Annotated in this window: 63 protein-coding genes (1 of these 63 only partly in view); 44 read left to right on the top strand and 19 right to left on the bottom strand. The window is 38.4% G+C overall.

Going from position 1 to position 57,468, the window contains the following annotated elements; translation table 11 throughout:
- Positions 1–183 precede the first annotated feature (183 nt).
- A complete protein-coding gene (locus tag GH754_RS11160; protein WP_153728791.1) occupies positions 184–540 on the bottom strand; it encodes a helix-turn-helix domain-containing protein in 357 nt (118 codons plus the stop codon).
- Between the two features lie 207 nt (positions 541–747).
- Here GH754_RS11160 and sda (GH754_RS11165) point away from each other — a divergent pair, with 207 nt between their 5' ends.
- Positions 748–909: a sporulation histidine kinase inhibitor Sda gene (gene sda / locus GH754_RS11165; protein ID WP_153728792.1), complete on the top strand. Its 162-nt coding sequence runs from the start codon at positions 748–750 to the stop codon at positions 907–909.
- Positions 910–985: 76 nt separating this feature from the next.
- Here sda (GH754_RS11165) and sda (GH754_RS11170) read toward each other — a convergent pair whose 3' ends face one another.
- Complete coding sequence (gene sda, locus GH754_RS11170; RefSeq protein WP_323741981.1) at positions 986–1,132, bottom strand: sporulation histidine kinase inhibitor Sda; 147 nt, start codon at positions 1,130–1,132, stop codon at positions 986–988.
- A 176-nt stretch (positions 1,133–1,308) separates the two neighbouring features.
- Between sda (GH754_RS11170) and GH754_RS11175 the strand changes: the two genes are divergently transcribed.
- Both GH754_RS11175 and GH754_RS11180 read left to right on the top strand, forming a co-directional pair.
- Positions 1,309–2,016, top strand: coding sequence for a DUF2294 domain-containing protein (locus tag GH754_RS11175; RefSeq protein ID WP_323741982.1), 708 nt, complete (start codon positions 1,309–1,311; stop codon positions 2,014–2,016).
- A 124-nt stretch (positions 2,017–2,140) separates the two neighbouring features.
- Positions 2,141–2,629, top strand: a complete 489-nt coding sequence (locus tag GH754_RS11180) for a DUF2512 family protein (RefSeq protein ID WP_194841335.1) — start codon at positions 2,141–2,143, stop codon at positions 2,627–2,629.
- A 118-nt stretch (positions 2,630–2,747) separates the two neighbouring features.
- On the opposite strand, the gene GH754_RS11185 is transcribed toward GH754_RS11180, so the two are convergent.
- A complete protein-coding gene (locus tag GH754_RS11185) occupies positions 2,748–4,007 on the bottom strand; it encodes an MDR family MFS transporter (protein WP_194841336.1) in 1,260 nt (419 codons plus the stop codon).
- Positions 4,008–4,873: 866 nt separating this feature from the next.
- On the opposite strand from GH754_RS11185, the gene GH754_RS11190 reads away from it, so the two are divergent.
- From GH754_RS11190 to GH754_RS11215, 6 genes are all read left to right on the top strand, one after another.
- Entirely contained in the window at positions 4,874–5,692 is an 819-nt protein-coding gene (locus GH754_RS11190) for a cobalamin-binding protein (RefSeq protein WP_153728795.1), read from the top strand.
- 84 nt (positions 5,693–5,776) lie between these two features.
- Positions 5,777–6,514, top strand: a complete 738-nt coding sequence (locus GH754_RS11195) for an AzlC family ABC transporter permease (protein WP_153728796.1) — start codon at positions 5,777–5,779, stop codon at positions 6,512–6,514.
- The gene (locus GH754_RS11200; protein ID WP_323741983.1) at positions 6,511–6,804 is read left to right on the top strand and encodes an AzlD domain-containing protein; all 294 of its coding nucleotides are present in this window, start codon (positions 6,511–6,513) and stop codon (positions 6,802–6,804) included. The genes GH754_RS11195 and GH754_RS11200 overlap by 4 nt, the downstream gene beginning before the upstream one ends.
- A 114-nt stretch (positions 6,805–6,918) precedes the next feature.
- Entirely contained in the window at positions 6,919–7,395 is a 477-nt protein-coding gene (locus tag GH754_RS11205; RefSeq protein ID WP_153728797.1) for a hypothetical protein, read from the top strand.
- A gap of 59 nt (positions 7,396–7,454) precedes the next feature.
- Positions 7,455–7,982, top strand: a complete 528-nt coding sequence (locus tag GH754_RS11210) for a GNAT family N-acetyltransferase (protein ID WP_153728798.1) — start codon at positions 7,455–7,457, stop codon at positions 7,980–7,982.
- Between the two features lie 116 nt (positions 7,983–8,098).
- Positions 8,099–8,236 carry a hypothetical protein gene (locus GH754_RS11215; RefSeq protein WP_153728799.1) on the top strand — a complete coding sequence of 46 codons (138 nt, stop codon included), beginning with the start codon at positions 8,099–8,101 and terminating at the stop codon, positions 8,234–8,236.
- Positions 8,237–8,316: 80 nt separating this feature from the next.
- On the opposite strand, the gene GH754_RS11220 is transcribed toward GH754_RS11215, so the two are convergent.
- A complete protein-coding gene (locus GH754_RS11220; RefSeq protein ID WP_153728800.1) occupies positions 8,317–9,183 on the bottom strand; it encodes a cation diffusion facilitator family transporter in 867 nt (288 codons plus the stop codon).
- 266 nt (positions 9,184–9,449) lie between these two features.
- On the opposite strand from GH754_RS11220, the gene GH754_RS11225 reads away from it, so the two are divergent.
- The 5 genes from GH754_RS11225 to GH754_RS11245 all read left to right on the top strand — a co-directional run bounded on the left by GH754_RS11225 (position 9,450) and on the right by GH754_RS11245 (position 14,918).
- Positions 9,450–10,319, top strand: a complete 870-nt coding sequence (locus GH754_RS11225) for a DUF5667 domain-containing protein (protein WP_153728801.1) — start codon at positions 9,450–9,452, stop codon at positions 10,317–10,319.
- Between the two features lie 314 nt (positions 10,320–10,633).
- Positions 10,634–10,876, top strand: a complete 243-nt coding sequence (locus tag GH754_RS11230) for an IDEAL domain-containing protein (RefSeq protein ID WP_153728802.1) — start codon at positions 10,634–10,636, stop codon at positions 10,874–10,876.
- Positions 10,877–11,050: 174 nt separating this feature from the next.
- Positions 11,051–12,547: a methyl-accepting chemotaxis protein gene (locus tag GH754_RS19965; RefSeq protein WP_153728803.1), complete on the top strand. Its 1,497-nt coding sequence runs from the start codon at positions 11,051–11,053 to the stop codon at positions 12,545–12,547.
- 83 nt (positions 12,548–12,630) lie between these two features.
- The gene (locus GH754_RS11240; protein ID WP_153728804.1) at positions 12,631–13,503 is read left to right on the top strand and encodes a M15 family metallopeptidase; all 873 of its coding nucleotides are present in this window, start codon (positions 12,631–12,633) and stop codon (positions 13,501–13,503) included.
- A gap of 143 nt (positions 13,504–13,646) precedes the next feature.
- Positions 13,647–14,918: an MFS transporter gene (locus GH754_RS11245; protein WP_153728805.1), complete on the top strand. Its 1,272-nt coding sequence runs from the start codon at positions 13,647–13,649 to the stop codon at positions 14,916–14,918.
- 49 nt (positions 14,919–14,967) lie between these two features.
- Here the strand turns inward: GH754_RS11245 and GH754_RS11250 are convergent, their stop codons facing one another.
- Entirely contained in the window at positions 14,968–15,885 is a 918-nt protein-coding gene (locus GH754_RS11250) for a zinc dependent phospholipase C family protein (RefSeq protein WP_153728806.1), read from the bottom strand.
- 171 nt (positions 15,886–16,056) lie between these two features.
- Between GH754_RS11250 and fumC the strand changes: the two genes are divergently transcribed.
- The 3 genes from fumC to GH754_RS11265 all read left to right on the top strand — a co-directional run bounded on the left by fumC (position 16,057) and on the right by GH754_RS11265 (position 18,323).
- A complete protein-coding gene (fumC, locus tag GH754_RS11255) occupies positions 16,057–17,445 on the top strand; it encodes a class II fumarate hydratase (protein ID WP_153728807.1) in 1,389 nt (462 codons plus the stop codon).
- A 210-nt stretch (positions 17,446–17,655) separates the two neighbouring features.
- Complete coding sequence (locus tag GH754_RS11260) at positions 17,656–17,871, top strand: alpha/beta-type small acid-soluble spore protein (protein WP_153728808.1); 216 nt, start codon at positions 17,656–17,658, stop codon at positions 17,869–17,871.
- Between the two features lie 200 nt (positions 17,872–18,071).
- Positions 18,072–18,323, top strand: coding sequence for a hypothetical protein (locus tag GH754_RS11265; RefSeq protein WP_153728809.1), 252 nt, complete (start codon positions 18,072–18,074; stop codon positions 18,321–18,323).
- A gap of 472 nt (positions 18,324–18,795) precedes the next feature.
- Here GH754_RS11265 and GH754_RS11270 read toward each other — a convergent pair whose 3' ends face one another.
- Positions 18,796–19,002 (bottom strand): hypothetical protein, encoded by a 207-nt coding sequence (locus GH754_RS11270; RefSeq protein ID WP_153728810.1) that lies wholly within the window; start codon positions 19,000–19,002, stop codon positions 18,796–18,798.
- 195 nt (positions 19,003–19,197) lie between these two features.
- On the opposite strand from GH754_RS11270, the gene GH754_RS11275 reads away from it, so the two are divergent.
- Together GH754_RS11275 and GH754_RS11280 are read left to right on the top strand one after the other, a co-directional pair.
- Positions 19,198–20,334 carry a DUF445 domain-containing protein gene (locus tag GH754_RS11275; protein WP_153728811.1) on the top strand — a complete coding sequence of 379 codons (1,137 nt, stop codon included), beginning with the start codon at positions 19,198–19,200 and terminating at the stop codon, positions 20,332–20,334.
- A 113-nt stretch (positions 20,335–20,447) separates the two neighbouring features.
- Positions 20,448–20,789 carry a YlbF family regulator gene (locus GH754_RS11280; protein WP_153728812.1) on the top strand — a complete coding sequence of 114 codons (342 nt, stop codon included), beginning with the start codon at positions 20,448–20,450 and terminating at the stop codon, positions 20,787–20,789.
- An 84-nt stretch (positions 20,790–20,873) separates the two neighbouring features.
- On the opposite strand, the gene GH754_RS11285 is transcribed toward GH754_RS11280, so the two are convergent.
- The gene (locus GH754_RS11285) at positions 20,874–21,059 is read right to left on the bottom strand and encodes a YhzD family protein (RefSeq protein WP_153728813.1); all 186 of its coding nucleotides are present in this window, start codon (positions 21,057–21,059) and stop codon (positions 20,874–20,876) included.
- Between the two features lie 142 nt (positions 21,060–21,201).
- Between GH754_RS11285 and GH754_RS11290 the strand changes: the two genes are divergently transcribed.
- The 8 genes from GH754_RS11290 (at position 21,202) to GH754_RS11325 (ending at position 30,315) form a co-directional block, all read left to right on the top strand.
- The gene (locus GH754_RS11290; RefSeq protein ID WP_153728814.1) at positions 21,202–22,101 is read left to right on the top strand and encodes an ABC transporter ATP-binding protein; all 900 of its coding nucleotides are present in this window, start codon (positions 21,202–21,204) and stop codon (positions 22,099–22,101) included.
- Positions 22,094–23,353, top strand: coding sequence for an ABC transporter permease (locus GH754_RS11295; RefSeq protein WP_153728815.1), 1,260 nt, complete (start codon positions 22,094–22,096; stop codon positions 23,351–23,353). Before GH754_RS11290 ends, GH754_RS11295 begins: the two co-directional genes overlap by 8 nt.
- Before the next feature lie 142 nt (positions 23,354–23,495).
- Positions 23,496–23,768: a hypothetical protein gene (locus tag GH754_RS11300; RefSeq protein ID WP_153728816.1), complete on the top strand. Its 273-nt coding sequence runs from the start codon at positions 23,496–23,498 to the stop codon at positions 23,766–23,768.
- 360 nt (positions 23,769–24,128) lie between these two features.
- Positions 24,129–25,355, top strand: coding sequence for a metallophosphoesterase family protein (locus GH754_RS11305; RefSeq protein ID WP_194841337.1), 1,227 nt, complete (start codon positions 24,129–24,131; stop codon positions 25,353–25,355).
- Positions 25,356–25,361: 6 nt separating this feature from the next.
- Positions 25,362–28,334, top strand: coding sequence for an ATP-binding protein (locus GH754_RS11310; protein ID WP_194841338.1), 2,973 nt, complete (start codon positions 25,362–25,364; stop codon positions 28,332–28,334).
- A 58-nt stretch (positions 28,335–28,392) separates the two neighbouring features.
- Positions 28,393–28,974, top strand: a complete 582-nt coding sequence (locus GH754_RS11315; RefSeq protein WP_153729077.1) for a GbsR/MarR family transcriptional regulator — start codon at positions 28,393–28,395, stop codon at positions 28,972–28,974.
- A gap of 73 nt (positions 28,975–29,047) precedes the next feature.
- Positions 29,048–29,992: a 3'-5' exoribonuclease YhaM gene (gene yhaM / locus GH754_RS11320; RefSeq protein WP_153728819.1), complete on the top strand. Its 945-nt coding sequence runs from the start codon at positions 29,048–29,050 to the stop codon at positions 29,990–29,992.
- A 107-nt stretch (positions 29,993–30,099) separates the two neighbouring features.
- Positions 30,100–30,315, top strand: a complete 216-nt coding sequence (locus GH754_RS11325; RefSeq protein ID WP_153728820.1) for a sporulation YhaL family protein — start codon at positions 30,100–30,102, stop codon at positions 30,313–30,315.
- Between the two features lie 55 nt (positions 30,316–30,370).
- On the opposite strand, the gene GH754_RS11330 is transcribed toward GH754_RS11325, so the two are convergent.
- Positions 30,371–31,240, bottom strand: coding sequence for a peptidylprolyl isomerase (locus tag GH754_RS11330; protein WP_153728821.1), 870 nt, complete (start codon positions 31,238–31,240; stop codon positions 30,371–30,373).
- Between the two features lie 196 nt (positions 31,241–31,436).
- On the opposite strand from GH754_RS11330, the gene GH754_RS11335 reads away from it, so the two are divergent.
- Positions 31,437–31,523, top strand: coding sequence for a YjcZ family sporulation protein (locus GH754_RS11335; protein WP_153729078.1), 87 nt, complete (start codon positions 31,437–31,439; stop codon positions 31,521–31,523).
- A 110-nt stretch (positions 31,524–31,633) separates the two neighbouring features.
- Here GH754_RS11335 and GH754_RS11340 read toward each other — a convergent pair whose 3' ends face one another.
- From GH754_RS11340 to GH754_RS11360, 5 genes are all read right to left on the bottom strand, one after another.
- Positions 31,634–31,816 carry a hypothetical protein gene (locus tag GH754_RS11340; RefSeq protein WP_323741985.1) on the bottom strand — a complete coding sequence of 61 codons (183 nt, stop codon included), beginning with the start codon at positions 31,814–31,816 and terminating at the stop codon, positions 31,634–31,636.
- A 94-nt stretch (positions 31,817–31,910) separates the two neighbouring features.
- Positions 31,911–32,462 carry a DUF3267 domain-containing protein gene (locus tag GH754_RS11345; RefSeq protein ID WP_153728822.1) on the bottom strand — a complete coding sequence of 184 codons (552 nt, stop codon included), beginning with the start codon at positions 32,460–32,462 and terminating at the stop codon, positions 31,911–31,913.
- Between the two features lie 300 nt (positions 32,463–32,762).
- Positions 32,763–33,323 carry an HTH-type transcriptional regulator Hpr gene (locus GH754_RS11350; protein WP_153728823.1) on the bottom strand — a complete coding sequence of 187 codons (561 nt, stop codon included), beginning with the start codon at positions 33,321–33,323 and terminating at the stop codon, positions 32,763–32,765.
- Between the two features lie 147 nt (positions 33,324–33,470).
- Positions 33,471–34,160: an anti-sigma factor family protein gene (locus tag GH754_RS11355; protein WP_194841339.1), complete on the bottom strand. Its 690-nt coding sequence runs from the start codon at positions 34,158–34,160 to the stop codon at positions 33,471–33,473.
- A complete protein-coding gene (locus GH754_RS11360; protein WP_153728825.1) occupies positions 34,150–34,731 on the bottom strand; it encodes an RNA polymerase sigma factor in 582 nt (193 codons plus the stop codon). Before GH754_RS11360 ends, GH754_RS11355 begins: the two co-directional genes overlap by 11 nt.
- Positions 34,732–34,881: 150 nt before the next feature.
- Here GH754_RS11360 and GH754_RS11365 point away from each other — a divergent pair, with 150 nt between their 5' ends.
- From GH754_RS11365 to GH754_RS11375, 3 genes are read left to right on the top strand one after another with little or no spacing between them, the layout of a single operon-like run.
- Positions 34,882–36,042 carry a COG1470 family protein gene (locus GH754_RS11365; protein ID WP_153728826.1) on the top strand — a complete coding sequence of 387 codons (1,161 nt, stop codon included), beginning with the start codon at positions 34,882–34,884 and terminating at the stop codon, positions 36,040–36,042.
- Positions 36,043–36,044: 2 nt separating this feature from the next.
- Positions 36,045–36,992, top strand: a complete 948-nt coding sequence (locus tag GH754_RS11370; protein ID WP_153728827.1) for an ABC transporter ATP-binding protein — start codon at positions 36,045–36,047, stop codon at positions 36,990–36,992.
- Positions 36,976–37,983 carry an ABC transporter permease gene (locus GH754_RS11375; protein ID WP_323742006.1) on the top strand — a complete coding sequence of 336 codons (1,008 nt, stop codon included), beginning with the start codon at positions 36,976–36,978 and terminating at the stop codon, positions 37,981–37,983. Before GH754_RS11370 ends, GH754_RS11375 begins: the two co-directional genes overlap by 17 nt.
- Before the next feature lie 65 nt (positions 37,984–38,048).
- Here GH754_RS11375 and GH754_RS11380 read toward each other — a convergent pair whose 3' ends face one another.
- Positions 38,049–38,561, bottom strand: a complete 513-nt coding sequence (locus GH754_RS11380) for a GbsR/MarR family transcriptional regulator (RefSeq protein WP_153728829.1) — start codon at positions 38,559–38,561, stop codon at positions 38,049–38,051.
- 482 nt (positions 38,562–39,043) lie between these two features.
- Between GH754_RS11380 and GH754_RS11385 the strand changes: the two genes are divergently transcribed.
- From GH754_RS11385 to GH754_RS11395, 3 genes are all read left to right on the top strand, one after another.
- Positions 39,044–40,258, top strand: a complete 1,215-nt coding sequence (locus GH754_RS11385) for a quaternary amine ABC transporter ATP-binding protein (protein WP_153728830.1) — start codon at positions 39,044–39,046, stop codon at positions 40,256–40,258.
- Positions 40,251–41,087, top strand: a complete 837-nt coding sequence (locus tag GH754_RS11390) for an ABC transporter permease (protein WP_153728831.1) — start codon at positions 40,251–40,253, stop codon at positions 41,085–41,087. The genes GH754_RS11385 and GH754_RS11390 overlap by 8 nt, the downstream gene beginning before the upstream one ends.
- 83 nt (positions 41,088–41,170) lie before the next feature.
- A complete protein-coding gene (locus GH754_RS11395) occupies positions 41,171–42,127 on the top strand; it encodes a glycine betaine ABC transporter substrate-binding protein (protein ID WP_153728832.1) in 957 nt (318 codons plus the stop codon).
- Between the two features lie 100 nt (positions 42,128–42,227).
- Here GH754_RS11395 and GH754_RS11400 read toward each other — a convergent pair whose 3' ends face one another.
- From GH754_RS11400 to GH754_RS11410, 3 genes are all read right to left on the bottom strand, one after another.
- On the bottom strand, positions 42,228–42,599 hold the full coding sequence (locus GH754_RS11400) for a YtxH domain-containing protein (protein WP_153728833.1): 372 nt from the start codon (positions 42,597–42,599) through the stop codon (positions 42,228–42,230).
- Positions 42,600–42,841: 242 nt separating this feature from the next.
- Positions 42,842–43,369, bottom strand: coding sequence for a tryptophan transporter (locus tag GH754_RS11405; protein ID WP_153728834.1), 528 nt, complete (start codon positions 43,367–43,369; stop codon positions 42,842–42,844).
- Between the two features lie 402 nt (positions 43,370–43,771).
- Positions 43,772–44,185: an HIT family protein gene (locus GH754_RS11410; protein ID WP_153728835.1), complete on the bottom strand. Its 414-nt coding sequence runs from the start codon at positions 44,183–44,185 to the stop codon at positions 43,772–43,774.
- Positions 44,186–45,098: 913 nt separating this feature from the next.
- Between GH754_RS11410 and GH754_RS11415 the strand changes: the two genes are divergently transcribed.
- Genes GH754_RS11415 through GH754_RS11425 form a run of 3 tightly spaced genes read left to right on the top strand, consistent with a single transcriptional unit; the run spans position 45,099 to position 47,796 of the window.
- A complete protein-coding gene (locus GH754_RS11415; RefSeq protein ID WP_153728836.1) occupies positions 45,099–45,842 on the top strand; it encodes an ABC transporter ATP-binding protein in 744 nt (247 codons plus the stop codon).
- Positions 45,835–47,064 (top strand): ABC transporter permease, encoded by a 1,230-nt coding sequence (locus GH754_RS11420; protein WP_153728837.1) that lies wholly within the window; start codon positions 45,835–45,837, stop codon positions 47,062–47,064. The genes GH754_RS11415 and GH754_RS11420 overlap by 8 nt, the downstream gene beginning before the upstream one ends.
- Positions 47,065–47,076: 12 nt before the next feature.
- Positions 47,077–47,796: an EcsC family protein gene (locus tag GH754_RS11425; protein WP_153728838.1), complete on the top strand. Its 720-nt coding sequence runs from the start codon at positions 47,077–47,079 to the stop codon at positions 47,794–47,796.
- Positions 47,797–48,051: 255 nt separating this feature from the next.
- Here the strand turns inward: GH754_RS11425 and GH754_RS11430 are convergent, their stop codons facing one another.
- Both GH754_RS11430 and GH754_RS11435 read right to left on the bottom strand, forming a co-directional pair.
- Positions 48,052–49,224, bottom strand: coding sequence for a M20 metallopeptidase family protein (locus tag GH754_RS11430; protein WP_153728839.1), 1,173 nt, complete (start codon positions 49,222–49,224; stop codon positions 48,052–48,054).
- A gap of 91 nt (positions 49,225–49,315) precedes the next feature.
- Positions 49,316–49,741, bottom strand: a complete 426-nt coding sequence (locus tag GH754_RS11435) for a ferritin-like domain-containing protein (RefSeq protein ID WP_153728840.1) — start codon at positions 49,739–49,741, stop codon at positions 49,316–49,318.
- A 186-nt stretch (positions 49,742–49,927) separates the two neighbouring features.
- On the opposite strand from GH754_RS11435, the gene GH754_RS11440 reads away from it, so the two are divergent.
- The 7 genes from GH754_RS11440 to GH754_RS11470 form a co-directional block, all read left to right on the top strand.
- The gene (locus GH754_RS11440) at positions 49,928–51,157 is read left to right on the top strand and encodes an MFS transporter (protein WP_153728841.1); all 1,230 of its coding nucleotides are present in this window, start codon (positions 49,928–49,930) and stop codon (positions 51,155–51,157) included.
- A gap of 89 nt (positions 51,158–51,246) precedes the next feature.
- Complete coding sequence (gene liaF / locus GH754_RS11445) at positions 51,247–52,014, top strand: cell wall-active antibiotics response protein LiaF (RefSeq protein WP_153728842.1); 768 nt, start codon at positions 51,247–51,249, stop codon at positions 52,012–52,014.
- A 12-nt stretch (positions 52,015–52,026) separates the two neighbouring features.
- Entirely contained in the window at positions 52,027–53,067 is a 1,041-nt protein-coding gene (locus tag GH754_RS11450; RefSeq protein WP_153728843.1) for a sensor histidine kinase, read from the top strand.
- A 10-nt stretch (positions 53,068–53,077) separates the two neighbouring features.
- The gene (locus tag GH754_RS11455) at positions 53,078–53,722 is read left to right on the top strand and encodes a response regulator (protein WP_153728844.1); all 645 of its coding nucleotides are present in this window, start codon (positions 53,078–53,080) and stop codon (positions 53,720–53,722) included.
- Positions 53,723–54,143: 421 nt separating this feature from the next.
- Positions 54,144–55,877, top strand: coding sequence for a sensor histidine kinase (locus GH754_RS11460; RefSeq protein ID WP_153728845.1), 1,734 nt, complete (start codon positions 54,144–54,146; stop codon positions 55,875–55,877).
- A 2-nt stretch (positions 55,878–55,879) separates the two neighbouring features.
- Positions 55,880–56,620 (top strand): LytR/AlgR family response regulator transcription factor, encoded by a 741-nt coding sequence (locus GH754_RS11465; protein WP_153728846.1) that lies wholly within the window; start codon positions 55,880–55,882, stop codon positions 56,618–56,620.
- A 157-nt stretch (positions 56,621–56,777) separates the two neighbouring features.
- On the top strand, positions 56,778–57,468 hold the beginning of the coding sequence (locus GH754_RS11470) for a carbon starvation CstA family protein (protein ID WP_153728847.1). Its footprint extends 761 nt past the window's final position; only the first 691 of its 1,452 coding nucleotides appear in the window; it begins with the start codon at positions 56,778–56,780; its stop codon lies beyond the right edge, outside the window.

Genomic DNA, 57,468 nt, shown 5'->3' on the forward strand with positions numbered 1-57,468 from the left:
TTTTCGATAATGATAGATATCCAAGATGCCCATACAAATACTCGGTAACAAGCTTTATTTTAAATTCCTCACTATATTTGACCATAAAAACACCCCCGAAAGTTAGATTTTCTACTCTAACTTTCGGGGGTCGGTACCATTTTGTAAGCACCTTTTTCAATCGAAATAGTTATGTAATAAGGGCTATGATGACGATTTTTCACGCCATTCTATTAACAATTTCACAATTTTTAAAATGACTTTTTGTTCCTCAAAATTTGCTTTATTAAGATATTGTATAATTTCAATTAACGTTTCATTTTGAGCTGTTATTTTAGTATCAGTAAATCCGACGATTGCGTCAAGGCTAACTCGTAATGCATTCGCTACTTTATCGATTGATTCAAGAGTAGCATTTTTTTCTCCTCGTTCCAATTGGCCTATATAGGTCGGATGTAATCCAGCTCGATGCCCTAGCTCCTCCTGGCTAAGACCAGCCTTTTTTCTAAGTAAACGAATTCGATCACCTATGACTTTTGATAATGTTTCACGCGATTTCAAAGAACTTCACCTCTAGTTTATACTATACCCCGAAAAGAGGGCTGCACGAAGATTCTATAAATATTGTTTTTATCTATTGAAAGCCTATAAATATTAAAGTAATATATTTAGTTGGGAAGATTATACAAAAGTTGCTTTATGCTATCAGTATTTTAAAATTAATTCCTTATAAGTGTGATTATAAATGTATGTAAGAAGGTGAAAATAATGTTTGAAAAGCTATCAGATCAAGCTTTAAAAGAAGCTTACGAAAATGCTGTCTTATTAGAGTTAGATATAGATTTTATTCTTTTATTAGAAAAAGAAATAAATCATCGTGGAATAAAAACAAATCAACTAACAACACATCGCAATCCAACAAACGCCTAATCTTTATGGGGATAAAGGGGAAAGCCATTCGTAAAATTATGGTTAAGCTCATTTGTATCAAGAAAGGTCTTCATCTCTAATCCCTATCTTTCAGCCAATCTTCCAAGCGAATTCCCCTTTTTGAAATCTCATCTTCTAGCAACTTGATAAAGTCTTCTTCACATTCTAGTAGTATAGCCTTCTGGTATACCTCTATAAGTAAATCATTTGTTAAGTAATACACAAGTATTATCCCCTTTTTCCAGCGAATGGCATTCTATCCCTTCACCTAACTTAAGTATAAAAGAAAGATAAGATATTGTGCTATAGTAACTTTTTCCAAAAGTTCCTCATAATTCCCACTCATTTAGACACACTAAAATGTAAGTGATCCTATAATTCAAAAAGGAGATTTCGTGTGTGGAACAAAAGGAGCAAACCATGGAGCTAAGTAACTACGTCAGTAAACTACTTAGAGACAATTTTGGTAAAGGTCCAGAGGCTGTTTATGTCTCAATGGGATATACCTTTATCACGCTTTATATACGGAATTTTATTACCCCAACAGAAAGAGTATTGATGCAACAAAATAATGAAGAATTCCTTCAAGAGATGAGGGGTGCGGTTATTTCTACGTTAATCCCTGAGATTAAGGCATACATTCGTCTAATTACTGGAATGGACTTACAGGAGTTTTATTACGATTGGAATTTACATAATAAATCCGGCATGCTGGTGGGAATCAGCAATGATCAAACGCGTTGTTCCTTTCCATTAACGGAAGATTATAAAGGAAAGAATGAACTTCACCAGGAATTGACTCAAATAACAGCTGATGTCCAAAAGGCACCGGAGGAACTATTTTCTTATCAACTTAATCCACGGACCATTTTAGCCATACGAAATGGTATTTTTGTGAGAATTGAAAAGGAGTTAATACGTCAAGGCATGCAGGAAAGCCTAAGAATAGCCAAACGTAAACTGGAGAAAAGAGTTCTTCATAATAATATCTACTTTCAGCGTATCCTCCAAACTAAGGTCATGGACATATTTGTGGATTGGGATTTTGATTTGGACAAGGGTGTGATTTTGTTTATCCTATCAGAAAATATCAAATCTATTCGGTAAAAAGTATAAGTGCAACTACACATCTGTTTTCGATTTGCAGGAGTTTTCTTTATTGTGAATCCTTCCACTTGAAGTCTGAATATTTCTGAACGTAATAGGAAAAATAACGATGGAGGTGATGAAAATGAGACATATAATGGCGTTTGGAATTAAATATTTAGTCATTACCATAGCCGTTCTCTCGGTTTTTTCTGCTTTTACAAACCCTACCATAATCGGGATGCTAGGTATTAGCGCTTTAATTGTTGCATTAGGCTATTTCATGGGTGACTTACTCATTTTAAGAAAGTTTGGTAACCTCATGGCGACATTAGCAGACTTTGGATTAGCTTTTTTGGTCTTATTTTTTTATGGGATTGCTTTAAACATACCTACAGGACAAGTGGGTACTGCCGCGCTTTTTGCCGCATTTTTTATCGCAATTGCAGAAGGGTTATTCCACTTCTTTATGGAAAACCGTGTATTTAGGGATCCAACCTATACCGATGAGGATCGCTACCACGTTCATCAAGTGTCCTCTAGCAAGCTACAAACAGAGACGTCTGATGAAGTGTTTCCGTATGATGTAAAGCGAAAAAATAAGCAACAGCAGAAGGATAAGGAAGAGCGTTAAACTACAATACTGTCAACTTCACATACAACAATAAAGAGAGAGGGGTTTCCAACCAAATAAAATAGCAGACTGAAACGTTTCAGTCTGCTATAGATTCTCATCAAGAATGAACTCTTCCTTATGACAGGCTTTGTTCCTGATTAGCTTGCAATTGTCTTCGCTCTTTTAAGTCCGGTAATATCTTTTTGGTGATGGCCATTCCCAATAAACCACTGGCAAAAATGAGTAATGACATAACTTCAGTACTAAATATGGCGCCTAAGGAGACAAAAATGGAACTAATCATCATCGATCCATTAAAGACCATGCCATAGACCGCCATGTAAGAGCTGCGCTTATCATCACTCGGTATACTAGCCATAAAGTCCGATTGAATGGGGACACGCATTAATTCACCAATCGTAGCAACGGCCATAAAGATAAACAGTAGCCAAACATTATTGAAATAGCTGATAGCAACGTATCCTACAGTAAATACGAAAATGGACATTAAAAAGGCACGATCTTCCTTTAGTTTTGATACCCACTTTGTAATAAAAACGGTAAGTAAGACAACGATAATTGTGTTCTCCGATTTAAGAAAACCCACCATTTCTACTCCTGTTACATCAAAAAAGAATAGGGATTGAGCAGGCATTTCTTCATTTAGACGTACTCCAATATAATTCTCCATTTGATTTTCAATGGATTGGATTAATAGTCCGGCTATAACGAAGTAGATGAAAACCTTATCTCCGGCCACTTCCTTGTAGCTTTTCACAATACTTCGTAGTACTCTTTTCTCCTTCGTTGCTTCCACTTTTTCCATTGTTTCTTCAATAAAAAAGATAACAAGGATATTTGATAGGACATTTGTGATTGCTAACGTAAGTAAAAGTTCAAATAGATAGTTTTTGAAAGTAAGCGCGCCGACAATTCCTCCGACCGCAAAAGCCAGGTTAAAGCACCAATACATAAGAGAATAAACTCCCTTGCGTTGAGAGGGTTTTGTAATATCAATAATCATGGCATCTGCAGCAGGTCCATCAAGGCCAAATGAAGCCATAACTAACAGCGTCATGATAAAAGTCAGCTCTGGTGAAATTAGTACAGACGAATTAGCAAAAGCCATGATGAAAAAGGCAAACATTCGAATGACTCCGGCGATTACCATTAATTTCTTGCGCCCCATTCGATCTGAGTAATACCCGCCGTATATACCGACAATGAAGCCAATCACGACATTTAGAACTAACAAAATCCCAGTTAATTTTGCGCCAAAGTACTCAGAGAAATAAATAGCCATAAATGGAAAAATAGCTCCGGCTACCATATCTGATAAAAAGATTTGTAAAATACGAATTTTAATATTGCGATGATAGTCTCTAAATTTAGTCATCGTAACCCCCTCTATTCCTGTGGCCCTTAAGCAATTTAGCATAATCCATCTTATCGGAATGAAAAGCAATTGAACACGGTCTAGAGGATGAGATTTCCTCCTACCATAGGGTGCTTAAACTTCAGATTTAGATGATTGAATGTTCCAACAGCCTCATGTACTATTTAGTTGTAAAGTGTATTCTGACAAAGGATTTTTTTTAAACGTTGTTGCTTTTTATACTTCGCAGTAGATGTAAAATGTGACGTAGTTAAAACTTTTAAGAATCGTTCTGATGAATATTGAGTGCATGCAAACAGTTCCGGCAGAATACTCCGCTTTCCATGGGCACGGCCTCAGCCTCCTCGAAAGCCCAGACCGCTTCCTGAGGGGTCTTCACCACGCTTCTTCCCATAGGAGTCTCCGTATTCTGCCTCCACTATTGGAGTGTTCTGAGTAATGCATGTTTAAAAGCTTTTATTCTCCAATATTTCATCTCTAAATCAACGAATGAGGCACGGTTTTTAGCGGAGGAAATATACGGAGACTCCTGTGGGAGCAAAGAGACAGGTGAGACCCCGGAGCGCAGCGAGGAGGCTCACCGCTCGCCCGCGGCAAAGAAGACACTATGAAAACGACCAAAGGGAGTTTGTATAGATGTCGCGCTTGTGCCCTTGGGTGAAAGCGAAGTGTATTTCCCGAAGCGATGGTTTTGCACTCATCATATTGAAAAAGAAGTCATCCTTGAGTTACGTCGCAGTTTATATCTTTTTAGTAAAAAACACATTCTTTTGAAAGGAGCGTTGACAAAAAATAGTTTAGCATTCATTTACAGATTATAACGTAAAAATAGTGAGGGAATAGATATTTTTTTTGGGGGAGTAAACATGCGCATCATTTCAATTTGTCCAAGTAATACCGAAATTGTAGAGTATTTGGGTTTAACCTCAAGCCTTGTTGGGGTTGATGATTTTTCCGATTGGCCTAAGGAAGTAACACGTTTACCTAGACTCGGACCTGACTTGAATATCGATATGGATAAAGTGGAAGAACTACAGCCTGATATTGTTCTAGCTTCCTTAAGTGTCCCGGGTATGGAAAAAAATGTAGAGGAACTTGAAAAAAGGAAAATCCCACATATTGTTTTAAATCCCAATTCTTTAGAAGAAATAGGCGAGAATTTGTTATTTGCAGGACACCACTTAGGAGTCTCTTATAAAGCAGAGGCTGTACATAAGCAATATCGAGATTTTCTTGAACTGTATCATACATTGTCATCCAAGGTTGACCATAAACTGAATTTGTATTGGGAGTGGTGGCCAAAACCAATTTTTACGCCTGGGAGGGTGAATTGGCTCACCGAGGTAAGTGAATTAGCAGGGGGAAGGAATGTTTTTGCCTCGGAAAACCAAGCAAGTGTGGAAACCGATTGGGAGGATGTAAGACGACGAGACCCTGATATAATTTGTATGGTCTGGGTGGGGGTGAAAACTGAAAAAATGAATCCCGACTTAGTAAGAAAACGTCCCAATTGGTCGAATATGAAAGCCATTCAACAAGATCAGATTGTACTATTAGATGAAAATTTATTTTGTCGTCCATCCCCAAGATTACTTGAGGGAATCCAAAAGTTAGGCTCTTTGCTGCATCCATCTATTTTTCCGGAGTATATGCAAAAGGATCCGTTACGATCAGGTGAAAAATAAACTAAGCTTTTATCTTCTCAAAAGTTTCCAAATGTTTTATAATGGTATCAATTTTCAAAAATCTATCTTCAGGAAGTGTTATACATGCAAGCAAATTCTGCAGAAAAGGTATCAAATGTACCAACTGGTGCTGGAGCGGCCTTTAGGTCTGGTCTGATTACAGGGTTTCCAATCTTTTTGGGGTATCTACCGATTGCCTTAGCCTATGGCGTTCTTGCTGCACAATCTATGACTCTATTACAATTAACTGCTATGAGTGTACTTGTATTTGCAGGCGCTTCCCAATTCATGGGGGCCAAAATGATTGGTGCAGGTACCGGGTTATTAGAGGTTGTCGTGGCTACATTTGTTTTGAACTTTAGGCATTTTGTCATGAGCTTATCCTTTATGAATAAAGCTCGTCCTATTCCCATGCGTTGGAAGATTCCATTGTCGTTAGGGTTAACCGATGAGACGTTTGCTGTATCCTCCTTGCATGGAGAGGAGGCAAAAAAGCCATACGGAAAGGTTTTCTTTGCCACTGTCATTGTCCTTGCTTACTCTGCTTGGGTTGGCGGTTCGCTCGTCGGCGGTTTACTAGGTGAGTTAATTCCTGCCCAATTAAGTCAAAGCATGAATATTGCCTTATATGCTATGTTTATTGGTTTGCTCGTTCCTTCTGTTAAAAAGGAATGGCGCGTAGGTCTGATTGCGATTATAAGTATGCTCTTAAATTATGCACTTGTGAATATACATGTAAATGAGGGCTGGGCGATTGTGATTGCAACTATTATTGGCGGCTTTTTTGGTATCTTTTTATTAAAGGGGGATGATGAGAAGTGATTTGGGCGATTATTATTGGGATGTCCATTGTAACGATGCTTCCCCGTTTAATTCCAGTATTTATAGTAGATAAGGCCTCCTATCCTGATTGGGTAAATCGTTGGCTAGATGCAATTCCTTATGCGGCCTTAGGTGCGTTGATTTTTCCAGGGATCATGACTGTAATTCCAGAGAAACCGTTTATTGGAATTGTCGGAGGAATAGTCGCTATCGTGATTGCCTTTTTTGAAATCAATGTTATTTTTTCCGTTTTAGGGGCGATTGTAACGGTCTTTTTATTCACTATGTAAGGTAGATTAATCCTTACCCTAGTTTAGGCTTGGGTCATTACTTTTCTGTTCACCATTTTCCATTCCTTTACATAGTTTATAGGGACACTAAACTAAGAGAGGAATGGGTTATTCATGTATAGACAAAATCTTCCGGGTCAAATTAGCGACTTTTTTGACCAGTTTCAGCAACAGCAAACACCACAAGGACCACCGTTCGGCCAGGGGTCAGGTCAATTTCCGTCATTCGGCCAGGGACCAGGTCAAGGACCAGGACAGTTTCCGCCATTTGGTCAAGGCCCGGGCCAAGGCGGAGATCAGTTGCCACCAAGGCCACCTAGCTTACCCGAGCAAGCTCAGGGCGGTTTTGGATCTGAAGCACAGGGACAATTTGGGGGCGGCCCTTCCATCTACGCTGTCGATCCAGGCTCTTTTCAAGGGTGTTTAAGAAGATTGACGATTGTACGATTAACAAATGGTAGAAGATTTTGGTTCTATCCAACCTTTATCGGGAGAAGGTCTGTAGCTGGTTACAGATGGTATCCACGACGTTGGCGCTGGGTTTACACTGGGTTTGACACAGATCGAGTCACTTCCTTTCAGTGCTATTAACCGTATCCAGCTGTAGTTTTTCATCTACAGCTGGTTTTCATATATCAAGGGGGGAGAACATGTTTAATGTTAGAGAAGCAACAGTTAAGGATGCTGAAGAGGTTGCTAAGGTTCATGTAGATAGCTGGAGAAGTACATATAAGGACTTAGTAAAGGAAGAGGATTTAGCACAGGAAACATCCTACGAAAACCGAAAAGTGTTTTGGGAAACCATTTTAAAAAGTCAGCTCACTAAACAGATTTTATATGTAGCCGAAAATCGTGAGCATCAAGTGGTTGGTTTTGTATCAGGGGGACCTGAGCGTTCGAAAAAGTTCCCATATGAAGGTGAAATATATGCAATTTATATTTTAGAGGAATATCAGGGGCAAGGTATAGGGAAAAAGCTATTAACATCATTTATGCATAAGGCAATGGAGATGGACTATGAGTCTATTTTGGTTTGGGTACTAACAGCGAATCCATCGAGTCAATTTTATGAGTACTTCGGGGCAAAACCAATCGACGCAGAGGAAATTACGATTGGAGAAGGAACATATGAGGAAACAGCTTATGGTTGGGATGATGTGAGACCGTTAATTCAGTAAAAATAAAACACATGAGAAATCGAGTTTGATTCTCTTGTGTTTTATTGTTTGCTTAAACTTGGGTGGGGGGAGGAATGCTGAACCATTGGGAGTTGTTGCTATAGGTTGGCGGGTTGATGCTAAAGTTTCTATGGAGAATGCTAAAGATTAGTTTATTTGCTAAAGATTGGGGTGCTGACGCTAAAGACGGGTGTGTGTTAGCTAAAGAAAGCAATGTAAATGCTAAACTTAGCCTTGAAAAAGCTAAACCATAACCCCCTAGCTAAACCGCCAACTACCACCATCCTCTTTCCAAAACCCAGGGCATCAATACTCCCCTGAAGCAATCCTGTCATCACTTATAAGGCTCAATATGAATATGTGTATGGCTAATGCCAAATGTATCTCCCAAATAATCCTCCACTTGGTCTGTAATACGATGACCCTCTTCAACCGTTAATTTTGGATCGACGAGAATGGTGGCTTCGACAAGAATTTGGGTTCCGTGGAGTCTTGCTTTAATGTCTTTAACCTCTTCCACTCCGTCCACCTTGCCCATGCCTTTTTTAATTTGTTTAATTTCTTTACTATCAAATCCATCTGTGAGGGTGTGTGTAGCGTCTCGAAAGATTCCATAAGCAGTTTTACAAATAATCAAGCCAACAGCAATCCCGGCAATTAAATCTAGCCAAGTGAATCCGAGCTGACTCCCAATAATCCCTACGAAGGCTCCAATACTAACAAGAGTATCAGATAAATTATCCTGAGCCTGAGCATACAGCGCACTACTTTTAATTTTTTTGGCTAAAAATAAGTTGTACCGATAAACCCCAAACATAATTACTGCGCTAAATATGGCAGTATATCCTGCCAGCATATTTGGTGTCTCGGTTTCATTTTCGATGAGCTTATGAAGAGCGTTTAAGACCACTTCAATGCCGACTGTAATCATAATAAAAGCGGCGACGAGTGACGCAATGGATTCGGCCCGAAAATGTCCATAATGATGATTTTGGTCAGGTGGTTTACGAGAGATTTTTAGGCCGATTAGAACGGCAATCGAGGCTACGACATCTGTTGCATTGTTTAATCCATCAGCTCTAAGTGCTTCAGAGCCGGCGATAAAAGCAATAACGAGCTTAAGAGTGGATAGACCTAGATAAGCGATAATACTTAAGTAAGCCCCTCTCTCTCCCCGCTTTAAATTTGCATATTCCTCCATGAAATTTTCCTCCGATATTGACGCATTCCGTATTACCTAGCGTATCAAAGCTGCTATGTATGGGTCTAGAAATTCGATGAAAAGAAACAATCCTTCATTATTTTGTTCTACTACCCAAAATTATATGTTGCCCCAACTTGGAAAAAGGGGCAATCAATTATGATATAAGATGAATTTAAAATTCAAAAGAAAAACTTACCAACCCTAACAATTTTATATTCATGGGCGAATGTTCTAATGAAAAAACAAAAGGAGTTGCTCGTTAAATGAAAGGGAATACGTATTTGAAAGTAATTGTTGTTTCAGCGCTTATATTTTCACTCCTCAATCCACTGACAATCTTTGCAGAGGAAGATAAAGATCAAGTGGAGCTAAATACAAATGAGTTATCCTCTCTTACCTTATTTGACTTCTTTAAATCATTCACAAACCATTTACAACTTGCCTTAGCAGATAATGAAACTGGGAAAGCAGAAGTATTAGTTGAAATGAGTGAAGAAATCATTTCAAAAGCTGAACGATTGTTAGCTGATGGTAAGCAAGAAAAAGCTGGAGAGCTATTGCAAAAGGCAGCTGACATGATGGCTCAGGCAGAAAAGCTTGGGGCAAACGTAGAAACGGATGTTGTAGAAGCTGATGCCAAAGAATCTGAAAAAGAGGAAGAGGTCGAAGTAGTTGAGTTAGATGACACGTTTTACCCAGAAGAAGAGGATGAAAAAGAAACGCAATCATCTAATTTACACGCTAAAATCGGTCAAAATGTGATTGCTCTTACATTAGCCATGGAAAAGGTGAAAAATCCAGTTGCAAAGAAGGCCTTACAACGAAACATTGAGAAATCTTTAGCTCGTTTAAAAGTTAAATACGGAAATATTGTTGGACTAGAAGAGAAGCTCGATCAATTATCAACGGACTCAACCGAAGACGAAACAGAAACTGACATGGAAGATCGTGATAAGGATATGGTGAAGAAAGAAGAACAAAGCAGGAATGAAGGAGAGTCTACAGTAAAATTAATCGACCAATTTGATGATTTCAAGAAAAAAGGTAAGCAGAAAGACAATGGCAAAAAGAAAGGACATGACAAGAGGAATAAACATAAGGGAAAGAACAAACATCCATGGAAAAATAAATAACGATGATACCTCATGTGGTTACCCTCCTATAAGAGGTTCATATAGATCATCTCCCTTGCCCAGCTCGGCTTAAAGTCGGCTGGGTATATTAATATTAACTACAATGGAAATAAATTCTTTCCGTTTAATTTGCATAAGTCATGATAAACGTTTAGAAATCATTGACTGTTTTACCATATACATATAGAAAGAAGAAAGATATGTTTGGAAATTCGTCAAAAAGGGAAAATGTTATATAAAAATATTCTGAAAATTGTTGCAAAATATAGTGATTTCTTAGATAATAGTAAAAAGGGAACAAGGGGGTATGTTCCATGAAAAAACAGAAGACTTCTTATATACTAGTGAAATACAAGAATTGTTCGCCTCAACCTTTTCGTGCCAAAAAGGAAATTCCTTATGAAATTAAGCTAGCCGCACGACTGTTTCTAGACGAATCTATGTTTAACTGGCAAAAAGCTAGACTGGAAAGGCAAATTAATTCGGCCATTGACTTAGGGGATCGGAATCAATTTGAAGAGTTAAGTATAAAGTATCAGCCATATATTAAGGAATAAGTGTTGTTCAGTGAAGTGTTTGTTGGATAAATCCTTTGTCATTTCAAAATGGCGAGGGTTTTTTTTGGCTTTTATAAGAGTATAAGAAAAGCTTTTACAAAAGTAAAATATTAACATAAATAAAAAGGATTTTGTCATAAAAAAAAGAATAAAGATAGAAAGGTTGAAATCTGGGTGGAGGACGAATGGGATATGACTTATGATCAAAAGCAATTTGAAAAGAAACAAAATAGGACATTATTGCAAATCATTGTTTTTGCTATTGTTTTGGGCGTTACAGCGGAGCTTGTAGTAGGTGCACCTGTAATTAATACGATAGCAATTGGAGGAATCGGAAGTATAATTGTTGCCATTATGTACTTAATGTTTAGAAAAGATTGGAAAACAAAAGTGATTCCGTATTTAGCCATTGTCGGGATTGCACTTGTTTCTTTGGTAGTCATACATAGCTCTGATTATGTGACGAATATGTTATTTGTCTTCTTTTTACTTGCTGTCGCAGCCGTAGCATTATCTGTTGCAGTGTTAACCACTGGAGCGGTCCTCGGGATTGGTGTTTTAAGCTATTTCGTGATGATGAAGGGGGAGCTTCTAGGGTTAAACAGTAGAGCTATTGTCATTGCATTAGTCTTTTTTGTTTTGGTTTACGTTTTATTATATATCCAGGTTCAAATGGCAAAGGGGTTGCTTACTGGCGTTAATGATTCCCTAGAAAAATCAAATGAGCTATTAGCTGAACGTGAAAAACAGAATGAACAAATCAAAAGTACGGCTGATGTCGTCTATATGTCCATAAAGGATATAAATGAGAGTAGTCATCATCAATCAGAAGCAATGCGAGAAATGACTCAATCCTTTCGAGAAATTAGTGGAGCAGCAGAATCACAGGTTGAATCTGTATCAAATATTACATCGCTATCAAGCGACTCAAACGATAAAATTCAGCAATTGATGGCCTCATTTCAAGAGCTTGCTAACGCTGGAGAAGAGGTGCTTGCCTCCTCATCTCATGGGAAGGAGTCTATGGAGGACTTGAGCGGGACGATGCAAGGCTTTCAGGAGTCCTTTCAGTCTATGCAAGAAAAAATGGCACAATTGGCTAAGACCATAGGTGAATCTACTGGTTTTACCAATCAAATTCAGGACATTGCAGAACAAACCAATTTATTAGCGTTAAATGCAAGTATTGAAGCAGCAAGAGCAGGAGATGCTGGCCGTGGATTTGCGGTAGTTGCTGATGAAATTCGGAAGTTAGCTGAGGTTTCGAATCGTACCGCAAAACAAATTGACGAAAATCTAAAAAATGTAGAGATTAACACGAAAGAAACTGAGTCACAGGTTAAAATAAATAGTAAAAAGTTAGTAGAAAGTCTTTCCATAACAAGTGAAGTAACAGACTCACTAAATGAAATTAGTAAAAATGTACAAGTTTTTGTAAAAAGACTTAATGATTTTGGCGGAGAAGCCAACGTTATCCATCAATCCTCTGAGGGTATTGATCAATCTGTAAATGAATTAGCTTCTTTAATAGAAGAATCAACTGCCACAATGGAACAAATGCAAACGACAGTTCAGGAGCATTTAGAAAGACAGGAACTGTTGCTTGAATCAGTGGAAAAGACGAGTGAAGCGATTTCAAGCTTAGAAGAGAAAACAAACACTGACAGTTAAACCAAAAAAATCCTTTGATAGCTTTTTATAAACGGTGTTATAGTGAAAGTAGAATGTCACAAAGAGACTAGAGAGGGATTTATATGCAGAATAAAAAATTGTGGCTGCTTTCATTGATTTTGATTTTTACTCTTAGTGCGTGTCAAAATGACGATTCCGCAAAGGGGAAAGAAGAACCAGGAGAGAGCAATACGGCTACTGAACAGAATGAAAATCAAACAAACGATAATCAAGAAGATTCTCAAAAACAGAACCAACAAGAAAATCAAGATGATGAAAAGCAAGAAGAGGAAAGCAACGAACAAGAAAACAATGAAAAAAATATCCCGGATCGTTTCGAAAATGAAGTGCCAGATGAAAATGGAATTATTACGGTGTTAGAACCTAAGGCAACTGATATTGTGGTTAATAAAAAACGGAAGCTACCAGATGGTTATGTACCACCTAATTTAGTTTATCCAGATATCCCATTTTCTTTTGATGAAAAGATTGATAAAAGAAAGATGCGGAAGGTTGCTGCAGGGCCAATAGAAGAATTGTTTAAGGGTGCGGAGGAAGCAGGGATTGATTTAGTTGCTGTTTCTGGCTACCGTTCCTATGCAACACAGAAGGCTATTTTTAACCGCAATGTTCAGCAAAACGGTGAGGAACATGCCAAAATGTACTCCGCCATGCCGGGACATAGTGAACACCAGACAGGGTTAACGATGGATGTTTCAACCGTAGCTGTTACTTTTCAGTTAGTTGAGGATTTTCGTGAAACTGAAGAAGGAGCATGGCTAGCAAAACACGCTCATGAATACGGCTTTATTATTCGTTATCCTAAAGGAAAAGAAGATATAACGGGATATGCATATGAACCTTGGCATATTCGTTACGTTGGTAAGGAAATGGCTACAGAGATTTATGAACAGCAGCTAACATTAGAAGAATATTTTAATTTATATCCGAACTAGAAGAAACAGCGCTCCGTGATAGGGGGCGCTGTTTTTTAGACTATAGACTCATCGTAAATTAGCTGTAAATTTTTCATTTTTTTGGACTATTTTCAGGCAATTTCTGCTATTCTTAGGAAAAGAGTAGTAAAAGAGGTGAATACATGAAGAAGAAAAAGATGATTCGAAGCTGGATGCTTTATGACTGGGCGAATTCTGCTTTTGCGACTACGATTATGGCGGCCGTGTTACCTGTTTTTTATACGGATTATTATGCATCAAATATATCGGATAACCTAGCCACCAGCTATTGGGGTTATACACAGTCAATTGCGGTTTTGATTGTCGCGCTTCTGTCGCCAATTCTGGGAGCCATCAGTGATTATTCCCAAGCCAAAAAGAAGTTCCTCCGTTTTTTTGCCTACATGGGTATGATTGCTAGTGTGTTGTTTGCCTTTGTTGGAGAAGGTCAGTACTTATTCGCATCTATTTTAATGATTATCGGTTCCATTGGGTATTCAGGCGGAAATGTATTTTATGATGCTTTTTTACCTGAAATTGCAAACAAAAAAGAGATAGACAAGGTCTCTACCTCTGGATTTGCCTTTGGTTATATTGGCGGCGGGGTATTATTAGCTATCAATCTTTTAATGATTTTAAAATACGAACTTTTCGGCTTTCCCGATGTCGCCGTTGCCACAAAAGTAGCCATTGCGTCTGTTGGGCTATGGTGGTTTGTTTTCTCCATTCCGTTATTTAAAAATATCCAGGAAGAGAAAAGGAATAAAGTGAAGCATGATCGATCCTATGTCATGATCGGCTTTCAGCGTGTGGGTAATACCTTTAAGTCTTTACGTCATTACAAGCAGCTGTTTATTTTTTTAATCGCCTTTTGGCTTTATAATGATGGCATATCGACCATTATTAAGATGGCCACAGTCTACGGACGTGAGATTGGGATTGCTTCGAATGATTTAATTGCAGCATTATTAATTACCCAGTTTGTCGGAATTCCTTTTACGTTTATTTTTGGCTGGCTGGCAGGAAAAATAAATCCTAAACGGGCATTAACCTTTTCACTACTCGTTTACGTCGGTATAGTGATTTTAGGATATTTTATGACTTCAGCACTCCATTTTTATTTATTAGCAGTCTGTGTTGGTTTTGTTCAAGGTGGGGCCCAGGCCCTTAGTCGATCTATATTTGGTCGAATGGTACCTTTGCATAAGCAAGCAGAATTTTATGGTTTTTATGGGGTCTCATCCAAATTTGCGGCCATTGTCGGTCCCTTTGTATTTGCTTTAGTAGGACAATTAACAGGGTCGAGTCGACTCGGTATTTTAGCCCTCGTAATATTTTTTATTGTTGGGATTATCCTTTTACAAAAGGTTAATATTGAAAAAGGTGAGAGCGAAGCGTTGGACGCGAGTAAGTAGGCGCCAAAACAAAACCACGACTGCACATTCGGCATGTCGTGGTTTTGTTTTAAACGATAGGCTCACAATATCTGTTTTCCAGCTTTTGTCGCAATGGTTTTCCGGTATCGTACGAAATATTGCCAATCATAGTTTCTACTAGCTCTTTATTAGAAATACTTGGCACCTGCCAATATTGAATAATAGCATATAAAGTCTCCATGCCTTCTTTTCGTGCTTGATTGTATAAATCCAGAAAGCTTTCATCATGAGGCTCATTTGTGGCAGGGTGATACCAGGTAGTATGATTAAGGTTTAAATAATCTTTTTGCACTTTGATAGGCTGGTGCGAAAAGGAGGATACCAGTGAACCTAATAATCGATTTTTCCAGCTGAAGGGATCGAAAAGTACTCTTAGGGCTCTTTTCATATCCCGATAGGCAGCTTGAATAAAGTGTGGAGGTAAAGTTTGCAATTCATCACCACAATGCTTCTGAATTAAAGACGCTAAAACTTTGGCAATGTCGTAGTCAAGATTAGCTCCAACATCAATCTCCTTGTAAACAGGCACCTTCCAAGTATCCAGATTACGATACTCCTTCATCATGAGCGTATCAATGATGACCTCTAGCTTTTGATGCTTATTTCCTTCATATCCTGCGCGATAATGAATATACGGATGTGTGTTTCGATCTAATATATGATGGCTTACAAAACCTAAAATATATGCCTTTGCTTGTGTAGACATGGACTCACCCGATTGGATTAAATCCATAAGGAAAGGTCCACATTTTTCTTTATGAAGGAACTCGCCCACTTGATTTACACGTTCATCATTTTTCCATGGCCAAAAGTTATGATAAAAAAATGGATCAGGCCCTTGAGCACCTAAGTTGATATATCTCTGAGCTTCCTGAAAATGAATAGAATCATTTAATGTATCCATAATTTCTTCGCTAAACATAATGTGTGTCCAGATGTTAGGCATGTTCATCCCCCCTTTCCATCTTATCTCCACTTTCATTATACTGGACAATTTTAAAAAAATAGAAGGTTAATCTGACAATTTTTCGTCTACAAGTAGGCAATTTTCGAAACATTTGGTATGGTTAAAGGGTGAGAAAAAGTTACATAAGGATTATGGAGGAGGATATTTGTCATGGACTACCGCATTGAAAAAGATACAATAGGCGAAATTAAAGTAAGCGCTGATAAGTATTGGGGCGCCCAAACTCAAAGAAGTAAGCAAAACTTTCCGATTGGAAATGAAAGAATGCCACAGGAAATTGTAAGTGCTTTCGCTATTTTGAAGAAAAGCGCAGCAAAAGCCAATGAAGAGCTTGGATTGTTAGAAACGGAAAAAGCTGATGCGATTACATATGCGGCTGATCAAGTTATTGAAGGGAACTTAACAGAACATTTTCCACTCGTGGTTTGGCAAACAGGTAGTGGAACTCAATCCAATATGAACGTGAATGAAGTGATTGCATACGTAGGGAACCAATGGTTAGAGGAAAAAGGAAGCGACGTTCGTCTTCATCCTAATGATGACGTAAACAAATCCCAAAGCTCAAATGATACATTCCCAACTGCCATGCATATTGCAGCTGTGTTAAAGCTTGAAGATCTTGTTCTTCCTGCCCTACAAAAATTAAAAGCAACCTTAGCAGAAAAAGCTGAAGCCTATAAAGATTTAGTGAAAATTGGTCGTACTCACCTGCAGGATGCTACACCACTTACACTTGGTCAAGAGATTAGTGGTTGGCATCGTATGCTTGAAAAAACAGAAAATATGATTGAAGGTAGTCTTCCAAATATTTATGAATTAGCTATTGGTGGTACTGCTGTTGGGACAGGCCTTAATGCTCATCCGGAGTTTTCGGAAAAGGTTTGCGAAAACATTAATCAATCTACAAACAAAAAATTTGTTTCTGCTCAAAATAAGTTCCATGCCTTAACTAGTCATGATGAGCTTGTTTATGCACATGGAGCCTTAAAGGGACTTGCTGCAGACTTGATGAAAATTGCTAATGATGTACGTTGGCTGGCAAGCGGTCCTCGTTGTGGTATTGGGGAAATTACAATCCCAGCTAATGAACCAGGAAGCTCCATCATGCCAGGTAAGGTAAATCCAACTCAAAGTGAAGCCGTAACCATGGTGGCTACACAAGTAATGGGGAATGATGCAGCTATTGGTTTTGCCGCAAGTCAAGGTAACTTTGAATTGAATGTGTTTAAACCTGTAATTGCTTATAACTTCCTACAATCAAGTCAGCTACTTGCGGATAGCATGGTGTCCTTCAACGATCGATGTGCTGTCGGCTTGGAGCCAGATGAAGAGCAAATCAACAAATATTTGAATGACTCCTTAATGTTAGTAACAGCATTAAACCCACACATTGGGTATGAAAATGCAGCTAAGATTGCGAAAAATGCCTTTGCTAAAAATAGTACACTAAAAGAATCAGCCGTTGAATTAGGATTATTAACTGCTGAACAGTTTGATGATTATGTGGATCCAAAGAAAATGACAAAGCCAAATGCTTAATTTTGTGTATGGCCCTTGAGTTTGAATGAACTCAAGGGCTTTTTCGCGCTTTAAAGCAGTGGGGGACAGACCCTCACTGCTTTAAAGTGTTAAAGGTGCTGTGCTTTTATTAGGTGATGGACTGGAATTGGGGTTAAAAATTACCAATGAAATTTACTCATATGTTTTACCACTCCTGCTCACAATATATAGCACAGGAGGTGATAAACAATGGCAAACAACAACAGCAATAACAGCAACCAATTAGTAGTACCTGGAGCAGACCAAGCAATTAACCAAATGAAGACTGAGATTGCTCAAGAGTTTGGTGTAAACCTTGGCGCTGATACTACTTCTCGTGCAAACGGTTCTGTTGGTGGTGAAATTACTAAGCGCCTCGTATCTTTTGCTCAATCTCAAATGAGCGGCCAAGCTGGTCAACAATAATAAATAATCATGGATATTGAGGAGGAATCCTTAGATTCCTCCTCCCTCTACATAGAAAAATAACCGCGTGGAGAACAGAGGCGTATTAACGTTAAAACAGTCGGGTATCTGTAATTTAATCAGGGACATAGGTTTACACAGTATTTCAACTTAATACGAACGGCGGCATGATTTAACACCTGAGACTGGGGGGAGCCGAGATGTATGTCTGTCCTGTATGTAATGGGCTAACCAATATGGAAAAGACTTGTCAGGTATGTAGTGGTCAAATGGTTGATCGGGGACGGCTTATTGATTATTTTGATGATTATAGCCCATATTTAGAGGATGAAGACGCTAAGTTAGTTGACGGTTTTTTAGAAACGAAGTCCAACCACCTATGCGTACATGTTTACCATTGTTTATCATGTGATTCGGAAGTTGAAGTAACAATAGAGGAGCAAAATCGATGAATTCGGAGGTCGGCATGAGTCTGGCCTTCGGATTTTTGTTTGAGTGGAGAAGTTGTGAGCGGTGTGCGCTCGCTTGCTGCTCTTGACTTGCTAGCGACGGGATTCTGTGCCGTTGTGACTGAATTATTGAATAAAGTGAAGGTATTATTCAATGACTAGACGTGATAATAGGGGGGAGACTGGAAAACGGGGGAGGAGCGACAGAATTATGATAAGGGCCAACATGAATTAAATCACTGCTGACTTAATCATCACTTCAACTGACGGGAATAACCCCCATCCAGACTGCATTCCAAAAATGACCTAATTCATGAGACATGATTTATAAGCTTTGCGACCGATGTATTATGAAAAATGATCGAATTAAGCCTTCTCTGGACATGAAAATTAAAATAATGACAGAATCCCTCACCCTCACCCTGACACACACACAATAAAAGACCAGGCTACATAACCTGGTCGAAACACATTTCTATTCTGTTCGTTCATCTTCACTCCTGGCCTCACGTGCATCTGGCCAATCTTCACCTTCTTTAGGGAGTTTTCTGGCTTCTTCAATTTGTACACGGTTGTAATGTTTACCCACGGTACCACCAGCCATCCCTTCATTAATCATCCGGTCAACGTCATTATCATATTCAACCCGACTGTCCTTTTCTTCTTTAAAAGGATCTGGCATTGCAATTCCTCCTTCCATTCTCCCCTTAGTTTGAAACGCCAAACCAAATAACATTCACACCATTTCACTTTAGCGCTTTAGCGAAATGAGGGACTGTCCCCCGTTGCTTTAAAGGGGTAAAGGGTTGTGTATTGGTTGGTGACATCATATACTGTCATATAGTGAGCATATTTTGTATTGAGAGAGGTAGAAAGCATGGAAGCAATTTTAATATTATTATTTATGGTCATAATCGGAGCAGTGATTGGTGGATTAACGAATTCTCTGGCGATCAAAATGTTATTCAGACCATACGAAGCAAAATACATTGGCAAGTTTAAAATCCCATTTACACCAGGGTTAATTCCAAAGCGTCAATCTGAACTAGCCAGGCAGATGGGAAGAACCGTTGTCGTCCATCTGTTAACACCTGAAGCGATGAAGAGGAAAATCCAAAATAAACAGTTCTGTAATCAGGTCGTTCACTGGATTCTGCAAGAGCTTCAGAGCTTTGCCCATTCAGATGCTACGGTTAAGCAGCTTTTACATAAGGTTCAAATTCCGGTTTCATCAGCAGCTCTTCACAAAACTTCAAGCGACTTTATTGAAAAACAAATGAACAAATGGATTCAGGAAAATAAATTTCAACCCTTGAGTTCCATTATTCCAGATGAAATAAATAGAAGTGGACGTGAACTTACACCAAAGGCTAGCCGATATATTTTACAAACCGTTGATGAGTACATTATGAGCGAGGAAGGTAAACAAAAAATTGGCAGTCTTGCAGAGGGCTATTTAGGGGGAACCGGTTTCTTTGGTAATATGATTTCTTCCTTCTTAGGTGGGGATGGATTAGCTGGTAAGATTCAGCCCGCAATTTCACAATATGTACGTTCTGAAGATGCCCATGAAATGCTAACAGGTTTACTAAATAGAGAATGGGATAAACTGCAGAATAAAGAGCTTTATCAGTTCGAATCCCTGTTATTATCGGAGTCTATTCAGCGACAGCTTGCTAATGAGTTGGCGAACATGGTCCCATTTGAACAATTGTTAAATACAAAAATAAGCACCTTGTACAACCAATTCCAGCCGGTTATCGAAAACCAAGTGATACCTACAGTTGTAACAAAGGTACAAGCATACTTAGTGGATCAAATGGGCTCGCTAATGGAACGACTAAATTTGCAGGAGCTTGTAAAAGAAGAAGTGGAAAAATTTGATGTGGAGCGTCTTGAGTCTATGGTCCTAGGGATCTCCAAGCGAGAATTAAAAATGATTACCTATTTAGGCGCTTTGTTAGGTGGATTTATCGGGCTCATACAGGCGATGATTGTTTTGCTATCAATATAAGCTTCCTCATGTAGTCAACGTCAAAAGGCATGATGTTAACTAGTAGGCTTTTCCTATACAGTGGGGTAAATGTTTGATAAAGTGTAACAGTATAATAAATTAGGAGGCTAACAATGGCAAACTTACATGACGTAGCTCATGAACTTGAAAAAAATCTACGTGAAAGCGAAGAGTATCAAGGACTTAAAGAAGCGTATGAAGCAGTAATGGCTGACGATGCATCTAAGAAAATGTTCGATAACTTCCGCGAAACGCAAATTCAACTTCAACAAAAGCAAATGCAAGGCGAAGACATTTCAGAGGAAGAAGTTGAAAAAGCTCGTAAAACCGTTGAACTCGTTCAACAAAATGAAAAAATCTCCAAGCTAATGGAAAAAGAACAACACTTAAACAATGTGATTAACGATATTAGCCGTATTATTACAAAACCCCTTGAAGAATTATACGCTGAATAAAATTTCAAGAGCAGAGCTGTCTTAAACAAAAATTAAGACAGCTTTTTCATTTAAAAAAGATTGCCCATAAGGACAATCCTTTTGCTACCGATGAAATAACACTAAGTGGCCATTCGGTGATACACATCGATGAGTATATTCTGTGTAGCCTTTTTCTTCTAAAAGCTGGGTGCCTAACTTTTTGGCTTCCTGGTCATCTTTTGCTTCAAAGGTTTCATCAACTAAATTATTTCCGTTTTTCTCAAAAACGGTTAAAAAATAGCTTTTCATGTTGATCCCTCCTCATCCATCCATCTATTTATATTATTTCGCACTATTTCAAAAAATTCCTGCTAGAATTGTCAAAATTTGAAACCTTCATTATAATAGTTTCGTATGTGTTATCGGAGGACAGACAGAGAGGGGTAAAACAATGACGTTAGAGTTAAATGCGGTAACGAAGAAGTTCGGATCCTTTACAGCAGTGGATCATTTAACCCTAGAAATACCCGAGAGCCAAATCTTTGGGTTTTTAGGTGCAAATGGTGCTGGTAAAACGACTACATTTCGAATGATTTTAGGTTTGTTAGAGCAGACCTATGGCACGATAAAATGGAATGGTGATTCAATTGGCTATAATAAGAGTCATCTAATCGGCTATTTGCCAGAGGAAAGAGGTTTATATCCGAAACAAAAAGTCGATGAGCAGCTGGTTTATTTAGGACGCCTCCGCGGGATGGAAAAATCAGATGCGATAAAACAGCTTGACTACTGGCTTAATCGCTTTAATGTGCCAGAATATAAAGGGAAAAAGGTTGAAGAGCTGTCTAAGGGGAACCAACAGAAAATTCAGTTCATCAGCGCAGTTATTCATAATCCGAAATTGTTAATTTTAGATGAACCATTTTCCGGTTTAGACCCGGTTAACGTTGAGATGTTGAAAAAAGCTGTTGTAGATTTAAAAGAGCAAGGAACTTCAATTGTCTTTTCCTCCCATCGAATGGAGCATGTGGAAGAGCTTTGTGAACACTTGTGTATTATGCATCATGGGACACCTGTCGTGCACGGTGGATTACGTCAAATTAAACGTGACTTTGGGAAGAAAAATGTGATCGTACGGGCTGATTTTGACGTGTCCTTCATTAAGGATATTCCAGGTGTTGTACGCTACCGACAAGTTCCTGAAGGCTGTGAGGTTCAAATTGAAAGCGAAGAAATCTCTCAAAAGATTTTATCAGAGCTTCAAGGTAAAGGCTTTGTACGCACCTTCGATTTAGAGGAACCGTCTCTAAACGACATCTTTATTGAGAAAGTAGGTGCATCGTATGAGTAAATTTTGGACGATTTTACGTCATACATATTTGAGTCATTTAAAAAGTAAATCATTTATCATTATGACCATCGCTACTCTTGTCATTATCATCGGGTTAACCAACTTCCAAAATATTGTAGATCTTTTCAGTGGAGATGATGAGGATTCAACTAGTCAAATCGCTGTAATAGATGAAACGGACCAGCTTTATACGGCCTTAGAACAAAACATCGGTGCTGTGAATGAAGAGGTCGAGCTCACACAGTATGATGGAACGGAAGAGGAAGCGAAGAATGCAGTTAAGGATGGGGAGTTCCAAGCATTTGTTCACCTCGTACTAGATGATCAAAATTTACCAGCGGCAACCTATTACGCCATGAATGCCTCAGAATCCAGTACGGTTAACCAAATCCAACAAAGCTTAAGCCAGCTGAAAACGGGAATGGTAACCCAGCAAGCGGGAATCGATGTAGAAACTGTGGAGCAGATGTTGGCTCCGGTTGAAATTGAAAAAGTTGCTTTGGCAGAAGAATCTAAAACGGAAGAGGAACTGAACCAGGCACGTGGACTTGTATATTTCATGATCTTCCTTATCTATTTTGCCGTACTAGTTTATGGCAATATGATTGCAAGTGAAGTAGCCGTAGAAAAATCTTCTCGTGTTATGGAGATTCTTGTGTCTAGCGTATCCCCGATTACACACATGTTTGCAAAAATTATCGGGATCGCCCTTTTAGGTCTTACGCAATTTGGATTAATCATTATCGTTGGTTATACGTCTTTAAAAATGAATCAAAATGAGCTTGTAGGCGGCATGTTTGAATATTTAGGTTTAGGAGATATCCCTATTAGTACCATTGCATATGCGTTACTGTTCTTTATCTTAGGGTACCTCCTCTATGCTATGCTTGCTGCAATGCTAGGATCACTTGTCAGTCGTACTGAAGAAGTCAATCAAATCGTTACGCCAATGATGCTACTTGTCATTGCAGCCTTTATGATTGCAATGTATGGATTAAATGATCCAACCGCAAGCTTTGTGACGATTACATCTTATATTCCGTTCTTCACGCCGATTATCATGTTTGTGCGCGTAGGAATGCTGGATGTTCCAATCTGGGAAATTGCCCTATCCATAGGTATACTCCTAGTCACCATCTTTATTTTTGCTAAAATTGCAGCGAAAGTATTCAAGGGCGGAGTGTTAATGTATGGACCTTCATCTTCTTTAAAGGATATTAAAAGAGCGATTCAATTAACGAAAAAGGATTAGTGAACAGCAAAAGCCCTTTAGGACAATCCTAAAGGGCTTTTGCAATTACAAGACTATTGTGACCGGAATTTTTAAGGAATTGTTCTTGTTTTTTTGCTAAAATAGGGATGATTGCTTTTTAGGAATACTAGGAGGAATACTGATGACTTCTTTCGTAAATATCGGAGTTAAACTATCCATTTTCTTTCATTTTCTGTGGTTAACTCTTTTCTTTGCTTACATCTTTGGTTTTATTGGCTTAGAAAGTGCCTTTTTACAGCCAGTTGTCTGGCTTTCAAGTCCAATTTACGGCCTGATCATTTCGATTTTAGCTATTAGAAAAAAGGTGGCCCAAGTACCAGCCATATTATCGATTATATTCTCTATATCCACGTTTTTCCTTTGGTTTTTAGTATTAGGAATTAGTAGTTTTTAAATGAGGAAGCTTGATTTTAGGATCAAGCTTTTTTTAGTGATCAGGTAATACTGTTATGGGAATGGTGTTTAGCATTTTCAGTGTCCACTTTTAGGTTTTAAAAGCCAAACTTCAGCGAACCCCACACAATCCTTAGCTTTCATACCTAAAACTTTAGCATTATTCACTATCTTTAGCATAAGCTATCGAATCTTTAGCAAAAACAAGATAATCTTCAGCCCGCAGCCCGCCTCACGCGCTTGCACGCAGCCCGCCCCTCACACACATCACCCCAAAAACCCACACGAACGTGCATTCGCTTTAATAATTTGGTAAAATATTGATAACTAGAACTAGATTATGAGGAAGGAGCTTAACAAGATGCGGAAAGCTCTACGATTTCTACATACAGCAGACCTACATTTGGACAGCCCCTTTAAAGGCATGACAGATGTCCCTGAACAACTGTTTCAGCAAATGGTAACAAGTACATTTCAGTCCTTTGATAGAGTGATCGAAGCAGCTATTGAGTATCAGGTTGATTTTGTTTTGATGGTTGGAGATTTATTTGATGAAGAGGCTAGAAGTCTAAAGGCGCAGATCAAACTAAGAAGAGGACTAGAAAAGCTTCACGAGAATCAGATTGAGGTTTTTATTAGTTTTGGAAATCATGATCATCTTGGGGGAGAATTTTTAAAGCTAGATTATCCTGAAAATGTCCATATTTTCGACCGTGAAGAGGTCACATCAATTCCTTTTTTCAAGCAGGGAGAGCACCTAGCAAATCTATACGGCTTTAGCTATGAGCAAAGGGCAGTGACAGCACCCAAAATTACAGAGTATAATCCAACGAAAGAATCCATCTATCATTTAGGTATGCTACATGGTAGTTTATCGACTAATCAGGGGCATGATGTATATGCCCCCTTTTCCATCACAGACCTAAGCGAGTCAGAAATGGATTATTGGGCACTTGGTCATATTCATAAAAGGGAGCAGCTACTACAATCTCCACCCACGATTTATCCTGGTAACATCCAAGGACGCCATATAAAGGAATCGGGAGAAAAAGGCTGCTATATTGTCGATTTAATTGATGAACAATGCCACCTCAACTTTGTTCCCACACAGCAAATCCAGTTTACAGAAGCAGTAGTTGATGCAACCGACTGCTCTACAATAGATGAGGTTGAACAGATTATTCAACAGGAAAAGGATTTGATCCGGACAGAGATAGGAAAAGCTGTTATTCGAATTCAGCTGAAACTTGATTTAGCAAAAATGGAACAGTTCACCGAAGAGCAGGTAGGTGAGCTTGTAGATATGATTAATGAAGAGGAAGAATCAGAGAAAATCTGGGTTTGGACTGAAAAGTTACGTCTTGAAAAAATAGCCCAGTGGGACCGAGAAGAGCTTAGGGAAGGTAGACATTTTATCGGCGAATTTCTAAGGGTCATCGACGATTCAACCGAGTGGGAAGAATCTTTAAATGAAATAACAAAACATCGAGAGATTCGAAAGCTATTAGAACCTTTTACAGAGGAAGAGCTAGCTGAAATGAAGGATGATGCTGAACAAATGGTACTAGAATCGTTAATGAAAGAGTGATGGATGATGTTTATTGAAAAAGTACAGATTTATGGATTCGGGAAATGGAATAATGAGTCTTTCACTTTAAGCCCTAGCTTAACCGTGATGAAGGGCCCGAATGAGTCAGGCAAAACGTCGCTAAAACAATTTATTTTATATGTATTATTTGATTTACCGTCTTCCTCTAGAAAGTATTTTGCTCCGAAAGAAGGAAGTCGTTTTGGCGGGCGTCTTTATTTAAAGCTAGAAAACAATGAATCTGTTATTATTGAACGGGTTATGGATAAACGGAAGAACAAAGTACAATGTTTGCTAGAGGATGGTCGTACAGAGGGAGAGGAATACCTTAAGAAGCTATTAAAAGGTATGGACCGAAACACATATGAACAGATATTTTCCTTTAATGATCAAGATTTACAAAAGCTACAAACCATTGGTGAAGAGGACCTAGGAAAAGTGCTTTTTGGAGTTGGATTATCGGGCTCAGATAATATTGCTAATCTGGAAAATGACCTTACAAAGAAAATGGATGAACTATTTAAAAAAAGAGGAAAAAAGCCCATTATTAATCAGCAAATTAAACAAATAAAAGAATTAAAAAATAAAATAGCAACGATAGAACAGCAAGAGGATCAATACAATGAATTAAGTGATAGGATCGACAGTCTTTCCGAACAAATCGCTGCAGATCAAGCGGAAATTCAACGGAAGGAAGGTAACCTACTCCTAATTGACCAATATTTTCAGGCGAAAGAAGCCATTCAGCAATACCATCTCATTGAGGATCAATTACAGGCTTTTCAAGAAATAGACACGTTTCCTGATATGGGGTTAGAACGTCAGCGTCAGATCAAGGATATGATGCTACCCATTAAAAGTGAAATTCATGCACTAGAAAAGAGAAAAGAGAAGCTTGAGGAAGAGCTAAGGCAGTTAAAGGAAGGACGGTTAAGTGAGGATGCTTATCAATCGCTGCAAAAGGTGGATGAGCTAAAGAGCGAATATCAATTTATCAGAAGAAATATATCGGAAAAAGAGCAGGAGCTAAAACATTTAGACATTGCCTTTCAGCAAGAGCTATCCCAGCTCGGATGGGAGAAGCAAAATGTTAACCTGCTGTCATATCAGTTTCCGGTTTTTCTAGAGGATAGATGGAAAACAATTGCTAGAGATCAGGAGCTTTTACATGAAGAAGAGGAACGTTTAATCGTAGAGGAACGACAATTAACCACCTCACGAACGACAATCCAAACTAGATTAACAGAGTATGAACAACAATTATTACCCACTGAAGCGTATATCTCCTTAAAAAACAAAGTGGACGAGCACCGAGAAGCGAAATGGAAACAGCAATTTTTACAGGAGCAGCAGTCTCTTTACGATGCCAATCAACAAAGGCTAAAAAAGGTAGGAAACCAGTTAAGGAAGCTGGGAAAGCTTTCGCTAGTCTTAGGCTTCATCGGAATCACAGGTCTTTCTTTCTTTGCCTATTTAACGGAAAATATGTATGGCTATTTACTTGGAAGCGGAGTATTTCTGATTGGGCTATTGATTTGGATGATGGTTGGAAAAAATGTAATCGGAATGGAAAAGCAAGCTAAGCAAGAAGAAAACAGAAACATCAGTGCAAACATATCCGAAAATGAACTGCAGCAGCTCGTAAAAAATATAAATCAACATGAACAGGCTCTAAGTGACTTAAAAGAGGAGCAAAAAAATCGTGATGATATTGAAAAAGCTTTACAGAACTGTCAGCAAAATCAACAAGATTTAGCTAGGAAGCAAAATCAGCTCACGGAGCGTATAGAAGCGGAGCTGCAACAGTTTCCGTTTTTAGCTAGCTTTGATGTAACCCATTGGCCCTCCTTATATCATAAAGTTATAAAACTGCAACAGTATGAAAAGGATTTGCTTAATGTTGAAGACACCATTCGTAATTGGGAGCAAACCAAAGGAACAATAGAGTCACAAGCCCAGCACATAGCTGAACAGTGTTTAAAAACGTTGCCAATAAATGACGAGATATGGGAGGAATTGGACAATAAGAAGGAGAATGAAAATAATAAAAGGGAAGAATCTGTACGTATACAACAAGAGCTTGATCAGGTGAAACAAGACCAGAGCGAATTATACCACCGATTAGCCCCATATCAACAAGAGCAACAGGATCTGTTTTCTTTAGCACAAGTACAAACGGAGGAAGAGTTTGTCACCAAAGGGAAGAGGTTTGAGGAAAAACAGCAATTATTGAAGCAGCAGGAAGAGATGCTGAGACAGATTCAGCTAATTTTTAAGTCTAATGCAGTCCACATTTTGAAGGAGCAGATACTCTGGGCTGAGCTTGAACAGAAAAAAGGCCTGCTTTCAACTGAAATGAAGGACTTATCAGAGAGAGTAGAGCAGCAAAGACAAGAGTTATCGGATTTAAGGGCTGAAATCAAGCAATTAGAGGAAAATGAACAACTGTCGAACCTACGTCACCAGTTAGCTTTTCTCAAAAATGAATTGAAAGAACAGATTCGAAAATGGGCTACATATAAGACTGCTCATTCGTTCATCAAAAAAACGAAACAGGTCTATCAAAACGAATACTTACCTGACATTGTCGAGCGAACAACCTACTTCTTTCAAAGACTAACAGCTGGACGTTATACACAAATCATCCCCCCAATGGAGGATGAGGGCTTTGTAGCTGAATCCGCCCATCAGGTTCGTTATCAGGCTTCTGAGTTATCGACAGGGACAGTCGCCCAGCTATATGTGTCATTAAGACTTGCATTAAGTGAAATCATGAATGATACGTTTGGTGTTCCCTTCCTCATCGATGATGCGTTCGTCCATTATGATGCTGTCAGAAAGCAGGAAATGTTGGCCATTTTGGAAGAGGTAAGCGAGAAGCAGCAAGTCATGTACTTTACTTGGAATGAAACAGACCAGTTAACCAAGGCAGGCAAACAGGAAATCATACTTGACCAAAAAGCCACATCTGTTTTTTGAACTCGCGTAGACTCTCGAATCGTGGTAAAATATGAAAAGCAAATCAAGCTTAGGTAGAATGCTTGGAGGGTTTTCAGTGGAAAATGATGAAGTAAATAATCAGTGGACAAAACATGAAGAGACCATCGATAAATTTATACAAGTAATTGCTAAAAATATGAATTTATATGGAATTACACCTTCAGTAGGTCGTTTGTATGGAACGCTATATTTCTCAGATGACTCGATGACACTTGATGATATGCGTGATGCACTAAAAATGAGTAAAACAAGCATGTCAACAGGAGTTCGAGCTTTATCTGACATGAAAATGGTAGAGCCCTCCTTTAAAAAGGGGATGCGAAAGGATTTATATAAATCTGAAGAGGATTGGTATAAGTCATTTACTTCTCTATTTGGGAACCGTTGGCGCCATCATACTGAAACGAACATCGAGGAAGCGGACGAAACCATTCATGAGTTATTAAAATTAAAGGATAACACAGAGGATGACGAATTAAAGGAAAAAATCATCTCAGATATTGAGAAGCTTGAGTACGCAAAGGATTATTATAGATGGTTGATGAAATTTATACGAGTCGTAGAATCCGGTGAAGTTTTTAAATATATACCAAAGGAAACAAAGACAAAGGATGATTAGGGATTCGGAGATACCTGTTATCTCCGTTTTTTACTATCTGAATAAAGATGTTCAATTAAGGGAGGGGCTCTATATGTTAAAAGAAATCGGTTTTGTTGAAGTGGGACAGCCGTTTGAAGGGTTTCTATTAATCAAATCGGCAAGTAAGGGAGTTGCTAGTAATGGCAAGCCATTCTTGACGCTCATTTTACAGGATAGTTCTGGGGACATTGAAGCCAAGTTATGGGAGGCAACTGCTGAGGATGAACAAACCTTCACACAAGAAACCATCATCAAGGTTACGGGAGAAATTACTCAATTCCGCGGCAAGCCACAATTAAAAATTCAAAAACTAAGGCCCACACAGCCAACTGATGGAGTAAAGCTGGAGGACTTTCTAGAGAAAGCACCAGTGGAGATTAACGAGCTTGAAGAAAGATTAACCCAGGTTATATTCGAAATGGAAAATCCAAATATACAGCGAATCGTTCGCTATTTTATTAAGAAATATGAAAAAGAGTTGTTTCTATTTCCTGCTGCGGTAAAAAACCATCATGAGTATGTTTCAGGCCTTGCTCACCATGTATGTACAATGCTAAACATTGCAAAGGATTTAAAGCGTCAGTATGATGACATAAATCTTGACCTTTTGTATGCAGGGATTATTTTACACGATTTAGGGAAACTGAAGGAGCTGTCAGGACCTGTAACGCCAAGCTATACCTTAGAAGGCAAGCTGTTAGGTCACATTTCCATTATGGCAGAGGAATTGGCTCAGGCTGCACAGGAACTGAATATTGATGGAGAAGAGGTACTGTTATTAAAGCATATGATTTTATCCCATCATGGAAAAGGGGAGTGGGGAAGTCCAAAAGCCCCAATCCTGCGTGAGGCTGAGCTTCTTCACCTGATTGACTTTATTGATGCAAGAATGAACATGATGAATCGTTCTCTTGAAAAAACGAAACCTGGTGAATTTACAGATCGCATTTTTGCAATGGATAATCGTAGTTTTTATAAGCCTACATTTGAAAAGTAACTCATCATCTTAGCTGCCATCATTCTTTGTCCCTAGGTCTACTTGAGGTTCTATTTTACCTTTTGTCCGCATAGGTTTGTACAAAAGCCTTTTAAGGGGGACGAACTATGTTTGCCACGATTCCGTGGTGGGTAGCAGTGATGATTGGTTTTATCATTTTTAGTGGATATATGGCCTTTCGTGCAATGCGAGCGGAGATGAAGTTAGAGCGCGAGTATATTGAAAAAGAAGGCCAAGTGTATATGGAGCGGATTGAAGAGGCCAGACGTCGTAAAGAGGATGGACAATCCGAAGAGAAAAATGAAGTACAATCTGTGGGATAATCATATTCATGAAAAAAGCCTTGCTAAACCAGATGGTTTAGCAAGGCTTTTTTTATTACGCTTCTGTTGTTTTAAATAGGTCTTTGAACTGATCAAGCTTAACGTCAATGTTAGCATCTTCCATTAGCTTGTTAACTTTTTCTTGTGCTTTTTGTTGATCCGTTTGTTCAAGAGCTAGATTTCTTTTTACATCATCTTTAATGTCTTCAAGAGGCTCGATTTCTTCCTCTACATCACGCTTGTCTGTTACTTTTATAACGTGCCAGCCGTGAGTTGTTTTAACAGGCTCACTTACTTCTCCAACCTCAAGACTAAATGCTGTATCTTTGAAAGGAGCTACATAATTGTCACCGATGCCAATAAATCCGTAAGAACCGCCTTTTTGTGCAGAACCTGGGTCTTTTGAGTGTTCTTTTGCAAGCTCGGCAAAATCGGCCCCTTCAGCAAGTTGATTTATTAAGTCTTTTGCCTTTTTTTCCTCGTCAACTAAAATGTGGCTAACCTCAACTTCATATTGCATACGGTCGTATCGTTTTTGAATAGCTTCATCTGAAATTTCAATACCATCTAAAATGGCTTGTTCATATAAAAGGTTGAATTTTAATTGATTACGAAAGTCTTCTTCATTCTTAAAGTTGTTTTGCTGTAAGAAAGCTTGAAACTGTTCGCCAGCTTGATCTTTATATTTTTTCACTTGCTTGTCCACTTCATCTTTAGAGACATCGTACTTGTCTTCAAGCACTTTGATCATAACCATTTCGTTTAATACATTTTCACCAAAACGGTTTTTTAATTCCTCATAAAATTCCTCTTGGGTAATGTTTCCTGCTTCTGATTCAACAACAACCTCTTCGTTTCCTTGTGAACAGGCAGCAAGGGATAATAATCCGATAGCAAAAATGACTGAAATGATGGATTTCTTCATGTTAACACTCCTACTCTTTTCTACAAAATATTTATTTATCTTTGAACAATATAACATATTTTCAGTATAATCCATAGCTTAATTATACCCTTTAACCGTAATAAGGTTAGAAAATTTTTTTATAATTGTGGGATTCGCCTACTCAGTCACCTAACCAGTTACATAAGATATTGTAAACAATAAAGGAGGTGCTAGAATGAGCTACGGCGGATACCATGGTGGCTTCGCGTTAATTGTTGTGTTGTTCATTCTGTTAATTATTGTTGGAGCAGCTTGGTGCTAAGGGATTTTTATAAAGAACTTAATGATCAATGAAATACTGCTGATACTAAAAAAAAGGGAGCGTAACTCAACGCTTCCTTTTTGCCTTCAATATTATAATTTACAGTTTCTTTACCCTAAATACAATACCTCTATATAGGATGAAATGAGTAAAATCGTAATCGAGATATTAATGGTGCGAAAAACTCGATGAGATTTCTCATTGTTCATTTCAGATTTTACACAAAAGGAATGTGTTAAGGAATTAAACACATATAAGATAAAAATGGCAAATGGCACATAAAATAATGTCACCTCTAAACCCCCCCTTATGTACCTATAAAATACTTTATCAAAAAATATGCCTATTGAACAGATAAAATGATTAGAAAGTGGAAAAGCACCCAAATTAATGGGTGCTATTTTTAATTAAAATGTCGTATCCGTCCTTAGCTTCTTCGATCAAACATTTTTTCGGTGCATTTACAATTTGCTTTATATATACAAAATCTTTAAAGGACAAACCAATATTAATCGCTGTATAAAGTAGAATATAAGGATAATAGCTTGGTAGAACAATTGCTGCTACAATTCCTGGGATAGTGAGAAATAAGGTTGGACCAAGCCACATAAACATTGTTGTTTTTTTGGATAGGAAAGACCTAAGCTTGCATGTTAGTGTTGGTATAAATCCCATTGTCAGGTGTAAGTGTACCTTAATCCTTCTATAGCACAAAATAAGAGGAATGACATGGGTCAATTTATGAACTAAAGGTAAAGTTAGTAAAGTAATAATCAAGGGCAAAAGGCCATGATCTTTAATGAGTACATTGTGATGATATATAGAATAGGGTAAAAATAATAGAATAAAAGCGAGTAAAGCCATAAAAGATGACATGATATAAATTCGCCCTTGACCAATTTCTCTAGAAATGTTGACAGTCTTCCAACAGTTATTCATCTCTAGGTCCCTCCCTTACAAGAAGTTATGCATTAACGTTTCTGATTTCCCTCAAGGAATCATACTTGGTTTTCGATGGAAAATCAATAGTTTTTTACACTTTTTTATTGCTATTCCGTTCCCAAATTCTTGTAATGGTTTTTCCTTATTATTAGATGAATAAAAAGAGCTTCCTAGACTAGAAATGAAAGAAAAAATAGGGATGTTAAAAAATCGAACATGGTAGGGACTTTTTTTCTATATTTGGTCCCACCTAGGTCGATTTAGATTAATGTTTTATATCCATAATTATGTTAGTTTTTAGACTTGATCTTGTTCTAGGACTTTAGCTGAATTTTCATGGTTTTCTTTTTCGACATTTTGGAGAGATCGATTGAATATTTCCATATAATCATCCCCATAGACCTCACGTATCACAGCAATCATATCCTGAAATTCTGGAAATTGTCCATATAGCTTTTTTAAGCTAAGGGAACCGTTTACTACTCTGTTGTTTTTAACCTCATAGGATTGCATGATTTCATATAAAAGATCAATTCCCTTATCTGTTAATTCAACGTACGTATTTCGCTTGTCATTTTCCTTTTTCGAAAAGGTAAGCAAGCCACGTTCCTCAAGGTTTTTGGAAAAGTTAAAAGCTGTCGAAACGTGCATGACACCGAACTTAGATATTTCAGAAATACTAGAACCCTTAAGGTGATAGGCGATTAACAAAATATGATGCTCGTTAATATTTAATCCATAAGGCTTAACCCAGTCCTGCCAATCCTTTTCTATCGCCTTCCATAACGCTTTACTTAGCTGAGCCATTTTATGACTATATAGGATTGCTTCTGGCATGGAATACTCTACGCTACTCATATAAATCAACTCCTCTATTAAACATCCCTTTTTTTCTATTATGCCAGTAAAAGTAAGATTAATAAAGAATATCTTGCAAAATATTCTAACACATTTGCATAGGAAAAAAGTACCAGCCTTTTTAGCCGGTACTTTTTGCTTTATTTATTAAGGTGAACTGGTGTTTATCGTTTTAAATTCATAGCTTTTAACTGGTTTTTGGTTGAGTTGATTAATTAATATGAGTCGGTAAAATTCCTTTAACTTTTGGTCTTTTATATAAACATGTTTGTTTCCGTTGTTTAAATAAATAGGGGTTTTATTTATTGTTGAATCTCTAGTTTGAATATTGGCTTCATAATAATTTTGTAGATCTTCATCATCAAGATAGAGAATCATTTCTTTTTGTACAGGATTATACCAAGCATAGCCTCTATTATCCCCGTTTGATGTTTGAATGAGGTCATACATTTCCGTTTCTGTATCGATGATAAACTGTTCATCGTTTACCTCTTGTTCACTGGCCTGCTCTTTGGGGCTAAATACATTGCCTCCAGTGAATAGACCTGTAATGAAAAAGATAGCACAGGCGGCTGCAACGAGTAAGCCTTTATACCAAGTACGGAAAGACTTCCTTTTATGCTGTTGAACACTAGTGGATAGCTTGTTCCAAACGGCCTTTTTTTCTTCGCTTGGCACCTCTACTTCATCATTTAAGGTTTGGACCCAAAAGGTATAAAGCTCCTGACACTCAGGACACCATTCAAGGTGTTCTTTTACTTTGTTCACTTCTTGTTCGGAAAGCTCTTGGTTAATATAGTCTAAAATCCATTCTTCAGGTATGTGATTACGCATCATGTTGATCACCTCTTTGTATATCCTGCTGTGCCACAATCTGCTTTCGTAGGTTTTTAAGCCCATAGCGGATTAATGATTTGACGGTCCCTAATGGTCGCCCTAATTGCTTTGCCGTCTCCTTATGAGATAACGATTCGATATAGTTTAAATAAATGGCTTGCCGTTGCGCATCTGGAAGTTTTTCTAGTGCTGCAAGAAGTCGCTTTTTTTCTACGTTTGACAAAGCCAAATCCTCTACACTTCTATCCGTAGTTTTCTGTTGGTAGAGTAATTGATCCTTTAAGATGACTCTCTTTTGTTTTCGAATGTAATCAATCGCTCTACTTTTTGCCCGAACTGCTAGCCAAGACTTTACACTGCCTCTACTGGGATGATAGGTATGGGCCTTCCGAAAAACTTCTAAAAATAAGTCGTGGCACAAGTCAGAGCTATCCTCTTTGTCCTTTAAAATTGAAAATACAATTTTATAAATTAAGGGAAAGTGTCGTTCATATAGCAATTGAAAATCGTCAACAGAGCCTTTTTCTACTGCTTTTAATAAATCGGCATCTGTCTTTTCATTATCTGGCATCTCTGTTCACTCCCTATCCTGACATATAACCCTCTTATACAAATAAATAAAATGTATTGATGATTTTGTCAACTATTAATTTTTTTCTAAAAAGTTAAATCCAATCTTTTAGGTGGTGCGTACTAAAAAGAAAAAAGGGAGGAAGTTAACATGAAACAAAAATTTCTTTTACTTATGACTAGTTTTCTTTTACTATTTGCTAGCCTATTTCCAACCTCGGTACAGGCTGCAGAAGGGATCACATTGTATACGCCATTAACAGGTTTATCGCTAACGCCTGGTGAAAAAGCTACCTATGATGTAGAGGTCATTAATAATTCTAGTGAAGTCAAAAGTTTAGATTTAGGTGTTGAGGATTTACCAAAAGAATGGAATTACACCATTACGGCGGATGGTTATGCTGTGGATCATTTAGCAGTGAAGCCAAATGGTACGAAAACATTTCAATTAGATGTAGAAGTACCTTTAAAGATTGAGAAAGGAGAATATGATTTTAACGTTACAACTACATCAAGGACAGGTGCGACCACAAGACTACCCATGACAATTAATATTGCAGAAGAAGGTGTATTTAAAACAGAATTAAAATCTGAACAAACCAATATGGAAGGGGATTCCAAATCTACCTTCAGTTATGATACAGAGCTTGTGAATCGTACAGCAAAGGAGCAACACTATGCACTTACAGCTGATGCTCCAAATGGTTGGAAAGTCAAATTTAAAGCGGATGGTAAGGATGTAACAAGTGTAACGGTTGATTCAAACCAAACGAAAACCATTAGTGTGGATATCACGCCATCACCGCAAGCTGAAAAAGGAACATATGAAATTCCGATAAAAGCTCAAGCAGGAGAAGCAAGTGCTGATTTAAAGCTTGAGGCAGTCATTACAGGAACATACAGCATGGAGCTCACTACTCCGGATGGACGGTTAAGTTCGGACATTAAAGCAGGGGACTCCAAAGTATTAACCCTACAAGTAAAAAACACAGGAACTAGTAAACTGACAGATGTTAAGTTATCTAGTAAGAACACTCCATCTGAATGGGAGGTAGAATTTGAACCTAGCTCCATAGATGGGATCCCAGCTGGACAATCAAGAACCGTGAAAGCAACGGTACACGCTAGTGACAATGCGATTGCTGGTGATTATGCGGTTGAAATGAGTGCCGATGCTCCTGAAACAACTTCAAATGCTCAATTTCGTATGAGCGTAAAAACTTCAATGGTATGGGGTTTTGTTGGAGTTGCCATTATTATTGCTGTCATTGTAGGGATGTTCTTCCTCGTTAGAAAATATGGGAGGAGATAAACATGACGGAAACCATTATAGAGTTAACGAACGTATCAAAGCAATATAAGGAAACAACTGCAGTAAAGCAATTGGACCTGGCGATTAATCGTGGGGAAATTTTTGGCTTACTTGGTCCTAATGGTGCAGGGAAATCGACGACCATTTATATGATGCTCGGTTTGACGGAGCCAACAAAAGGGGAAGTCCATGTATGTGGTGTACAGGCGACCAATTATCCCATTGAAGTGAAAAGGAAGGTCGGCTTTTTGCCAGATGATGTAGGATTTTATGAGGATCTAACAGGGCTAGAAAATTTAAAATTAACAGCTAAGCTCAATGGTCTATCCTCCGTTGAAGCAGAAGAACGGGCTAATGAACTGCTTTCCCAGGTGAGGTTGGAGGAGGCAAAGGATAAAAAGGTTGGAAAATATTCAAGAGGGATGAGGCAACGATTAGGGCTCGCAGACATCCTAATGAAGGACCCTGAAGTAGTGATAATGGATGAACCAACACTAGGAATTGACCCCAAGGGAATTAATGAGCTTTTACATCTCATTAAAAGCCTGAGTGTGGAAAATGGACTAACTGTTCTCCTATCATCCCATCAGCTTCATCAAGTACAACAAATTTGTGACCGTGTGGGGATTTTTGTTAAAGGAGAATTACTAGCTCAAGGCGATATTGAAAAATTGCAAACAGAGCTATTAAAGGATCATACCTATGTATATCGAGTGAAGGTTAATAATGCTGATTCTCAGCTAATAGAGAAATTGAGCATGGAAGCAAACATCGAACAAATTGAAGAAGAGGATGGATTCTACTTAGTTCGACTAAAAAATGAAGACCAAGGTGAACTCGCACAATTTATGAATGCAAATCAATATCAGCTCCTATCCTTAGAACGAGTTTCCTATGGATTGGATGATATTTATCAACGTTATTTCCAAGGGGGTGAATCAATTGAATAAGGAGAAGTGGATCAAGAAAATTCAGGATTTTGCACACAGCCCTCTGTGGGTATTGACCCAAAAGGAAATTACAGATCATATTAAAAGCTTTCGTTTTAATATTTTAATGGGCATAATATTGCTCACCTGTGTAGGTTCCTTATATACAGCCTTATCCACCATTAGAGATGTGGCTTCTAACATTGAAAGCAATCAACAGCTATTTTTGTATTTAAAGGTCTTTACGATAACAGATGAAGGAGGTACATTGCCTTCCTTTGTCACCTTCGTTAGTTTTCTTGGTCCCCTACTTGGTATTAGTTTGGGGTTTGATGCGGTTAATAGTGAACGAAATAAGAATACCCTATTACGTGTGATGTCACAGCCGATTCCCCGTGATTATATTATATTGGCAAAATTTCTAGGTGCCATTTCAGTTATAGCAAGCTTTATCTTTTCTCTCGGATTTTTAGTCATCGGAATTGGAATCGTATCAATGGGCATTCCGCCAACGTTTGAAGAATTCATACGGATAATGACGTATTTAGTTATGATCATTGTCTATATCGGGTTTTGGCTTGCTTTATCGATTCTCTTTTCGATTCGATTCAAGCAGGCAGCAACCTCTGCTTTAGCTGGGATATCTATATGGTTATTTTTTAGCATTTTCTATGGAATTTTGGTTAATTTAATTGTCAATACATCTGTACCTGACCAGTTATTTCAACAAGCTGCTAGTGTCCAGCAACAGAGTCAGGAATTGCTCACCACACTCATGCGTTTTTCGCCGAACTATTTATTTACTGAAATTACGACTATTCTTTTGACGCCGAGTTTTCGTACGTTAGGGCCGATATCTATGGAACAGGTAGCCGGAACAATTCCAGCACCTTTGGAATTAGCCCAAAGTTTAACCATTATTTGGCCACAAGTAATCGGTATTTTGTCCGCTGCGGTCATTTGCTTTGCTATTTCATACTTCATTTTTTTATTTCAAGAAATTCGTTCCTAATTATTATAGAAAGAACCCGGAATGTACGGAGGCATTTACATTCCGGGTTCTTTCATATATATCAATTATTTCTTAACTTGTTTTTTAGGGTCCATGTCTTGGAAGGTTGCTTCTATTAAATGAAGGAATTCTATCATATCCCCAATTCGACTTCGTAGTGATTGGCGGTTTTTCTGGTCTGAGTAGTGTCCCTGTTCTTGAAGTACATTTTCAATTTCCTTGAGAGATTGTTTTTGTCGATCTGCGGCATCTAACCATTTATCTATATAAGCACTCATAAACTTCCGATATAAATGTTCACTGGCTTGGTATAAGTCTTTTCTGACACCCTTTTTCCAAACACGTTCCACAAGGTTCGATTCCAACAGGCTTCTTATTCCAGTACTCATTGACGTTTTACTTTTGCCCATGGCTTGACTCATTTCATCAAGTGTCATCGGTTCCTTGTTTATATATAAGGTAACGAACAGTTTTGCATCAGATGGAGATAGGTCGAACATTTCAAGCGTCTGGGAAAACTCAGAAATCAATTGATTATGTACGTTTTCTAGTAATTCTTTTTCGTTTGTCTTATGCATATTAAAAAAGGGCCTCCTTAAGAACTTATGCTCAAATAGCACATTACTCTAAATATCACATTACTAAAGATAGGAAAATTATAAAAATAAGAAAGCAGGGAGTTATTGTTAGCAAATTAAAGTAATTTGGAGTAAAAAGTATGATAAGTTCGTACAGTTTTAACTGTACGAAAAATTTATTCTAAAATAAGAGTTTTTAATGTTTGTAATTTAGGTAGTAAAAAAGATATAGTTATATAGGTGCTTGATGAAAAGAAGGAATACATAGTTTTGTGCATGTGCGAATTTTGTAGAATATTGAAATCATACCTACTTATTAAGGTTGATGTTTATTATGAGTTTCTTTGCAAATATTAAAGAATATAAGAGATTTGACTTATCGTGCAGAAAACGCAAGACTATTATCCTATCTGTAATAAAGTGTGAATCAAGTGGTAAATGGAGAAACACGGAGTACTCCAAATCATAAGTGAGGTGACAAAATGAGTTCAATTAAGGTAGACCGATTAACGAAAATTTTCGGTAAACGTCCGAAACAAGCCGTGAAATACCTAGATGAAAATAAAACTAAGGACGAAATCCTGGAACTAACGGGTATGACGGTAGGTGTAAATCAGGCTTCATTCGAGGTTGAAAGCGGTGAGGTATTTGTCATTATGGGTCTGTCTGGAAGTGGTAAATCCACACTAGTCCGCTTGTTAAACCGCCTGATTGAACCAACATCAGGTGACATCTGGCTTGGTGATCAAAACATTTCAGAAATGAATAAGGAAGAATTGCGTAATTTACGCAGAAAAAAGATGAGCATGGTTTTTCAAAACTTTGCCCTTCTCCCACACAAAACCATTCAAAAAAACACTGAGTTTGGTCTAGAAATCCAAGGTGTCGATAAAGAGGCACGTGCCCAAAAGGCAAAGGAGGCCCTGGAGCTAGTAGGACTTGGAAATTATTTGGATAAGTATCCAAATGAACTTTCAGGTGGTATGCAGCAACGTGTTGGTTTGGCCAGAGCGTTAGCTAATGATCCTGAAATCTTATTAATGGATGAGGCCTTCAGTGCATTGGACCCATTAATTCGAAAAGATATGCAGGACGAATTAATGGATTTACAACAAACAATGAATAAAACCATTATTTTCATTACACATGACCTTGATGAGGCATTACGTATTGGAGATAGAATTGCATTGATGAAAGACGGAAGCATTGTTCAGGTGGGTACTGCTGAGGAAATCCTTATGGACCCAGCCAACGATTATGTTGAACGCTTCGTTGAAGATGTTGATCTATCGAAAGTAATTACTGCTGGTCATGTCATGAAGCGGGCAGAAACTGTAAGGGTTGATCGAGGTCCAAATGTAGCCCTAAAGTTAATGAAGGAAAATGGTGTATCCACAATTTATGTTGTGGATAATAAGAAAAAATTACTTGGCTATGTAACAGCGGATCAAGCGGCATCAGCAGCACAGGAAAAGAAAGGGCTTGAAGATGTCCTAACAACAGACATTCCAACCGTTCATCCTGAGACTGTATTGGCTGATGTATTCACACCGATGTTTGATGACAAGGCTCCGCTGTCAGTCGTTGATGATGCAGGTCGATTAGTAGGAATTATTGTACGTGGATCTGTTATTGGAGCACTAGCTGGGGATAATAATGTATTAAATGGAAATGGGGGTGAAGAACACAATGGATGATACACAAATTTTACCAAAACTCCCATTATCGGATTGGATTGAATCATTTGTAGACTTTTTGAAGGCTTACTTATCAGGATTCTTTGATGCTGTTACAGCTGTTTTAGAATTTATTGCAGAGGGATTTGTTTCCCTAATGGCAATGGCACCACCTTATGTACTAATTATCCTGATAGCATTACTGGCATGGTGGGCAGTAAACTGGAAACTCGGTATTTTCGCAGTGATAGGTCTTGGACTTATCAATAACCTGGGCTACTGGCCTGAGTTAGTTGATACCATTTCATTAGTTCTTATATCTGTATTTATTTCCATGCTTGTTGGTATTCCAATTGGTATATGGATGTCACAAAAGAATTCTGTGCAGTCTGTTATTACACCAATTCTTGACTTTATGCAGACAATGCCAGCATTCGTATATTTAATCCCAGCAGTTGTATTCTTCAGCCTTGGTGTTGTGCCAGGTGTCGTAGCAACAATTATTTTCTCTATGCCACCAACTGTTAGGCTTACAAACCTTGGTATTCGTCAGGTTGATAAAGAACTTATTGAAGCTTCCAATGCATATGGTTCTACGACCGGACAAAGACTGATGAAAGTACAAATTCCACTTGCTAGGCCAACCATTATGGCAGGTATCAACCAAACAATTATGCTTTCTTTATCAATGGTTGTTATCGCGTCAATGGTAGGGGCTCCAGGTCTTGGAACAATCGTTTACAGAGCTGTAACACAGGTTCAAGTTGGACTTGGATTTGAAGGTGGTCTTTCTCTTGTTATTCTTGCGATGTTACTTGATCGCATTTCACAAGGTGCAAACAAAAAATAGCATGTTCCCGGGTTTTCTACATCTCTTAGTAGATGTGGAAGCCCGAACATATAAATTATTTAACATAAGGAGGAATTTTAATTATGCTTAAGAAATTTAAATTTCTTGGTTTAGCCGCAGCACTAGTATTTGCACTATTATTGGCTGCTTGTGGTGGCGGTGAAGATACTGAACAAGAATCCGGTGATACTCAAAACGATGGTGGTAATGAAGATGCTGCCAGTGGAGTAGAACTTGGTGAAGACGAACTAAATATTCCATATGTTGCATGGGCAGGTGCTCTTGCTCGTACACCATTAGTTCAACAAGTTCTTGAAGAAGTAGGCTACACTGTAGAAACTACACAGGTTGAAGCAGGTGCTATGTGGTCAAGTGTTGCTAATGATGATGCATCATTTATGACTGCTTCATGGCTACCAGCAACACACCAATCTTATTGGGAACAGTATCAAGATGACGTAGAGGTTGTAGGTGAATTCGTTGCACAAGCACCTCTTGCATTAACAGTTCCATCATACATGGATGTAAACTCCATTGAAGACTTAAAGGGTAATGAGGAACTAGGTGAAGCAGTTGAATGGGAAATCGTTGGTATTGACCCAGGTGCAGGAATTATGCAAAATACACAAACAGCACTTGAAGAATATGGCTTAGAAAACTGGTCACTTACTCCTAGTTCTGAAGCTGCAATGCTTTCTGAGCTAAAAACAAAAATAGAAAATGAAGAACCAATTCTTGTTCCACTATGGAAGCCTCACTGGGCATTTGCTGAAATGGATCTTAAAATGCTAGAAGATCCTAAAGAAGTATACGGTGGTGCAGGTGACCGTATTGAAGCTGTAGCACATAAGAGCTTCAAGGAAGATTCACCAGCAGCATATGAAGTAATTCAACGTATTACAGAAGATTATAACGAAGAAATGGAAAATGAGTTACTTGTAGCTATCAATAATGGTGCAGAACCAGCTGATGCAGCAAGCAAATACCTTGAAGACAATCCAGATCTACTTAAAAAGTGGACAGAAGGTATTGGTGAGTAATTCATAAAAATCATTTAATAGAGCTGTCTCATAGGATGAGGCAGCTCTTTTAGTTATCAACAAAAAAGATGTATGTTCACAATGGAACATACATCTTTTTTTATGCTTTACTTTTCTGTGTATTCATCTTATCCTCTAAGTCTTTCAAGCTTTCTTCGACTTGCTTTAAGTGTTCCTGTATGTTGGCCTGGTGGGGCTCAATTGTCTCCTTCCAGCTATCAATTGATTCCTTTACATCTTGAGATAGCTCTTTAAGTAAAACGGCTCCTTCTTTAGTCGTTTTAGTAAGTTGATTTTTTAAATCTAGGCTTTCATTTTTTAATTCTAGAATGGTTTGTTTAAGCTTCAGGCTTTGCTCTCTTGTTTTGCGGCGAATATCTTCACCTGAGGCCGGAGTGGTTAGTAATGTTGCGGATGCTCCAATTACACTACCAAAAAGAAAGCCAAGGAATAATGATTTTCCGTTTGCCATTATGTAACCCCCTTCAATATTTAAAGCGTCATAAGTATCCGTTTCAATGAAATAAAAAAGGTTAATAACTTCCGTCAGATTGATTCATTATTTATCATTTGACGATTTATTATTATTATAACGTGTTTTGTGGAGAATGTTTAGGGAATTAGCTAGAAAAACTTAACTTGTCACATATTTATTCTAGGGTAAAACAAAAATCTCTAGAGGGTTAGCTCTAGAGATTGAGTGCGACCGCCTATTTACGCTTCTTGTAACGAAATGGACGAACGCTTCATAATGGATTGTAAGATTGGATAAACAACAAAAATAATTACTGTGTTGGCAATTGTTGCTGGTATGACAACTGTTGCAAATAGGGCACCGAATCCAGCACCTAAGTCTACACCGACAATAAATAGGGCAACAGATAAGAAAACGGAGCCACTAATCATCGTACCGAATGCTGTCATAACAGGAGCTAATACAACATCTTTAACAACTTTAGATAATAGTACATATAATCCGAAGAATGCAAAAGCGGTAATTGGTTTGTCAATCAGGTTAGAAATTTGGCCACCTGGCATTGTCGTGGTAATTGCCGTTAATATTCCTGTTGCAAAAGCCAATACGAGAACATATTTGACTCTTGGAAATAATAAAATTCCTAGGAACATCATGGCTAGTTGAAGATCAGGTTTCATTCCAAACAATACACCTGGCATGACTAAGTGTAAAACCGTACCAATTCCCAACAGTAAAGATAGTAATACTAAAATACGAATATTCATTTGTTATTCCTCTCCTCTTCTAAACTAAACTCATCTATATTCTTTCCAGCCATATCCTCACGATTGACTGCGAAAGTATAGGAGTATTATACCAGATATAGGGCGACATATAAAGAGTTATTTTCTACATTTGGTTAAATTTTCTGAATAATATATGGTGAGCCGGTCCTAGCTCGGAATGAAGGCCTAAGGATAGAAGGGGAGTTTAAGAAATGTCCATCAGCAGGGGGATAAAGGCCAGGAGGGAATCAAATGGCTACTGTAAAGTCCTTCAACAAGGGTATGAGGGACAAAGCGAGAATGAAGTAATAAAAAAAGTCCTTCATGAAGAGCATGAAGGACAGAACCGTTAAATTTGACAAAAGACTGGTACATCCTTTTGCCAAATGAATATGTATGGTGTTAAATGTTTTTACGAATTTCGTTTGATAGTTCCTGCAAATCATAAGCATCATTGTGTGTGACCCATTTGAGATCAAATCCATCCTCATTATTGTCATACCTTGGAATAAGATGAATATGTAAATGAAATACAGTTTGTCCAGCGAATTCACCATTGTTTTGAAGGATGTTCATACCCTTTGGTTCATACGTTTTCTGAAGGGCATTAGCAATCTTCGGTATACGAGCAAACACCTTTTGTGCTGTTTCCTCATCAGTTTCGTAAATATTTTCAGTATGATTTTTCGGAATCACAAGTGTATGCCCCTTTGATACCTGGCTAATATCTAAAAAAGCGTACACATCTTCATCCTCATACACCTTGGCAGACGGGAGCTCGCCATCTAGGATTTTACAGAAGATACAATCGGACATTGAAATTCCTCCTTTTACCACTTTTCTTTATTGTAATAAAGGGAGGGGACGAATGCAATTAGCAGAGTTAAGTATTTTATATCGCAATTGATAGAAGATGCGACATAACTCTAGCGTGACTAATTCCATTTATTTATGATGAGTGCACAACCATCTCTCCGGTAATACACATTGCTTTCACCCAAGGGAACAAGTGCGACATCTACTCAAACTCCCTATGGTGGTTTTCCGTTCAAGTGTCGGTGCTCTGCCACAGGGACGTGGCCGTTTTTAACTGACCAGGGGTCTCCGTGTATTTCCTCCGCTAAAAACAGTGCCTCATTCGTTGATTTAGTGGTGAACTATTGGTTAATCAAAAGCTCTTAACTATGCATTCATCAGATCACTCCAATAGCGGAGTATTCTGGCGGAACGTTTGCATGCAGTCCATATTAATCAGAACGAATTAAGCAACACTAAAGAAGCTACTTACGCCGCAATTTCTATCCATTACGAAAGAACACCAACAATAAATTTAATCAAAAACAAAAAAGACAGAGCACACTATGTGTGCTCTGCCCCAAGGAACGGGGTTGCATACTGTTGATGAGATGGGGATTACGTTAAACTAAACATCGTCTAGCTAAACGTAAGAAGTCTACAGATGCTTGCCGAATAATCAAGTGTGTGAAAGGAACTTGTCTTTCACCGACACCCCATTTCTAAAAATGGTAATCTGAACGTGAAAGAATTTGATCTTTCACCAACACCCCACTTTAAATGGTTTGACGTGTCTGACAATGTTTCACAACTGACCATCCCCGTTCCTTATCCTATATTGTGTTCAGACGTACAAAAAATATTCATCTTTTGCAAATTATATGGATGATGGTAAAATTTAGATTAGGTATGAAGAAAGTAGGGAGATAATTCAATGGATACATTATTAGAATTAAAAAATGTCTATGGTGGTTATACTCAAAAAAATGTACTTAAAGATATATCATTCGACGTACGCCCCCATGAAATCGTAGGGTTAATTGGCTTAAACGGGGCGGGGAAAAGTACGTCCATTAAACATATTATTGGTCTGATGGAACCTAAAAAAGGATCTATCACGATTAACGGGAAAAGCTTTCATGAAACTCCTGAGGATTACCGAAAACAGTTTGCTTACATACCTGAAATGCCCGTATTATATGAAGAATTAACCTTGTACGAGCATTTAAAGCTAACGGCGATGGCTTATGAAATTCCTGAAGATGAATTTGAAAAAAGAATTGAACCGTTATTAAAGGAATTTCGTTTAGAGAAAAAATTAAAGTGGTTTCCGGTTCATTTTTCAAAAGGGATGCGACAGAAAGTAATGATAATGTGTGCGTTTTTAATTGAGCCTTCCTTATATATAGTGGATGAACCTTTTGTTGGACTTGACCCTTTGGGGATACAATCGTATTTACAAATGATGAATGATATGAAGGAGCAAGGGGCTGGTGTCTTAATGTCGACCCATATTTTAGCTACTGCGGAACGTTATTGTGACCGGTTTGTCATCCTTCACGATGGGGAGGTTCGGGCAAAAGGGACCTTGGCGGAATTAAGAGAAGAATTTCAGATGCCGAACGCAACGCTTGATGATCTATATGTGCAGCTGACAAAGGAAGATCAACATGTTTAATCCGAATCAGCTGTGGAAAAAGCGAATAGCACGTCATGCCAAGGAAACCGGTAGATATTTACGTTTAATGTTTAATGACCATTTAGCCTTTGCACTGTTATTTTTTATCGCGGCTTTTGCTTATTTTTATCAGCAATGGCTTGAGACCATTCCGGATGAATTTCCAGCCGACTGGTTGATTGCAGTGATTTTAGGTTTTTTCGTAACTCGAAGCCCTATTCGAACGTTGCTGGTGGAGGCGGATACCTTCTTTTTATTACCAGCTGAGCATAAAATGGGACCGTATTTTCAAAAGGGTTTCTGGTATAGTTTTATGATTCAGCTTTATTTGTTAGCTTTATCATTAGCAGCACTAGCCCCTTTATATCTAACTGTTATTTCGGAGGATGGTAAGTCACTAATATGGCTGGGTGTCATTCTCATTATCTTTAAGATTTGGAACTTGTTTGCCACCTGGTGGATGTTAAAAGAGAGGGATGCCAAAAGCCGCCAGATGGATGTTGCCATACGAGCAGTCTTAAACATATTAACGTTGTTTTTCCTGTTACAAGGAAATGCTTATCTGTTCGCGAGTATTTCGACCATTTTGTTTGTTAGCTATTTGATTTATACGTATCAGTCTGTTGGAAAAAAACTAGGGATTGCGTGGGATTTATTGATTGAAAAGGAAGAGGCGAGCATGCAGGCCTTTTACCGAGTGGCCAATATGTTTACCGATGTCCCTCATTTAAAGAAAAAGGCCAAGAAACGTCACTTTCTTGTCCATTTACTCATCAATTCCATTCCATTTCGTCAGGACCAGACCTTTCAGTATTTATACCGAATCACATTTGTTCGCAGTAGTGATTACTTAGGAATGTATGTCCGATTACTTTTGATTGCCATTTTTCTTATATTTTGGGTTCCCATCGTGTGGTTTAAGCTAGTATTTGCAGTTTTGTTCATTTATTTAAGCGGCTTTCAGCTAATGACATTGTGGAATCATCATCGAACAATCGATTGGATTGACCTGTACCCAGTTACCAAAAAAGTACGCAAACAAGCTCTATTACAATTTCTATTGATGATTATGCTAGTGAAAACAGCGATACTGGGCATTTTCATTCTAATCGCCGCTTCATGGCAGGAAATGCTGTTACTTTGGGGCATAGGAGGCGTATTTAGCTATTTATTTGTACAAATGTATGTGAAAAACAGGTTAGACAAACGAAAAGTATCATAAAGGATTGGTGTCATGACTCCATATGAGCGAGAGGTTTTGCAGGAAGCTAGAAAATGGGAGCGGAAAATGCAACGGAAGTCCTCGATGTTTCAAAAGGCTTCCAAATCTGTACAAACGAAAATAAATCAAAAAATACCAGAAAAAGCCCATAAAGTAGTGACCGAAAGTGTTCGAAAAATGATTGAAATTTCCTTAACGAGCTCCTCTTATATTTATAAAGTGGATGTGAATCCAGCGTGGGATTTAGAGAGACGGGAAAAAGAGGTTCAAGATCGCTTACAGAAATACCGTCATACAGCGACAATTGAAGGGGCAGGAACTGGTGCTGGTGGAATATTTTTAGGACTTGCTGATTTCCCTATGCTATTAAGTATTAAAATGAAGTTTTTATTTGACGCTGGGCAGCTTTACGGTTTAGATGTGAATAAATATGAAGAGAAAATGTATCTGCTCCATCTCTTTATGTTGGCTTTTTCAAGTGAACAAAGTAGACGCAAGGTTCTTGAGCGTGTTGTGAATTGGGATCAGGAAAAGGATTATTGGAAGGATTTAGATTGGAAGGAATTACAACTTGAGTATCGAGACACGATTGATTTGGTGAAAATGCTTCAGCTTATTCCTGGATTCGGGGCTGTTGTAGGAGCCTGGGCAAATTCGCGGTTATTAACACAGCTTGGTGAAACGGCCATGAATGGTTTTCGGTTACGACTATTAGAAAAGAAAATAGGGTGACTCGTTTAAGTAGCACACCTTTGATGGAGAAAGACATATGAAGGACAAAACTACATAGAAACGCGTATGAAATGTCCTTCATAAGACAAATGAAGGCCAAAATAACACAGAAACGCAGGTGAAATGTCCTTCATAAAGGCTATGAAGGCCAATATAACACAGAAACGCGTATGAAATGTCCTTCATAAGACAAATGAAGGACAAAAGCACTCAGAAACGCAGGTGAAATGTCCTTCATAAAGCCTATGAAGGACATTAATTTTGCTTCTGATAACTCCGGTACGCCTGTATTAAGGTTTTAGCAGCAAGTGGCATGGCGCGCTCATCAAAATCAAACATAGGATGGTGATGGGGATAATGATGCCCTTCCTTTTGAGCCCCTGTAAAATAGAAAGCACCTGGTCGTTCCATTAAGTAATAAGCAAAATCTTCACCGGTCATCGTTGGTTCAACCTCTTCAGCACCTAAAATTCCTGGGACATTTTTACAATCATTTAAAATGATTTCAGCCTCTTTTTTGTGATTGACAACAGGAGGATACCCTTTTAAGTAATTTAAATCAAAATCCGCATCATAAGGTAAACAAACACTTTCTGCAATTTTTTCGATTTCAGCAATGACTTGGTCCTGCACATCGGAATCAAACGTTCTAACTGTGCCAGAAAGCTTGGCAGTATCCGCAATTACATTAAAGGCCTGCCCTGCCTCAAAGATCCCTACTGTGACAACGGCGGTTTTTAAAGGATCGATACGACGGCTAATGATTTGCTGTAGCTGAGAAACCAGCTGTGAACCAATCACAATGGCGTCCTTGGTGTGATGTGGAATTGCTCCATGACCACCTTTTCCTTTAATCGTAATTTCAAAGCGGTCGGCACCAGCCATAAAGTTTCCTTTTGTCGTATGTAGAACGCCAAAGGGTGTATCTGACCATAAATGAGTACCAAAGACCGCATCTACCCCGTCCAATGCACCTGCTTCAATCATCGGCTTAGCCCCACCAGGTGCATATTCCTCTGCTGGTTGATGTAAAAACACAATCGTTCCCGGCAACTGCTCCTGGAATGGTTGAACAGCTTTAGAAAGAGCGAGCAAGGTAGCAGTATGCCCGTCATGACCACAGGCGTGCATGACTCCTGGCACCTTGGATTTGTAAGGTACATCTTTTTCATCTTGAATAGGTAATGCGTCAAAGTCAGCTCGTAAAGCGATGGTGTGACCTGGTTTTCCGCCTTTTAATGTCGCAACAATTCCGTACCCACCGACATTCGTTTTGTATGGAATTCCGAGTTTTTCATAGTGATTAGCAATGAATTGAGCTGTTTGTTCCTCTTGAAAGGAAAGCTCTGGATATTGATGAAGATAGCGACGATTTTCCACCATTTCATCATACAGACCATCAATAGCTTGAAAAATATCCTCCCACATAAATAGTCTCCCCTCATGTAGTTTACATTTAGTATAGCAAAAAAAATACCCGACCCCAATCGTGAGACAAGGGGACGGGCTAATATTTATATTAAAAATCCACTAGCAAGCGTTCCATTTCTTCCTTGTGATGCGTTTCATCTGCAATCATGTCCTCTAATTTGATGACGAGTTCAGTATATCCTAATTCGTCAGCTTGTTTCTTGCGTGTTTCATAGCGTTTGATTGTATCAATTTCAGATTGTAGGGCTTGTTCGAGCATGTCCTTTACGTTTTCTAATTGTTTTACCTCAGCAGGAGATGTGGTTGGAGTCCCGCCTAGAGTCTTTATTTTTTCAGATAAGTATAAGGCATGTCCTGCTTCGTCAGTGACTTCTCCTTCAAAAAAAGGTTTTAGCACTTGGCGATAGATTCCTGATACTACGGCAGCATCATAGGTGTACATGATCATTGCTGCATATTCGTTTGCTAAGTCCTCATTTAAGCCTTCGATTAATTGTTGAAGTTTGGCATCCATTGAAATCAGACTCCTTTCTTGCCATTGATACATCTACATAGTTACGTTACCCTTATGAATTAGAAATAAACGTTTTAATATACCTCTCCGACTTAAGACGGAGATCAAAACCATCCCTAGCTTGTTACTCTATGTTTAATATTCCATTACAATTTAAAGTAACAATTATTAAAAAGGTGGTTTCCAATGGTCCAAACCGATGTAATGGCGCAGGATGGTGTCGAAAAGAAGGTAGAAGTATTTAAAAATAAAAATTTTCTATACTTGTTTATAAGCTCACTTATGTCTGCTCCAGGTTACTACGTTTACATTATGGGTGCAGAATGGCTTATGCTATCCATTACAGATAATCGATTTTTCTTTGGGCTATTGTTTATTTCTGCCTCGATTCCAAGACTTTTATTTTTAAGTGTTGGCGGAGTGTTAGCTGACCGAGTTGAGAAAAAAGTGATTCTGTTTCTTACCGATATTACAAGAAGCTTCTTCGTTTTTCTTGTGTTATTGCTTATTGTGACCGATCTCATTCAAGCATGGCACTTGATTTTGCTCGCCGGTTTATTTGGGATTTCAGATGCTTTTAGTTATCCGACTACAGATTCTCTAACAGCAGAATTACTTAATGAACACGAACTCCAAAGAGGAAACTCACTTATCCAAATGACCAAACAGGTAAGTCCTATACTTGGCCCTGTATTGGGAGGTAGTTTGATTTATTTCATTGGATTTACAGGGGTATTCACAGTAGCCTTTGTGATGCTAGCTATCGCCTCTTTGACGGTTTGGCGTGTTAAAATACAGGCTAGTGAACAGGAAGAGATTAAGGAAAGTGCGTTTGCTGATTTCAAAAAGGGGATTCAATATATTAAGGCTAACCAGCTCCTTCAAAGCATAATGATCATGGGATTTGTAGTGAATTTTTTTGTGGCTGGTCCTTTATCAATGGGGATTCCAATTTTAGTAAAGGATGTATTTCAGGAAAATGCGTTAGCCCTTACGATTCTTCAGGTTTCATTAGGTGTTGGTGCAATCCTAGGTTCTATCATTCTATCGATTCGAAAAGACTTTAAAAAGCCAGGCAGGGTGTTGTTAACTTCTTTAACAATTTTCGGAGTTCTATATGCCTTAACTGGATTTGCTTTTCATCTTTATCTAAATGCATTACTCATTTTTGTCGCTGCGATTTGCTTACAGTTTATTAATATTCCACTGGTGACCCTAATCCAGCGCACCACAGATAAAAAAATGATTGGAAAAATGATGAGTATGCTCATGATGGTTTCCACAGGCTTAGTGCCAGTTTCATTTCTTGTAACATCTATATTAATGGCGTTTCAAATTCAAATCACACAAATTATGATTTGCGGAGGAATCGTTACGAATTATTCGCTTTATATCAGTTTACCAATAAAAAATTGATTCAAATGCAATATGGGAATAAAGATTCATAGCAGGAAAAAGTACGTCTTTGTTTAATATATAACTAATGGAAAGTTGAGGGGGAGAACATGAAATCGCGTAGTTTACTGACAGTCATCGTTTCAATGATCTTAATTGGATTAGGAATATTACTTATTCTTGCAAATTTCGATATTATTTCCATGGAAATATCAACTGTTATTGGAAAAAACTGGCCCTTACTGCTGGTTGTTGTAGGGATGAAATGGTTTATTGATGCTTTTCGCTCGAATAGAGGCGGAAGCTGGACAGCTGGTTCGTTTTTAGCCATCTATGCCTCACTTGTGGTGCTTGGAAATTATGGTGTACTTGATTTTGGATTTGGTGATGTTTGGGAGCTTTGGCCGTTGCTGTTAGTCTATATAGGTTTGCATTCGTTGTTATTTGCCAAAAAATCAAAGAAAAAGGGCAAACGGGTGAAAGTGACGTTTGATTCGGATCGTGGAGAAGGCCAAAACCATAAATCCTTTGTCGGGGATCATAGCTTTAGTGAGGAAAACTGGAACCTTGAGCCTATGGATTTATGGACTGGGGTAGGGGACTATTACTTTGATTTCACAAAGGCCTATATTCCAGATACAAATACGTCTATTCAAGTTAGGGGTTGGGTTGGAGATATTCGCATGCTCATGCCGCAGGACCTAGAATTCCAGGTTCAAGCTACGGCTAACGTTGGCGATATAAAAGTGTTAGACCAGGAAGCGGCTGGCTTAAGGAAAGAGCTATCATATAAGACACAGAATTATGATGAAGCGACGAGAAAGTTGACGATCAATTTAGATTTTCAAGTTGGCGACATTCGAATTGATCGTGTATAGGGGTGATGGCTAATGTTTAAAAAGCTTAATAGCTTACGGTTTCGGTTTGTACGAGCACAGTTTCAAACAATATACTTCTCATTATTAGTCATGGCGTTTCTATTCTTTTTTACGTACTCCGTATTTAAACCTACTTGGCTTACGTTAAATGCTATTTTTATGGCTATTATTTTAATCATTGTAGTTATGACTCCTGTAGCTATTTATGTTAGTTTCCACGATGCGAGTCATTTAAAGGAACGTATTGATGGCATTTCCATCCTCATTTCACACCTTGCTAAAGGAAAGTATTCTGCACGAATCTATGACAAGGAATATGGAGATGAAATTAGCCATATCGTCAAGGAGTTAAATGAGCTGGCGGAAAAAATGCAAAACCAGGTAAAATCACTACAACGGATGGCTGATGAGAAAAACGATTTTGCTAAAGAAGCTCATAAAGTCGCTACAATGGAGGAACGACAACGATTAGCCCGCGACTTGCATGATGCAGTAAGCCAGCAGTTATTCGCCCTAACGATGATGTCGCAAGCCACGGTCAAACTATTAGACAAAAATCCAGATAAGGCCAAAAGCCAAATGAAGGAAATTGCTCAAATGGCCCTTCAAGCTCAGACAGAAATGCGGGCTCTTTTACTGCATCTGCGTCCTGTTCATTTATCAGGTGAATCTTTGAAAAGCGGTGTGTACAAGTTGATAGACGAGCTTAAAGAGCGCTGCCAAATTGCATTTCAGCTTGAGGTTGAGGAAGTTACAAACCTATCCAGTGCATCAGAAGAACAGCTGTTTCGTATGATTCAAGAAATCCTTTCAAACATTCTCAGGCATGCCAACGCCTCTAATGTTTTAATTGAACTAATAGAAAAGGAAGAGGAAGTATACTTACATATTAAGGATGATGGTGTCGGCTTTCAAGTTAATGAAAAAATGGACAACAAAACCTCCTACGGTTTAAAAACCATCAAGGAGCGTGCCGAGGAGCTTGGTGGGACATTTGTAGTGAGGTCTAAAGAGGGAGAAGGTACATATATTATTATACGAATTCCGTTATAGGGGGAAAATTATGGGGAGTCCGATACGAGTTGTGGTTGTGGATGACCATGAAGTCGTTCGCAAGGGAATTGTCACCTATTTACTAACAGAGGACGACTTAGACGTCGTTGGTGAGGCTTCTAGTGGAAATGAAGGAGCTGAACTGATTAAAAAAGAAAAACCTGACGTTGTGCTAATGGATTTAATGATGGAGAATGGTAATGGCATTGATGCTACGAAAAAAGTGATGTCGTTTTTACCAGCATGTAAGATTATTATTTTGACAAGCTATTATGATGACGAGAAGGTATTTCCTGCTCTTGAGGCGGGGGCATTCAGCTATATGTTAAAAACATCATCAGCCGATGAAATAGTAGATGCTATTAAAAAGGCTGTGCGTGGAGAAAATGTAATCGAATCAAAGGTTGCAAGTAAAATGATGAACCGTTTCCGACAGCATGATGTGAGTCCACATGATGAGCTGACAGAACGAGAGCTGGAAGTGCTCGTTTGTATCGGGAATGGGCTAACCAATCAAGAGATTAGTGAGAAATTATATATTGGAATTAAAACAGTGAAAACGCATGTGAGCAACATCTTAAGTAAGTTGGATGTTCAAGACCGTACTCAGGCTGCGGTTTATGCGCATCGAAATGGAGTTATGAAAGAGTCGTAAAGTAGTCAAGGTAAGAGCAGCCACCTAATGTTGGGATGGAGTGATCCTGGTAATAGGTGGCTTTTTTGTGTTGGTTTGAGGCTGATTCTGACTTGATTATGTGCAAGTGACAGGAATCGTGCATAATTTGACCGGATGCTGGAGGTTGGGATCGGATTCAATAAGTTTTAGACGGGATTCTTTTAGAATATGACTGATTTCACAGGGGAAGTGACCGAATCCCAAAATCTCCACCACTCCCAATAAATGGACAGATTGAATAATAGAATAATAGACGTGATAAAATAGCCTTTAGACGGAATTAAATAATCAAGTGACCGAATTCAATCAACAACTGACCGAATCGGTTAAACACATGTTTGATAGAAATAACCAAAATCCACATAATAATTTTAACAGTGTACAATAAGGGGATTCATCGATGATTTATTTACTTTTTACTATGCTAGAACGTGTTGGTATAATCGTTTCCATTGCTTTTGTTCTTACACGTTTGCGTTTTTTTCAGGATATGTTTTATCAAAATGAATTGCGTAAGAGACAGCAAATCACAGCGCTCCTGTTCTTCGGGCTTTTTGGAATCATTGGAACTTATTCTGGCCTAACGTTGAATATGGATACGCTTGATTTTAATCGAGGAGCGGTTCATTTGGCTGAGGATGAGGCCATTGTCAATTCTCGGGTCATTGGTGTTGTGTTGGCTGGATTGCTAGGTGGTTATAAGGTTGGGATTGGTGCAGGTTTAATTGCTAGCATTCATCGTTTCTTTCTAGGTGGATTTACCGCATTTGCATGTGGAATTGCTACCGTCATCGCAGGGATTCTAGCTGGCCTTTTTCACCGCAAAAACAGACATGTACGACTTTCGAGTGCATTTCTAGTTGGTCTATTAGCAGAATTGATACAAATGCTGGTGATATTAGGAGTTGCGAAACCATTTGAAGAAGCATTGAATCTTGTAGAAGTGATTGGGATTCCGATGATGTTAGCGAATGGAGTGGGGGCTGCGCTGTTTCTCTTAATCATTAAAAATGTTGTTAGTGAAAAAGAAAAGGCAGGAGCTTTTCAGGCGCAAAAAACCTTGCGAATCGCTGACCAAACTCTGGCCTATTTACGTACGGGAATGACCAATTATACAGCTAGAAATGTGTGCGAAATTTTATATAATGAGTTAAAACCAAGTGCGGTCGCGATGACCAATAGAACCCGTATTCTAGCTCATGTTGGAATGGCTGATGATCATCACAAGGAAAATAGCCCGCTGCAAACAGAAATTACTAAAACTGTAATACAAACAGGGGAGCTAGTCGTTGCAAACGATGAAACCATCCATTGTGTTAACGAGCACTGCCCACTAGGAGCAGCAGTGGTGGCTCCTCTGAAGCAAAGGGGTGAGACAATCGGAACACTAAAATTTTACTTTCAATCTAAAAAAGAAATTACGGGTGTAATAATTGAACTCATTTCTGGCTTAAGTGTGCTGCTAAGCAACCAATTAGAGGTGGCAGAGGCAGACCGGGCTCATAAGCTAGTAAAGGATGCTGAAATTAAAGCATTACAGGCACAAATTAGCCCACATTTTTTATTCAATTCCATTAATACCATTGTATCTTTGATTCGAATTGATCCGAAAAAGGCAAGGAAATTATTAATTTCTCTTTCTCAATTTTTGCGGCAAAATTTATCCCATACAACCGCTGAACTCACATCGTTGCAGCAGGAGCTAACCCACGTGAAGGCTTATCTTGAAATTGAGCAAGCAAGGTTTGTGGACAGGCTACACATTGATTATGACGTTGATGAAGGAGTTCTATTTAAAAAGCTTCCACCGTTAACCTTACAGCCGATTGTAGAAAATGCAATTAAGCACGGGTTTAAGGATAAGGAGCAGGATTGCATCATAAAAATTTCGATTATAGACGCGGACTCAAAAATACAAATATCGGTGGAGGATAACGGGAAAGGCATCCGTTCTGAGCAAATTGAGAAAATAGGAGTCAAACAATTGGATTCTGAGAAAGGGACTGGCCTTGGACTATACAATGTGAACCAGCGTTTAATCCTAAAGTTTGGAAAAGCCTCAAGCTTACACGTGGAAAGTGAGCCTTTAAAAGGAACACAAATCTCATTTTTCATTCCGAAAATGGAGGAGTAATTATGGAACAAACAGAAAAAATTCAGACCTTAATTGTAGATGATGAGCATTATGCTCGTGAAGAATTAAAGCACTTATTAGGAGAGTTTTCCTCTATAAAAATTGTGGGTGTAGCGGAAACAGGTGAAGGGGCTGTGATGCAAGCTCTTAAGCTACAGCCTGATGTTGTCTTTTTAGATATTGAGATGCCTAAAATGAACGGAATGGAAGCAGCCCAGTCGTTGAGGGAATTGAAAAAAGTCCCGCTGATTGTTTTTTCGACTGCCTATCCGGAATTTGCTGCTGAGGCGTTTCGTTATGAGGCGCTTGATTATTTGTTAAAGCCATATGATGAAGACCAGCTACAACAGACCGTAGAACGAATTGAAAAACAGCTCTTCACCCCGGATGCTAGGGAGAGGAGTTTGCCTTCTTCCGGGAAATTAGCCGTTGAACGCGAGGGGGAAATTGTGTACATCAAACCAGCTAATATTTTGTATATCTATCGGAAGGAGAAGGTGTCCAAAATTATTACCACCAATGGCGAATTTGAAAGCAAGACGCCTTTGAAGGAACTAGAAAATCGCTTAGCTCCTTTTTCATTTTTTCGAATCCATAAAAGCTATGTTGTTAATTTAGATCACATCACAAGGCTAACTCCATGGTTCAATGGGGCATATCAGCTGGAAGTAACTGGGGGAGAGGAGAAGCTTTCTGTCAGTCGGAACTATGTAAAGACGCTTCGGGAGCGGTTAGAATTATAGTTCGCTCCCTATCCCCAACTCTAAACCACACGTAAATCTTTAAAACCTACCTTTCAATTCCATTTTTCGACATGATACAACCAAAATTCACAAAAACGTCAAATCCTATCTTATAATCTATGTAAACGCATTCAATTTACCTCAAGGGGGTTACTTCATGTATACTTTTATTGCTGGTATTATTCTATTAATTATAGGTTATTTTACTTATGGTAAGTTTGTTGAAAAAATGTTTGGCGTCAATGAAAATAGATCGACACCTGCTTACACGAACCAAGATGGTGTTGATTATTTACCAATGAATTCACGCAAAAATTCATTAATTCAACTTTTAAATATCGCAGGAGTGGGTCCGATCTTTGGCCCGATTATGGGAGCGCTTTACGGACCTGTTGCCTTTTTATGGATCGTGTTCGGGTGTATTTTTGCTGGTGCCGTTCATGATTATTTGACCGGGATGATTTCCATTCGAAATCGCGGAGCTCATTTACCTGAATTAGCTGGTAAGTTTTTAGGCAAGGTCATGAAGCATGTGGTCAACGCATTTGCTATTTTACTTTTAGTTTTAGTTGGAACCGTTTTCGTCACATCACCAGCTGCCCTACTACATGACTTAATGGGTGGATGGTCAACAATGGGACTTATCGTAGGTGCAATATTCCTTTATTATATATTTGCAACCTTACTGCCTATAGATAAGATTATTGGTCGTTTTTACCCAATTTTCGGGGCATTGCTACTCATTAGTGCGATTGGTATTGGAATCAGCCTAGTAGTCACTGGCGCACCAATTCCTGAACTCTCATTAACAAATTTACATCCTGATAATGCACCGATTTTCCCATTAC

The sequence above is a fragment of the Salinibacillus xinjiangensis genome (genome assembly GCF_009649735.1).
Lineage (GTDB): Bacteria > Bacillota > Bacilli > Bacillales > Alkalibacillaceae > Salinibacillus > Salinibacillus xinjiangensis.

Coding starts and splice junctions, on each gene's coding strand:
- sda (WP_153728792.1), top strand. CDS start 748: ATGTTTGAAAAGCTATCAGATCAAGCTTTAAAAGAAGCTTACGAAAAT.
- GH754_RS11180 (WP_194841335.1), top strand. CDS start 2,141: ATGAGACATATAATGGCGTTTGGAATTAAATATTTAGTCATTACCATA.
- GH754_RS11185 (WP_194841336.1), bottom strand. CDS start 4,007: ATGACTAAATTTAGAGACTATCATCGCAATATTAAAATTCGTATTTTA.
- GH754_RS11190 (WP_153728795.1), top strand. CDS start 4,874: ATGCGCATCATTTCAATTTGTCCAAGTAATACCGAAATTGTAGAGTAT.
- GH754_RS11195 (WP_153728796.1), top strand. CDS start 5,777: ATGCAAGCAAATTCTGCAGAAAAGGTATCAAATGTACCAACTGGTGCT.
- GH754_RS11205 (WP_153728797.1), top strand. CDS start 6,919: ATGTATAGACAAAATCTTCCGGGTCAAATTAGCGACTTTTTTGACCAG.
- GH754_RS11210 (WP_153728798.1), top strand. CDS start 7,455: ATGTTTAATGTTAGAGAAGCAACAGTTAAGGATGCTGAAGAGGTTGCT.
- GH754_RS11215 (WP_153728799.1), top strand. CDS start 8,099: ATGCTAAAGTTTCTATGGAGAATGCTAAAGATTAGTTTATTTGCTAAA.
- GH754_RS11220 (WP_153728800.1), bottom strand. CDS start 9,183: ATGGAGGAATATGCAAATTTAAAGCGGGGAGAGAGAGGGGCTTACTTA.
- GH754_RS11225 (WP_153728801.1), top strand. CDS start 9,450: ATGAAAGGGAATACGTATTTGAAAGTAATTGTTGTTTCAGCGCTTATA.
- GH754_RS11230 (WP_153728802.1), top strand. CDS start 10,634: ATGAAAAAACAGAAGACTTCTTATATACTAGTGAAATACAAGAATTGT.
- GH754_RS11240 (WP_153728804.1), top strand. CDS start 12,631: ATGCAGAATAAAAAATTGTGGCTGCTTTCATTGATTTTGATTTTTACT.
- GH754_RS11245 (WP_153728805.1), top strand. CDS start 13,647: ATGAAGAAGAAAAAGATGATTCGAAGCTGGATGCTTTATGACTGGGCG.
- GH754_RS11250 (WP_153728806.1), bottom strand. CDS start 15,885: ATGCCTAACATCTGGACACACATTATGTTTAGCGAAGAAATTATGGAT.
- fumC (WP_153728807.1), top strand. CDS start 16,057: ATGGACTACCGCATTGAAAAAGATACAATAGGCGAAATTAAAGTAAGC.
- GH754_RS11260 (WP_153728808.1), top strand. CDS start 17,656: ATGGCAAACAACAACAGCAATAACAGCAACCAATTAGTAGTACCTGGA.
- GH754_RS11265 (WP_153728809.1), top strand. CDS start 18,072: ATGTATGTCTGTCCTGTATGTAATGGGCTAACCAATATGGAAAAGACT.
- GH754_RS11270 (WP_153728810.1), bottom strand. CDS start 19,002: ATGCCAGATCCTTTTAAAGAAGAAAAGGACAGTCGGGTTGAATATGAT.
- GH754_RS11275 (WP_153728811.1), top strand. CDS start 19,198: ATGGAAGCAATTTTAATATTATTATTTATGGTCATAATCGGAGCAGTG.
- GH754_RS11280 (WP_153728812.1), top strand. CDS start 20,448: ATGGCAAACTTACATGACGTAGCTCATGAACTTGAAAAAAATCTACGT.
- GH754_RS11285 (WP_153728813.1), bottom strand. CDS start 21,059: ATGAAAAGCTATTTTTTAACCGTTTTTGAGAAAAACGGAAATAATTTA.
- GH754_RS11290 (WP_153728814.1), top strand. CDS start 21,202: ATGACGTTAGAGTTAAATGCGGTAACGAAGAAGTTCGGATCCTTTACA.
- GH754_RS11295 (WP_153728815.1), top strand. CDS start 22,094: ATGAGTAAATTTTGGACGATTTTACGTCATACATATTTGAGTCATTTA.
- GH754_RS11300 (WP_153728816.1), top strand. CDS start 23,496: ATGACTTCTTTCGTAAATATCGGAGTTAAACTATCCATTTTCTTTCAT.
- GH754_RS11305 (WP_194841337.1), top strand. CDS start 24,129: ATGCGGAAAGCTCTACGATTTCTACATACAGCAGACCTACATTTGGAC.
- GH754_RS11310 (WP_194841338.1), top strand. CDS start 25,362: ATGTTTATTGAAAAAGTACAGATTTATGGATTCGGGAAATGGAATAAT.
- GH754_RS11315 (WP_153729077.1), top strand. CDS start 28,393: ATGCTTGGAGGGTTTTCAGTGGAAAATGATGAAGTAAATAATCAGTGG.
- yhaM (WP_153728819.1), top strand. CDS start 29,048: ATGTTAAAAGAAATCGGTTTTGTTGAAGTGGGACAGCCGTTTGAAGGG.
- GH754_RS11325 (WP_153728820.1), top strand. CDS start 30,100: ATGTTTGCCACGATTCCGTGGTGGGTAGCAGTGATGATTGGTTTTATC.
- GH754_RS11330 (WP_153728821.1), bottom strand. CDS start 31,240: ATGAAGAAATCCATCATTTCAGTCATTTTTGCTATCGGATTATTATCC.
- GH754_RS11335 (WP_153729078.1), top strand. CDS start 31,437: ATGAGCTACGGCGGATACCATGGTGGCTTCGCGTTAATTGTTGTGTTG.
- GH754_RS11345 (WP_153728822.1), bottom strand. CDS start 32,462: ATGAATAACTGTTGGAAGACTGTCAACATTTCTAGAGAAATTGGTCAA.
- GH754_RS11350 (WP_153728823.1), bottom strand. CDS start 33,323: ATGAGTAGCGTAGAGTATTCCATGCCAGAAGCAATCCTATATAGTCAT.
- GH754_RS11355 (WP_194841339.1), bottom strand. CDS start 34,160: ATGATGCGTAATCACATACCTGAAGAATGGATTTTAGACTATATTAAC.
- GH754_RS11360 (WP_153728825.1), bottom strand. CDS start 34,731: ATGCCAGATAATGAAAAGACAGATGCCGATTTATTAAAAGCAGTAGAA.
- GH754_RS11365 (WP_153728826.1), top strand. CDS start 34,882: ATGAAACAAAAATTTCTTTTACTTATGACTAGTTTTCTTTTACTATTT.
- GH754_RS11370 (WP_153728827.1), top strand. CDS start 36,045: ATGACGGAAACCATTATAGAGTTAACGAACGTATCAAAGCAATATAAG.
- GH754_RS11380 (WP_153728829.1), bottom strand. CDS start 38,561: ATGCATAAGACAAACGAAAAAGAATTACTAGAAAACGTACATAATCAA.
- GH754_RS11385 (WP_153728830.1), top strand. CDS start 39,044: ATGAGTTCAATTAAGGTAGACCGATTAACGAAAATTTTCGGTAAACGT.
- GH754_RS11390 (WP_153728831.1), top strand. CDS start 40,251: ATGGATGATACACAAATTTTACCAAAACTCCCATTATCGGATTGGATT.
- GH754_RS11395 (WP_153728832.1), top strand. CDS start 41,171: ATGCTTAAGAAATTTAAATTTCTTGGTTTAGCCGCAGCACTAGTATTT.
- GH754_RS11400 (WP_153728833.1), bottom strand. CDS start 42,599: ATGGCAAACGGAAAATCATTATTCCTTGGCTTTCTTTTTGGTAGTGTA.
- GH754_RS11405 (WP_153728834.1), bottom strand. CDS start 43,369: ATGAATATTCGTATTTTAGTATTACTATCTTTACTGTTGGGAATTGGT.
- GH754_RS11410 (WP_153728835.1), bottom strand. CDS start 44,185: ATGTCCGATTGTATCTTCTGTAAAATCCTAGATGGCGAGCTCCCGTCT.
- GH754_RS11415 (WP_153728836.1), top strand. CDS start 45,099: ATGGATACATTATTAGAATTAAAAAATGTCTATGGTGGTTATACTCAA.
- GH754_RS11420 (WP_153728837.1), top strand. CDS start 45,835: ATGTTTAATCCGAATCAGCTGTGGAAAAAGCGAATAGCACGTCATGCC.
- GH754_RS11425 (WP_153728838.1), top strand. CDS start 47,077: ATGACTCCATATGAGCGAGAGGTTTTGCAGGAAGCTAGAAAATGGGAG.
- GH754_RS11430 (WP_153728839.1), bottom strand. CDS start 49,224: ATGTGGGAGGATATTTTTCAAGCTATTGATGGTCTGTATGATGAAATG.
- GH754_RS11435 (WP_153728840.1), bottom strand. CDS start 49,741: ATGGATGCCAAACTTCAACAATTAATCGAAGGCTTAAATGAGGACTTA.
- GH754_RS11440 (WP_153728841.1), top strand. CDS start 49,928: ATGGTCCAAACCGATGTAATGGCGCAGGATGGTGTCGAAAAGAAGGTA.
- liaF (WP_153728842.1), top strand. CDS start 51,247: ATGAAATCGCGTAGTTTACTGACAGTCATCGTTTCAATGATCTTAATT.
- GH754_RS11450 (WP_153728843.1), top strand. CDS start 52,027: ATGTTTAAAAAGCTTAATAGCTTACGGTTTCGGTTTGTACGAGCACAG.
- GH754_RS11455 (WP_153728844.1), top strand. CDS start 53,078: ATGGGGAGTCCGATACGAGTTGTGGTTGTGGATGACCATGAAGTCGTT.
- GH754_RS11460 (WP_153728845.1), top strand. CDS start 54,144: ATGATTTATTTACTTTTTACTATGCTAGAACGTGTTGGTATAATCGTT.
- GH754_RS11465 (WP_153728846.1), top strand. CDS start 55,880: ATGGAACAAACAGAAAAAATTCAGACCTTAATTGTAGATGATGAGCAT.